Below are 57,671 nucleotides of genomic sequence, written 5' to 3' on the forward strand. Positions count from 1 at the left end.
CACCGCGCTGGGCAGCATCATCGTGCTGATGACAAGCGCAAACCACATGCCGCGGAGCGGGAACCGCAGTTTGGCGAAAGCATACCCCGCAAAGCTGGTCGTGATCACGTTAAACACCACGTAAGGGACGACGATCGAAACCGAATTCCACAGCTGCCGGGAAAAGTCGATCCGGTCGACGGCCCGGCTGAAATTGTCGATGCTGAATGCCGACGGAAAAAACACCGGCGGACGCGCCAATATTTCCGCATGGCTGACGAACGAACCGCGCAGCAGCCAGTACAACGGGAACGCCATCGCAAGCCCGAGAACAACCGAAAGGACAACCAGCAGGCGGTGAATCGTCTGTTTCCGCGCTTTGGTTCGGCGGATGCCCGCTCCATGAATCGCTGTCGCTGCCATTACGCTCTCCCCCTTCGGTTTCGCACCGTCGATTTATCTCTCTTTAGCGCGCCCTGAAAATAAAACAGGATACCGGTAATAACCATTGTAATGAGGAAGACGAGCCAGGCTTCGGCCGACGCGAGCCCGCGCATGCCCGTTTGCACGAAGGAGTGGTCATAGATCATCACGTTGATGAAATAAGTCATCCGGTCCGGCGCGCCGTTCCGCGACAGCACCACGCTTTGGGTGTAAATCTGGATCGACGTCATCATGCACATGATGAGCTGGAAAAACAGCACCGGTTTGATCGTCGGATACGTGACCTTGGCAAATTTATGCCAGGCATTGCCCCCGTCCATTTCGACCGCTTCGAGCAGCTCGCCCGGCACGTCCTGCAGCGTCGCCAGAAACACGACGATCGTCCCGCCGCAGGTCCATAAGCTCATCAGAAACAACGTGCCGAAGATGTTGGTCGCGTCGTTCAAAAAATCGACCGGCGTCGCCCCGAGCTTCAGCAGCAGCCAGTTGACCAGCCCGCCCTTGGCCTGATTCTGCAGCAGCATCTGCCAGACGATGGTCGTCGCCAGCATCGGAATGACCGAGGGCAGGAAAAACACGGCGCGCAGCAAATTTCGGCCAACGAATTTCCGGTTCAGCAGCAGGGCGACCGCCAGGCAGAACACGATCACCAGAAACACGTTGATGAACGAATAGATGAGCGTCACCGATATGGACTTGCCGAATTCCGAGCCGGGACCGTAGAAAATCGTTTTGAAATTGTTCAGCCCGACCCATTTCATGACCTGATGACCACGGACGATCGTGATTTTGTGGAAGCTGTACACGAGGCTCGCCAGCATCGGGTACAAGGTGAGGATAAGAAATCCCAGAATCGCGGGAGCGGCAAACAAATAACCGGCGACGGCCTCTTTGGCGCTCCCTTTGAGACGGGAATGCTTCGGAACGATGTTTTGGCTGGTGTTGCGTTTGATCTCCATATCCAATAGCCCTTTCCTGTACTGAATGTGAATAACTCCCGGCTACTCCGAAACCTTGCCGCTTTCCCACAGCTTTTTAATCGTCGGCATGACGGACGCGTACACTTCCTTGACCGTTTTTTGGCCGGATAACGCCTGGTCGATTGCCTTTTCGTATTCCGTATTCATCCGCAGATAAGCGGGCACGTAATAAGCAGGCCATTGCACGATAGCGTCTTTCGTGTTGGAATAGCTCAAAATCGTTTCCTTGGCGCTGACAGGCAAATCGGCCGTCCACTTATCGACCAGCGCGGCATCGGTGTACCAATCCGCCTGGTTCGGAAGCCATGCCCCGGATTTCAACAGATCCAGGCTGTTTTCCGGATTCACCATATAGGCGTAAAACTTTTTCGCTTCTTCGATATGCTTTGAAGATTTATAGACGACAAGCGGTGCGCCGCAGTTCATCGTGACGGCCTGCTTCATTTTCGGCAATACGCCTACCCCGATGTCTTCGTTTCCGTTGATGTTCGCCAGATCCCAGGATCCGCTGATGGCCATCGCGTAACCGCCGCTCAAAGCGTCCACCGCCGAACCGATGCCCGAATTCCATGTATAGGTGAAGCTTGAAGCCACCTTGTCCTTGTTGACCAAGTCCGCCAGCTTCTGAATGCCGTCGATGGATGCCTGCGAATCCCATAAAAACTGTTTGCCGTCGGCAGAAACGATGCCTCCGCCGTTGGCGTTCGCCGCCCAGAAATGGTGGAACTCGCGGCCCGCCGTGAACCCAAGCCCGTAATTTTCCGTTTTGGCCGCGTCAAATCCGGAATCGGCCGCCGTTTTGCCGCTCGTGTCCGTCGTCAAGGCTTTTGCGTATTTCACGAAGGTGTCCCAATCCCAAGCCTCTTCGACCTTGGTCGGAGGATAAGGAATCCCTGCCGCGTCGAATTTGGATTTGCTGTAGAACAGCAGCTCCATTTGGTTGGACAACCCGACGCCGATCACCTTTTGGTCCGGGGAATGGATCGTGATGGCATCAAGCTTTTTCGGAATGGTTCCGTTATCGATCAGATCGCCGATATCCGCCAGAATGCCCATTTCGTAATATTTCTGGATGTCCCCTTCGCCCATGTAGCTGATGTCCGGCAGTTCGCCGGATTCCAGCCGCGTCTGAATGAACGTATCGAACGTCCCGTCCGCCGGCAGCACCTGGGCATGGACCTTGACCCCCGTTTCCGCGGTATATTTCTCGATGGTCTTTTCCACCAGCTGTTTTTGCGCATCGTCTCCCCAATACAGCAGCTCCAGGGTCACGTCCCCGCCTTTGGATTCGGCGCTTCCGCTCTCCCCGCTTGACGCTTGCCCATCCGTGCCTGCAGCGCTGCCGCCGCAGCCGGCCAAGGCCAACATCATCGCCGCTAACGTTACAGCCAGCCATCGTTTGCGAAATTTCATGTCCTACTCCCCCGTTTTGTTTGGATTTTTGGATTTTGGATGTTCATTCTGCAAATCTTTCAACCGCTTGGTAAGCGCTTTATTTAATAACTATACTGGTTTTTGCCGGATATAAAATCTTCGATTCCAACCACAATTTTAGAAATTTCAACCTGTTGTCTAGCACCTCAAACGCCGGTGGTCATCCCAAAATCCAGAGGTTCAAAAGGGAGGCGGGCGTTTTCGGACGACAAAAAAACCTGTTGCTGCCAACAGGCTTTTAATGCCGTACTTCTATAGTTATCATGCCATCCTACAAAAAGTTCATCTCTTTTAGATAACTTTCGATCTCCCGCTTCGTTTTTTCAAAATAGATGTTTTCATGGCGTCCGTAATTAAAAAAGCCGTGCTCCATGCCTTCATAGGTAAGAAAGCGAATTTCATTCCCGACTTCGTTCATCCGCGCCGTGAATGCCTGGTCTTGTTCACAGTCTTCGTCCGCTGTCCCGCACATCCAAAGTGTCGGGGGCAGACACGGCTTTATATGATGAAGCGGCGACAAGCTTTCCGCAATATTCAGCAGTTCGGGGTAACGGCGGGTCATGATGTCCACCCCGTCCATCACGGCGGAAAACACGATCAACGCGTTGGCACGATGATCCGTATCGTTGTCTTCATCGTCGATTTCCGGAAACATGTGGGAGGAGACGGTGATATATCCACCCGCCGAAGCGCCGCAAACGGCGATTTTATGCGGATTAACGCCTAATTCCGCGTGATGGTCCCTCACCCAACGGACGGCGGATTTGACGTCGCAGATGGCCTGGATCGGGGTAAAATCCTCGTCATGCCCGTTGCGGTAATCCACGCAAATCGCAACCAGCCCTATTGACGAAAAATATTTCGCCTGATGCTGGAACTGCGCGGGCGTCAATGGACCTTTCCCAAAGCTTCCCCCATTAAAAAATAAAATGGCGGGCCTTTCCGCGCCCTGTTTCTCGGGATAGGAAATATAAAGCGACAGATCGCGATGCCCTGCGGATTTGTAAGTTTGGCGTGCCATCGGATAGTCGAATTCGATCGTTCTCATGCCCGGTTCCCTCCTGGGCTTCGTTCCCCCGCTAATTTCATATCCGCAATCATCTCGAAAAAATCCTCGTACCGCTCCAAATATAGATCCGCTCCCGGCGTTTGGTTTTGGAACAAGCAGGTTTTGATGCCGATCGCTTTTGCCGGCAAAATGTCGATCTCGCGGTCGCCGATCGCCAGATCGATTCCATATTCGTCATGCAAAAATCGATAGGATGCCGGATCGGGCTTTCTCGGAAATCCGTCGTCCCCGGCGACGATATGCCGAAAATACGGCTCCCATTGATAATATTCAAGGATTTCGAGCACTTCTTTCCGCGGTTTATGCGTCATGATGACGTTGAGATCCGCAAATTTCAAAACCTTTTCCACGCCCGAAAAAGGGAGCGTCTCGCCCGGATGAATGGTTTCCCTGTTTCTCCAATTGCGAATCTGCTGTTCCGTAAATCCAAAATGACGGACCGCGTGGGTCATCGAGATTTTGAGATGGGAGTAGATCTCCTCTTTCGAAATCTCCCCGCCCAATATGTCATAAAAAATATTCGTAAAAGCCGGGTATGTATCAAACAACGTCCCGTCGAAATCCCACAAAATGTTCATCGCGCACGCCCCCTCTGCTCCCGTGATATCTACACCTTCAAGAAATAATGATAAAAATCGTCGTCGCGTTGGTATCCGAGCGCCTCGTAACATTTTTGGGCCGCGGCATTGTCGGTTGCGGTGCTTAGCTCGAGGCCCTTGGCTTTAGTTAATGCGGCAAATTCCTTGGCTTGATTCAACAACGCTGTGGCAATCCCCTGTTTCCGATAGTCGGCGCATACGAACAAGTCGTTTAAAATCCAAGTCCGCTGCAAGGAAATCGACGAAAAGGACGGGTACAGCTGCGTAAACCCGACGATTTGATCCGACGGCTGATGCTTCGCCAAAAAGATAACCGATTCCCGGTGCTCGAATTTATCGAACAGAAATTGCTTCGCGGCTTCCAGATCCGATGCTTGTTTGTAAAACACGCGGTATTGGTCGAATACGGAAGCCAGTTGCTCCAAGTCTTTTACGGTTGCTTGCACGATAAAAATGGGGTCTTTCATCATTCTCCGTCTCCTTTTGGGCAAAAATAATGATTTGTTGCTTTTAATGCCCCTGCTTATATAAAAAATCATTGACGCTGGTTGAAAAGACAAATACGACGGATGTCGCGATTTGAAGCAAAAAAGCTGCCATCGCAAAAATCCAAAGATTCATCGGTAAAGGGGAGATGACTACTTCTCCCGCCCATGCCGCGATGAGCATAACGATATTCCATGCCGTAAAGATGACGAACGCCCATTTGGCTTTTTTCACGCCGCAATAGATTAAAATCATCGTCACAATCCAAACGGCGGTTCCAAGAAGATTGGAGAATATGCCCTGGGACAGCCTCAACATTTCCACGAGCAAAACAAGCAGCAGATTGGAACCGATCAGCGTCAACGCTATTCTCTTGCCTTTGTTCACCTGCTGCACGAGAAAATCTTCGGTCGGTTTAATGGCGATCCTTCCTTTCGTTCATTTCGCCTGTGCTTCAAGCAGAATACCCGCCCTTATTTTACCACCATGTAACAACCCTTCCCACTTCTTATTTTTGTGGACTGCAAAACAAAACCCCCAAAAAAGCTTCCGCTCCTTAGGGGGCATGATCACACGCGTATGTAGGGCTTTATGGATTAATCCACAAAAAAGTCGGGTTCCGGACGGATCTTCGTTTTCAGCTGTCTGAGGTTGTACTCCATTTTGAGCACGATCTCCTCGATTTGCTTCGGATCGATCGCGAACCGGTCGGGTTCGGGGCGGGAGCTCGACTTCATCTCGCGCAGCGCAACCTGCTGCTCCTGCCATTTATCCATCAGATCGGAAATGGTTGCGTAAAATCGTTCATAATCGCTAATAATTTCATCCAGGTAGGAATCGACCTCTTCCGGATCGTATCCTCTAAGTTTGGTGCTGAACACTTTTTCGTGGATCGAAAGAGCATCCAAATGTATACCCAGCTGCTTAAACAGCTTTCTCTGTTTATCCAGTCGGCGCTGCATATGCTCATCCATTGCCAATACCTCCAAATATGTTGCGACTCAAAAAACGGGGCAGTCGTTTCATTATATACATCCCCATTCACTTTTATATCACAACCGGGCCCAAGATGAAAATGGTTGGCCGTTTTTTTGGAGAATATTCCAATACGCAAGCGTTTTCCCTGCTTCTTGGAATGAATCCGCTGCGTGAACCGCGCATGTTGGTCGTCGACGCTTCCGGCAGGAACGACCCGCATCATCCGGCAAACGGCTCTAGCCGCAAAAACAACCCCGTTTCTCCGATTGGAGATTCGGGGTTTCGCGTCGAACGTCAATAATTGTCTTTTACGGCTTTGTTCAGCATGCCGAGGCAGCGATCCAGATCGGCTTTGACCTGTTTTTTGTACAGCTTGGCCTTTTCGCGGCCGTCTTCGGTAAAATGGTACAGCACGATCTCCTGGAAATCCACGCGGGGATCGTTGCCTTTCAGCTGCTTGGTCCGGTAAAAAACGCCCTCCTGCACCAGCTCATGCAGCGCGCGATAAATTTCGCTTTGGGGCGGCGAATACCCGAACGACTTGAATTCCTGCCTCATTTCTTCCAGCATTTGATAGCCGTATCCCCGGTGCTGTTCCACCATCGTAATCAAATACGTTTTAATAAAAGCACGCTGGGCAATCATAAAAGCCACCGCCGCTTCCCCCTTTGCTCCTTCGCTAATTCCATTATAAACCACTATTTTCAAAAAAGCATGACATGAAGCATTCACTTCGTTTCAACCATGCGGAAGAATGCAACCGGAAGGCAAACGGCAGGACGGGTGCGGAAGAACGTTTATGGTTTTTCTATTATGAATTTTTCATGTGTTGAAATTGTAAGATCAGGACTCGAAAAATCCCCCGCCTTTTACGAAATCGTCCGTTGGCTAACGATGGTTGTAAAAAGCGAGGGTCGTTTGCTGCCGATCGGTATCAGCTGCCGTCGAAATTCCGTACAGACGGTTGTCCTTGCGCCGGAACGGATCCCCGCGGTTTTCGCCGCAGCGAAGAAACCCCGGCCGTCCATTTGCCGAACGGCAAATAAGACAGGGCGACGGTTACCGCATAAGACAAAACCACGCAGACCAGGAAAGACATCAGCATCCGCAGCGTCACGTTCCATCCGGCAAACAGCCAGGCATCCACCCTGTAGCTTTGGCGCAGCATCAGCGCATGGGCCAAATAAGCGCCGTACGAATATCGGCCGAGAAAATTCATCGCCCTATGGACGGTCGGCCCTGAAGATTCCGACCATGATTTGGACCAGGCATAAAATACGAAAATCGAGCTGACGAGAAAAACCATGATCAGCGGCCGCAGCAGACTGAGCCCGATAAAAGAAATATGGACACCGTCCGGGGTCGCAAAACCCTGCACCGTTATATACATATAATATCCGAACAGCAAGGCGAAAACGGCCAAGTACGCCGCCTTTCCCCGGGCAAGCCAATAACTCCAGCGATCGGGAGCCATTCCGGCCGCAGCCCCGAGGATGAAATAAAAGGCAAAATACAAAAAATTGCGGTCCGCGTATGCCGTAAAAAACGGCGTCAAAAACGGAATCCCCGCCTCCGACATAAATCCTGATATCCGAAACAAATGATAGACAAGCAGGAGGCATAACATGCCTGCCCCCGTCAATGCGGCAGCCCGCCACCGGAACGGGATCCTTTGCGCGCATGCGCGCATGAGCCAGCGCAGTACCGGGAACAGCGCATAAAATTGAACGATCATGACGATGTACCATAAATGGTAGCTGTTTTTGCCGGTGACGAGATGGCTGGCAAACGTTTCGAGCCGGTGCAGAAGATCCCCGTTCCATCCCGGGTTTTCCGTAAAATATACCGCAGACCACAAGATATAGGGAACCACGATATCCCCGAACCGCTTGCGCAAAAACGAGCCGTACCGCAGCTGCCCGTCATAGTTATAAAACAATACCATGCCCGTGATAAAAATGAAGACAGGCACGGCAAACTTGGCGGCCAGCAGGAGGATGGCCATCAAGACCCCGTCCTCCATCCGGGCCTCGTTCAGGCCGGCGTAATGGGCGATCGCGTGCTGAAGCGCAACGGCCAAAAAAGCCAGACCTCGCAGCAATTCGATTTCACGTATTCTGGCTTTTTTCGGCATGTCCACCCTCCCTTTGAAATCAAAAGTATTTTTGGTTATCGTTAACCCCGTTATGCGGTATCTGAAGCAGAAAAGCCAAAAAGAGCGCCAGACAGACTATAGCATCCGCTGCGCTCTTTTGACAAATGTTTTTAGAATTTTTTCGGCAAAAGCCCGTAATGCACCCGTTCCGGAACTTCGATCAGCAGCATTCTTACGGCCTCGTCACCGGCATGAAGGAATACATCCTCCTCGCGGTCCGTTGTCAGCAGCATGAAATCCCGCTCATGAAAAGCTTCCTCATGAGCTTCCCCTTCCTTCCAGCTCCCCGCGCCTCGAACCGCCAGGGCGGTTAACGTCATGCCTTTGGACAGGGTATGGGCGTATTCATGGCCGGGCTTGAGCTCAACGTCCCACATCCGGGCATCGGCCGTCAGCAGGATCGGCGATTCTCCGCCCAATATCTGTTTCACGCGGCTGCCGTTTTGCTCTTTGGACGGGATGTCGTCCCGATCAAACTGTTCGTAAGCCGGCTTTTTTTTCGCCTCCAGCTTCAGGTCAGGTTCGAACCAGATTTGAAAAGCCTCCATATCCGGACCGATAAAACGTTCTTCATGGCTGACGCCGCTGCCGGCTTTGATCACCTGCACCCCGCCTTCGCCGATCGTGCTGCGGGTGCCGAGGGAATCGCCATGTTCGGCGGTCCCCCGAATCACGTACGTCATAATTTCGAAACCATAGTGGGGATGCAGCGGAACGTAGCCTTCCTTCGACGTGTGGGCCCATGCCCAGTAATATAACGGACCTACGCGGTTGATGACGGAGCCTTCGCCCGGAAAACCGATCGGTTTCTGCTCCGTGATGTTTCCTCCGTCAAATTTGCCTTTTCCCTGCATCGCAGGCGTGTACAAACGAATTCTCACGGCAATTACCTCCTTCAAATACGGGTTGTTCTGGCAGTGTCATTAAAACAGATGATAAGCTCCCGGACCGGTCAACGCAACGCCCACCACGACCGCAAGCAGGATCAGGTTGAATTCGATGCCGCCCGAAGTGCTCCAGAAACCGTTTTTTATATGAACCGTCAAGATGGCTCCCAACATCGTCACGGCCAACATCGCCGCACCTACCGGCGTAAAAAGGCCTGCCGCAAACAGCAGCCCGCCCACCAGTTCGAACAATCCGACCAGGACGGCCATCGGCAACGCCGGTTTGATGTTGATGGACCCGAACCAGCCGGCCGTGCCTTTTATGCCCGGACCGCCGAACCATCCAAACAATTTTTGGGCTCCGTGCCCGACAAACGTCAATCCGACGATCAAACGGATTATCAATAATCCCCAAGCTATCATCATTATTCATTCCTCCATTATTATTTATTCTTTATTTTAATTAGCTTTATTTTAAGATATAAGTTCAAAAAAATAAGCGCTAAGCTTTGAATAAACGAATCATATTTTCACTCCTATGCGTTTGTTGTTTATCTTGATTTAAAGATACATGATATTTAGATATTAGTCAACCCTTATTTTAAAAAAGAGCACTTCATTCCGGAGATCGAAGCAAACCTGCAGATCCGCTCATAAAACCGCTTTTTTCCGCTCATAATATGCCGAAAGAGAATGGAGTACGTCTATGGAAAAAATGTCCGGGCACTCGTCCCCTATTCCAAACACTGCGGCAGCCTGCTTCCAATGGCAAGGCCTTCTTCGGCATGAGACGCTGCGGCTTGTCAAATCCGGCACGTTCGTCCAATTGATCACCTCTCCGGAGCTTGCAGGGCTCGCAATGGAGTATGCGGAACTGAATCGGCGGCTGCTGGATGCTTTTGACGACAGGTTGGACCGCCGGTAAAATCCCGGCTGAATTTTTCGAAGAGCAAAAAGCGAGGTGTCTACCTTTGAATCCCGTGACGGAAAGCTTGCTGGGCATCAAAGCGTTTAATGATCAATTCATCGCGCAGGACATGCTGCAGGATAACCGGCTGCGCATGACATTGCTGGCGGAATGCATCGAAGCTGCCGCAGATGACGCGCTTATGGAAGAGCTTTTGGTTCATCTCATGCATTCCATCTATTTGGAGGAACGCTTGCTTAAGTTATGCCTCGATCAAGATTGGCTGACGGCCGACGCGTCGGAGCAATGGGAAAGGGATATCAGGTGGGCAAGCAAAGTTCGTAAAATGATGCCGCGCCGGCGATAAGTCCTTTTACCGGCTCGTAACCGCCGATAGAAAAAGGCCTCTGCGAATGCAGAAGCCTTGTTTGTATCGCTATTATTGGGGACGCGTGCGTCTCGTCGGGATCGCTTCCAGCGGGTCGTCCGGCCAGTAATGCTTCGGATACCGTCCTTTCAAATCCTTTTTCACTTCAAAATATCCGTGTTTCCAAAAGCTCGCCAAATCCGAAGTGATTTGAACCGGCCGCTGCGCCGGCGACAGCAGATGAATGGTCAAAGGGATTTGGCCGAAGCAGATTTTCGGCGTTTCATGAAGCCCGAACATTTCCTGCAGCTTTACCGCCAGCACCGGCTGCTTCGGATCGCTGTAGTCCACGGCGATTTTTGAGCCGCTCGGGACGGTGATATGCGTCGGCGCTTCTTGATCGAGCCGGGACTTTTTGTCCCATCCGACCATCTGCTCGAGGATCGGAACCAGCTGCAGCTTCTGAAGGCCGCTCCGGCTTTTGATGCCGTAAAGATAGGGCAGCAGCCATTCCTCCAGATGTTCCAGCAGAGCCTCGTCCCCCATGTCCGGCCAATCGGGGTCAGCCTCGTGCATAAGCTGCAGGCGCTGGCGAAGCTGCACCGCCTGCTTGGTCCAGGCAAGGATCCCCAGCCCTTCGGCGCGGATCCCGTCCAGCAAAGCCTGCGCCACCGCTTCCGCCGGCGGCTGGGCGGCAGGCGACTCGCGCAGGACGATCGCGCCGAGGCGCAGCTGATGGCGGGATTTTACGCCGCCCAGCGACGGGTCCCATTCTACGGTCGTCTCCTCCGTAATGTCGTCCCCGTGATGCCGCCGAAGGTCTTCAAGGCTGACGGGAGCGGCGAGCAGAATCTTCCCTTCCGCTCCCTTCCTGTCGTCCACCGCCGCCACCGTCACATAGGCCTCGCGGCTTAGCGGCTGCTCTCCGGGCAGTTCCACCCCGCGCCCGGATGTCAGCAGAAATTTTCCGCCGCCACGGCTTTGGCCGATCCGGTCCGGATAGGCGAAGGACAGGAGCAGGCCGCTTTTTTCGATCTGCCAAGTCCCGGCCGCTTTCGTTTCAAGCCGTTTGTGCATGTACCGGCTTTCCTGGGCGATTCGTTTTAAGGCCGCTTCGTCTATATGGGGGCCCGCAACGCCTTGCTGTTCCCACCGGTTTACGGCCTGCACACGGCTCCGGATATCCGAATCCGTACCTGCCCCCGGGCCGGCGCGGAAGATGTCCCGCTCCTGCAATACGGCGGCAAGGACGGCGGCCAGCCCGCTTTGCCCCATCTCCTCCGCTTGAAGCATCATCGCCGACAACCTCGGATGCAGGCCCAACTCCGCCATTTTTCTGCCCTTTTCCGTCACGGAACCGTCCGGACGGGCGGCGCCGAGGCGCTGCAGCAGCTCTTTTCCCCGCTCGTACGCGGTTTCCGGCGGAGGATCAAGCCAAAGCATGTCCCGCGGATCCTGCACGCCCCAGGCGGCAAGTTCCAGGGCGAGCGGGGCCAGGTCGGTTTGCAACATTTCGGGGGTATTCCGCGGACGCAGATGATTTTGCACCTCATGGCTCCACAACCGGTACGCGATGCCGGGAGCCGTACGGCCCGCACGGCCCCTGCGTTGGTCCGCGGAAGCGCGGGAGACCCGGTCCGTCGCCAGATACGGCATGCCTGTCCGGGCGGAAAACAGCTGCGTGCGCATATAACCGCAATCGACGACGATGCGTACGCCGTCGATCGTCAAACTCGTTTCCGCGATCGACGTCGCGAGGATCCATTTGCGCCTGCCTTGCGGATCGGGAAGCACGGCGGCCTCCTGCTCCTTTTGCGGCAGCTGGCCATACAGCGGCCGGACCACGCAGTCTGCCGGGATGCCGCCGCTTTCAATTTCGGCTTGGACCCGGCGGATTTCTCCCCGGCCCGGAAGGAAGGCAAGCACGTCGCCGGGGTGGCTGGCGGACGCCTCGCGAATGACGGCCGCCATATGTTTTTCCAGCGGCGTGCCGGCAGCGGGCGGCCTATAAACCGTTTCGACCGGAAACTGCCTGCCGGGGCAGTTCACGACAGGGGCATTTCCAAGCAGCGCGGCCACCGGCTCGGCTTCAAGCGTTGCGGACATCACCAGGATGCGGAGATCCTCCCGCAAAGCGGCCTTGGCTTCCAATGCCAGGGCAAGCCCCAAATCCCCTTGCAGGTTCCGCTCATGGAATTCGTCAAAAATGATCATGCCGACGTCTTCCAGACCGGGATCGCTTTGCAGCATTCGCGTCAATATGCCTTCGGTAACGACTTCGATTTTGGTCGCGCGGCTTGTCCGGCTATCCATTCTGACGCGGTAGCCGACCGTCCCTCCCGGCTGCTCGCCAAGCATCCGGGACATGTATTCGGCCGCCGAACGGGCGGCCAGGCGGCGCGGCTCCAGCATGACGATTTTACGTCCGGACAGCCACTCCTCATGTATGAATGCAAGCGGGACCTGCGTCGTTTTTCCCGCTCCCGGTTCGGCGACAAGGACCGCGGAACCGCCGCGGCGCAATCGGTCCAGAAGCTCGGGCAGAACCCGCTGAATCGGTAATTCGTTCATTGTTCTCCATCACCATGTCTTTCCAACCTATGTTTGAACTACTTCCATTATAGTGCGATCAGCGACTGGATATCCACGCCTGTTTGCTATAAAATGTACGAAGCGCATTTTTGAAGGAGACGATGACATTGAGCCAGAATCCACGTCGGGCGCGTGGCCGATTCGCGCCAACGCCTTCAGGCGAACTGCACATCGGCAACGCCTGGACGGCCCTGCTGTCTTGGCTGCAAATCCGAAGCGCGGACGGGACCTTTATTTTGCGGATGGAAGATATCGACACCCAGCGTTCCAAACCCCATCTCGCCAAACAAATCCTGGACGATTTACATTGGCTCGGGCTCGATTGGGACGAAGGTCCGGATATCGGCGGCCCGTTCGGCCCGTATACGCAAAGCGAACGCATGGAATATTACGACGAAGCGCTTAAGCGGCTTCAAGAGAATGGATATTTGTTCCGCTGCTTCTGCAGCCGTGCCGACCTGCTCGCGGCAGCGAGCGCTCCCCACGGCCTGTCCTCGGAGGGACCCGCTTATCCCGGTACCTGCCGGAACCTGACCGGCGAAGAAGCGGACCGCAAATCGTTGGTGAAAGAACCGTCCCTGCGGTTTAAGGTCCGGCATGAACAGCTTGTGTTCCATGACGGCGTTGCGGGGACGCAGACGTTCGATGCAGCCTCAGGCGGCGATTTTATCGTCCGGCGGGCGGATCGCATGATCTCCTACCAGCTGGCCGTCGTCGTTGACGACCACATGATGGGGATCACGGACGTCCTCCGGGGAGCGGACCTGCTCGATTCGGTCCCGAGGCAGCTGCTGCTGTACAAAGCCCTCGGGATGGAAGCACCGTCGTTCGCCCATGTCCCGTTATTTATGGGACCGGACGGCAAAAGGCTGGCCAAGCGGCATGGAGGAACCAGCCTTGCCGCCCTGCGCGAACGCAAAACGGCGCCTGAGCGTCTGGTCGGCTGGCTGATGTGGCTTGCGGGATTCACCCCGAATCCCGAGCCGTTAACCGCCCGTGAATGCATTCCGCTTTTCCGCATGGACAAGCTTCCTTCCGAACCGATCGTCATTACCGGCGAGATGCTTTCCCTTTTGCATGGCGCTTCATAACGGCAAAAAACCTCTATCCCTTCGCCATAGGTTCAAGGCAAGGATAGAGGTTTTTTCCGGTTTGGCCAACCGCACGCGCGCCCATACGGGCGTCTGTTTATGCATCCTCCAAGCGGCCGCGGATTTTGGGCTCGTATTCCAGAAACGCCGTGCTTCCGCTTAACCCTCGTTGCTCCATAAGCATCTGGAAGCGCAGCTTTTTTTCGGTCAGCGACCGTTTCAGCTTTTCTTTTTCGCCGGCGTTTTCGCAGGCGTATATCAAATCCCTCAGCTTCAGCAGTTCGCCTTGCAGCTGCATCTCCTCCGGAATGACTCCTGCGTTTTTCATGACTTTATACGACATCCGAAGGTCCTCGGGAATATGCGACAAGTCTTCCAGCTCCAGCGGTTTTCCTTTGCCTGCCAAATCCTTGAACTCGCCTTGTTCCATGGCCTTATGGATGCGTTCTTCAGCAAGCCAAGACATGAGTCCCATGGCGGAAACCTCCCAATTGAAAAGATGCGTTCCACCCTTATGAAAACATGAACCGCCGGCGCTGTCAAACGAAAGAAAACCGCTGGCAGCGGAAGCGGAAAAGGTTCGGTTGAAGCCGTCTTACCGGAGAAGCGACTCCGCTCCGTCGATGTATACCTGGGTGCCGGTGATGTGGATCGATTCGTCCGAAGCCAAAAAGGCTACGAGATCGGCTACGTTTTCCGGCGTGCCCGGCCCGTCCGACAGCGGCTGGCTGCCCTGCGGGTATTGTACCGGAATGACGATTTCCTTCAGTTCGTCGGTTTTTTCGGTGCTCTGGTCGATGTTGGTCGAGATGGCGCCCGGACAGATGACGTTAACGCGGATTTTGAATTTCGCCAACTCCAGCGCCGCCATTTTCGCGAACGCGACTTGTCCTGCCTTCGAAGTGCTGTAGGCCGCCATCCCGAAATTGGAAAACGTCCGGTTGCCGTTGATCGAGCTCGTAACGATGATGCTGCCCCCTTGTTTTTTCAAATGGGGAATGGCATATTTCACCGTCAAAAACGTGCCGTTCAAATTGACGCTTAACGTATGCTGCCAATCCTCGAGTTTCATGTCCTCGATGGGCGACAGCACGCCGTTGATGCCCGCGTTGGCAAACACGATGTCAACCGTCTTGAACAGCTCCGCGGTTTCCAACACCGCTTTTTCGACGCGCGCGGCATCCGAAGTATCGACGTCGAAGGCACGGGCGCTGCCGGGCCGGATGGCGTTGATTTCGGCTTCCGCCTGGGCAGTGCGGTCGTCCAGCAGGTCGAACAACGCGACGTTTGCCCCTTCCGTTGCCAATTTAACGGCTGCCGCCTTGCCGATCCCGGAACCCGCCCCGGTCACGATGGCCGTTTTGCCCGAAAAACGCAATTTGTTGATTTGCTGCTGGCTCATGTTAGATCTCTCCTTTTGGGTCCTGATTCTATTATGTTGCATTTGTCTCAAGATTACCCAAAAAAAGGTTCTGTCTAATCACGCCCCCCGAAAAAACAAATCCCCGGACGCTGGCCCGGGGACAAAAAAACCGGGCCGTTCGGCCCGTGCCGAATGATCCGGCTTTATCTTGAACGCCTTGCTACCATTTAAGCTCCAAAAATGCCGCATCGTCCTGCAGCCCGCCGGTATGCCGCGCTTCCAGCAGAACCTGGATTTGTTCGTCGGGAAGCGGCTCGCGGATCGGGTCCAGATCGTCCAGCCCGTCCGTGTATAACTGGAGCCTCATCGGCATCCCGTATTCCAGCCGGGTCTGATACACATGCGGCTGGCCTCCGACAGGCCCCGTAAGCGTCGACCAGCGTTCATTCGTCTGCATCGTTCCCCGGAAATGCTCGCTGATCTCCGTCTCGTGCCTCCAGAACCGCAGCCGCGAATCCCCCTGCCAAGCCATCCATATCCTTCCTTGCTTTCTCTTGGACGTCGGCAGCTCGATGCGGCCGCATATGTACATCGTTTGGCTGCCAAGCCGCTGCTTGTCCTCAAGAACCTCGCGGAGCAAGGAAGGCGTCTCGCTGGGAGGAATCAGCTGCTTTAACTGCGCGGAAGCGGCCACGGTAATTTCCCGCATAAAAGCGGCAAACCCCGCCGATGACCATTCCCGGGTCTTCCCCAGCCACTCGAGCAGCGTATGTCCCAGAAACCGCGCCGCAAAATCTCCCCTGTAACTCATGCTGACTCCGTCGCATAACACGAAATTGCACACGTCCCCATCGATGTGGACGCCGACAAAATCCTGTCCCTTTTCCCCCTGCACCAAACTTTCCATTGCCCGTCCGTAGGCGTATCTGCAAACAAACCGCCCGCGGTACGTGGAGAGCCGCTGCTCTGAAGACTGGGAACTGACATACATAAAGACGTCCTTCGCTGCAGCCGAATTCATTTTCATAGCTTACCCCTTCCTACGCTCTGACCGGCGTCGCCGCCGACATTTGGAATCCGATGGATACAAGCTCCGCACAGCTGCCCGGAAGCATCATCAGCGCGCCCGGGGCGAGCTGGTAATCCGCTTCGGCGAGCATCTCCCGGTAGCTTTCCGGCAGCGGCGAAGACATATTTCTCAGCTTCACCGCATGTTCGTCCTGCAGCACGGTTTCCGGATGAATGCCTTTCCAGCGCCGCGGCTGAAGGATGGGTTGGTCGAGCATATGATCGGAAATAAAAATGTTTTCCACCAGCACGTTCCCGTCCGGGACGCTCATGTTCATGATGCGTCTGGCGATCGGCTCCGGATCTTCTCCCGTTGCGACGCCATCGGTCATGTGGCACACCAGCGGAGCCGGACAATCCTGCATGGAGGGGAGCTCCGACTGCAAAATCAGCTCTGCCTGGCGGAACGCCTTGGCGGAATCCGAAAATCGTTTCGGCGTCAAATCCGGCAACGTTCCGGCCGCCGCAATTTCGTCGATCCCCTTGATGCCGTTCAGCAGGTCGTAAACGTCGTCGCTGTACGCCAAGATGGCGATCCGGTATCGCGGCGTCAGGCGGTTCCCTTTCGTCGACCGGAACACCATTTGCCGGATGGCCAAAGAAAGCGCTTCGTATACGACGTCGATGCGGCGTTTGTTATCCATCAGCATGTTCATGGAAGCACTGATGTCGATCAGGTAGATAATAAGCGCGGGCGTGCGCTGGGAAGCCTGAATGGTATAGTTCATCTGCGATTTCAACTCCCCTTTTTGAAAATTAAACTGAATTATATATTAGGCAGTATGTAACCCGTATTGGCCAAAAACTTATAGATCGCATTGGCGCGCGAGCTGACTTTGCCTACCGTTTTGAAATAAGCGGCGTCTTTTTCGTACAGGCTGATAAAATTCAGGGCATATTGCCTTGCTTTCGACGTATTCCCGGTTTTTTGGGCGTTGTATGCCTGATTGTACGAGGCGATCAGCTGCACCACCTGGTTGGATCGTCTCTTTTGCAGCTCTCTGGCCTGCTGCTGCTTGCGCGCAGCTGCTTCTTTCGCCTGCTGAATTCTTTGCTGCTCAAGTTTCTCCTGCAAAATTTTCTGCTGCTTCAGGTAAGCCTCGTATTGGGCCTGCTTTTCGTACAGCTCCTTCAAACGCTGCTTTTCCGCCGCTTTTTTCTTTTCTTCGGCAAGCTTTTTCTTGGCAAGATACGCTTCGTATTTGGCCTGCTGCTCGTATTTCTGCTGCAGCTTCTTCTTTTCCTCTTTTTGCTTGGCCAGCTTGATGGCTTCCTCCTGCTTGCGCTTCTTTTCCGCCTCTTCCTTTTTGCGTTTCTCCTCTGCCTGCTTGCGCTGCGCCTCCGCTTCGGCCTGCTTCCGCTTCTCTTCCTCCAGCTTTTGCATCTCCGCTTTCCGGGCCTCTTCCTGCTGCTTCGCTAACGCCTCGGCTTCCTTTTGCTCGGCCCGATCGGCCAAAATCTGATTGACCGCAAAAGCCGAACCGACGATCAGAATCAAAGCCGCGATTCCGGCTGCCAGCCATTTGCGCGAACGGTAAAAAGGAATCTTCCCGGACGGCTGCTCTTCGGGTTTCGGATTCAGCGTATCTTCCAGTCCCGCAATCGCCGCCTCCAGCTCTACCTGCATCGGCGAACCGGCCGGAACGAAATGATGCGCAGACCGGTACACTTCAAGGGCTCCTTTCAGATCCCCCTTTTGCTCCATCTCCCGTGCCTGATTAAACAAACGGTCGACGACTCCATGTTCGTTGCCCGACTCAGCGGCGCCAGCTGCTGTTCGCCGCGGCGCTTGCTCCTCCATGTCAGGCAAAGCCGCTGCCGCTGCCGCGGTTTCCAGCGCCCCTTTCGAGCGGGGACCCGCCGCTTCTGCTTTCCCCGGGTCCGCCGCCGGTGCAGCCTCCGTTTGGGGTTGCGGCAGCTCGTTCCCGTTCATGGAGGAAAGAACGACCAGCCACTCGCCGAACGTCGGACAGCTGCTGATGTCCTGGCTTTCCCAGGCCCGGGCGAACAGTTCCGAGACTTTCGTCCCCCAATTGCGCTCCAGCGATTTTTTCAGGACGAAATACCGTTCGCAAGGATTCTGCATCTCATGCTGATCGAAGTAGCTTTCTCCCCATGCTTTTTCCACCACGTGCGGATCGCACCAGCCCAGCATTTCGGCAATGATGATCGCCCCTGCAAAACGGTCCGCATAAGCGCTCCACAGCCCGCTTTGCACCGTGCGATGCGCCGCGTAGCCGGGAGAACCCGACAAAAGCACATCCGGCCGGTCCATTTTGGGACTGTACATCTGTTCCACGTCCACCAGCTCGACAACGGATTTTTTGCCCGGCATATCGACTTCTGAAAAAAACGGAAGCATGACGTTCGGGGCAGACAGGTCGCAATGCGCCAGCCCGCGTTGTTCCATCCCCGAACCGATCGCCGCAAGCGCTTTGGCAAGCGCAAGGCTTTCCGTCCGCTTGAGCTGTTTTTGCTCGGCGATGATGTCGAACCAGGTCACCCCATGGACCCAGGGCATCAGGACGGCATACAGCAAGTCGGGATGTTCGGTGATGAGTTCTCCGTTTCTTTCGGGAGTGAGCACGTCTCGTTTGCAGACCTGCAAGCCGGGGCTTTCGCTGTAAATCTCCATCGTCTCCGACTGGTAGACCATCGCGGGAATCCGAAATTTCGGAAAAAACACTTTCAGCGCCTTCGCCTCTTCCGGCCCGCCGTTTTGCGGGATGAGCTGGTAAACGATCCCCTGCCTGCCGGCCTGGGCGTACGCCAAACCCGGGGCGGCCGGATGCTGGCCTACCGTATAGGTTTTACCGTTAATAGAAATAGTGTCACCCGCATTGGGTTGAAAAGACATAGATATCCCCTCTCTTTATCCGACAACAGATATAGACCGCAAAATAACCCCACTCAGGTGGAGCTATCGCTTTGTACGATTATTCTCATGCAATAAGTGGGGGGACCTCCAGACCAAAACACTTTTACTTGGCAGAAAACCGGGAGTTCAAGAACACCCGGTCTCGTCATACTTTATTAAAAATAGTTCAACCCGATCCCCTTAGTCCTATTAAACCATAACTTAGCGGGATTCGTCGACCGTGCGGAATTTCTGTGCGATGGCAGTCAATTCCTGACTGATATTGTTCAAAATTTGAACGAAAGATTGCATTTGCTTGTTCGCTTCCTGGAATTCCTGGAAGAAACGCTGCTTGGTCATCCCTTCCCATTGACCTTCCATGCCGTGGATCGCCTGGGTCAGGCTGCTCACGATTTGCTGGCTTTGCTGGCCGCCTTGCTTGAATTGGTTTGCAACCGCGTCCACCTGTTCCGGGGTAATTAAAATACGTCCTGCCATATTGCTCCTCCTTCAAATTCAATGATTATCGTAGTCGAATATACTATAAACGACCGGCTTCATCAAAAGTCCCTGGTCCTGAGTCTTTTTACCCGCTTCCTTATCCGATTGAAACATCTTCCAGGATTTTTTGGAATCTTTTTTCCTCATCGTTGGAAAATCCGGTAAACTCGATTTTGTCGATATCCTCATGATTGAACAAAAAAGTATAGTTAGGGTCGATGTATCCCTCCGGATAAACCACGCCGAGATAGTCGTATAATGTGTTGCTTTCCATTTGAATCTGCTTGCGTCCGTAAATCATCAGCTTCTTTTGGGCCCCTTTGAGCAGAACGATCGACCCGAGCGGAAGCAATGATTTCGCGATTTCCCGTTCCTCCATCGTTTGTTCAACCTTCCTCTCTCTATGACAGCTTGTATGCTAGCGTCTTTTTCTTAGCAAATAAAATTTATGAAGATTGCCGGCAAGCATGATATAAACAAGAGCAAACAAAAAAAGCAGCGCGATGATCAGCGTTATTTTCATGCTGTATCCACCGAAGGTTTTGATCAGCACGCACGAGACGAGCACGCCGGCGCCGGAGGAGGCCAAAATGATGCCTTGCGTTTTCCTCAGACCGCGTGTGTCTCCATCCGGTTTCTCCTGTTCCTCCCGGCTGTAATACCCGCTGTACAATAATCTCATATGTATTCCGTAAAGCAGCGCAAATACGACTATGTAGCCAACCGCGGACCCGATCAGAAACCAGGGCGACGAAATGTCCAGCGTGGCATAAGCCAGCTTGTTCGCAGCCGCCGCAAAACCGGCGGAACCCAAAATGCCGATCGCCCCCAGAACAAAAAGATGGAACTGCTGCATTTTTCCCGGAGAGATCACGACGGCCAGTCCCAGGATGTCCATTACGGCTAGCGGAACCAACAGCAGCCAAGCCCAAACCGGAACGAAAGGATCCGCAAAAGCCGCGATCAGAAGCAGCAGGTTGGGAAGCAGCAGCAGGCTGATCGTCTGGGATCTGATGATGCGCAGCGGATAAACTCCCGCATAATCGTTAACGAATGATTGCTTTTGCCGTGGAGCATTGCCGTTCACCGTTCCCACTCCTTTGCATGGCCGGATGCCGCTAAACGGGTTTCAAACGCGCCGAGGCATCCTTAGCCAAATAAATTCCCGAGCTTGCCGAGTTTCTTTTTCACTTGATCCGCCAACTCGCTGGCGCCGTGGGATACCGCTTTGACGGAATCCGACACGGCGTTGAAGGTTTCTTCGGCCGCATGGCCGATTCCTTTTGCCGCCGACTTCACTCCTTCGACCGTTCCGTCGATGGCCGCGTCTACCGCATCCACCGCATAGGTTTTAAGCGATTTCCCGTTGATTTCAATGTCGGTGACTGCCGAGATGACGACGCCCGACGCCAGTCCCACCACCGCGCCGACTGCCGTTCCCGCTACGGGCACCGCTGAACCGACCGCAGCCCCGATCGCGGCGCTGCTTGCCATGGTGCCGAGCCCCAAACTGCCGTTGACCAGAACGCTGGCCGCGGCCCGGCTCGCCCCGCCGGTTTTGTAATCCTGAAAGCCGGACACGCCCGTATCGAACAGCAGCCCGGCATAACCCAGCTTCCCGCCGAGGCCTTTGATCGAAAGGGCTTCTTTCGCCGCGATTTTAGGATCGACGAATTTCCATACCTGCGGATTTTTGGCCGCGTTGTTCAGCGTGTACCGGGTTCCCCGGATGCCTTCGCTGAGGGCAAAAGGAGAACGCGCCCCTTTGATCGTGGCGACCGAGCCGTTGTTTCTCATATTGACGTTAAACCCGCTTTTGACCATCGTGCCTACCATCAGCGCGCCGTATCCCAGCGTCGCCCACCCCGCAGGCGTAGGCCCCTGGTATCCCCATCCGACATTGAGGCCGTCCTCGTCGCCGTTATGCGCTTGTACGGCCATAACCGCCGACGACGGGTTCGAGATCGGGATGCCGCGCCCGCCGTACCCCGGCAGGATGGAACCGTCCCCCTGAACGCCCACGGCGCGGAACATCGCGACCGGGGAATGGTATAGCGCGGAGTTTCCCAAAAAAGAATGATGCTGTTCGTCCGCCGACTGGAACATCCCCGCTTTTTTGTGCACGTTTCTGCCCATTTCTCTTAACATGGACGAAATCTGTTCACCCTGCTGATTCGCGGCCTGCCACTCGTTCAAGAGAGATTCCCGGATAGAAGTTTCCCATATGAGCGATCCCAAAGCCTGATTCAATAACGCGGTTAATTGGCGGATTTGCTCGCCGCTTTGCTCCAGTTGACGACTTAATGCCCGGAGTGCTTCCGGTTCGACAGAAATACGCACGGACCATCACCTTCCATCTGATTCTGCAGACTGCTTCAACCATAGAAGCAGCATCTCTTGAAATTGTAGTTTGCTGGCAGGACTGGCGGTCAGCCAGTCTTGATCTCCCCTCAGGCTCATGCGGACAAGCCAGTTCATCGTATCGTTTACCACAAAAGCGGCGCTTTGCGTCTCCCATCGACTTCCCGTCCAAGTGGAAAAATGCAGCTCACCTTCCCCCGTCCGGAACTTCAGGCACCGGGCAAGGGCTATGGAGCCCTCCGCGTCATTGGTCGCGGCCGCAAGCTCGTCTCCGAGCTCATCCAAAGTAAGGGCCGGAACGCGGCTGTATATTTCGCCGAATTTCTTTTTGGATAGGAGGAGCGCCGGCGTTTCCGCTGGAGCGTAATCTTTCAAATCCATTTTGTCTACCAGCTGGCTGCAGGCCGCTTCCACGTTGCCTAGCTCATCCAGCTCGTATACCAAATCCTTCTCCGACTTGCATACCTGCACGACGCGTTCATTCGTTGCATGCAAATACCCCTCGAAGGCTTCCTCTTGGCGTTTATACCGCAGCCAGCACGAACGTTCCGCCAAACTGGCGATCGCGACGCGCGAAAAAACCTTGGGCGGCATGGCCAGCAGGCTGCCGTCGTCTTCCTCGACGAGGTAGCCTTTTTCCAGAAGGGATCTTTTGACATCGTCCCATTCATCGGCAATTTCCTGCGCCAGATAACCTTGGAACGGGTCCTCCACGCCCAGCAGGCGGTCGGAACCCAATATTCCGGCAAGGAAAAAGAACTCTCTATTATCAAGCGTAATCGTATCCTGTTTGGAAGCATGAATCGTCAACATTATGAGCCACCTCCCCTCAAACAACAACATGCCATCGGTCGCGAATTATTTCCGCCCATCGTCTGCCGTCCCACTCGTCATCAAACGGAACCGCGGCTTTTACCCTGGTAAATTTCCGCTTTATGTAGTACCCCTGTCCCGGCGGCAGGATCTTCAAGCCTCCTGGAGCCTGACTCGATTCCGAAAAAGGAATCCGGAAGAACGACAAATCGTTAGGGTCCAAAGTCCCGAATAAAAATCCGCTTTGGCAAGCTTTGACGTCATTGAACCAATCCGCTCCGAACGTAGGGAAATCGGCCGGAACGCCGGAAAGCAAAACATGCACGTTCCGATCCCGTCCAAGGCGCACAATCGCTCCCAGTTGATCTTTTATCGTAAAGTCGTTTAATTGTTTAGCCAAAATATCCGCATCATCGATCGCCAAAAGGATGGCAGGCCCTTCCTCCCCGCCGCTGCGGCGCTGCACCAGCTCAAAAACTTGTCCGATCAGCGCGGCAAGCTCTTCTTCCCTCGTGGCCGACGCCTGCACATGCGGGAGTCTGCCGATTTGGGAGAGCCCCCGGCTGCCGTACCTGGCATCGACCGTGTACATTTGCAGCTGCTCCGGGGAATAATGATAGGCCAGCGAAAGCATCCAGCTCAGCATGAAGGCCGTTTTTCCGCCCTCCATCGGGCTGGCAACGATAAAGTGCGGTCCTTCCTGCAGGTCCGCCTCGAAAGGCTCCAAATCATCCGTATACAAGCCTACGGGTACTTTAAACGAAGCGACGGGACCATGTTCCGGCTTAAAGCTGGCCGCATGCGGCATCAGCTCATGCAGCCGGATCCGCTCCGGCAGCTTCTCGATTTTCCGGACGTTCCCGGCCGGATACCGGGACTCGATGCTTTGGATCTGCTTGCGAAGCTCGACCGACCGTCCGGCTTCGTCGTCGCCGCTGGCCGGCAGCGCGGCCTGAAATTCAAGCGGCGGGGTATGACCCTTCGCAAGGCCCCTGCCCGGCGGCATGGAGCCCGGATTCCTTGCCGGCCGGCCGACGGCATAATAATAATCCGCCGGATCCGCAAGCTCGAAGGTTACCGCGTTGGCGATATTGCTGCGTACTTTTTCGAATATGTCCGAAATGCGGTTCGAGGTCAGCACAAAGGTGATGCCCAGATTTCCGCCTTCGCGCAAAATGAACTCCAGCAGTTCGTTTTCCTCGGGATAGGAGTTCCGGAAATTCAAATATCCGTCGATGACGACGATAAACTGCGGCAAAACCGCGTTTCGCGCCCGCCGGTAAGCGGCGGCCGTCTTCACGCCGGCGTCGGCGAACAGCTCTTTGCGCTCCGATATCGTTTTGACCAGAAAGAGGAACAGCCGCTTGATCCGGTCGTCCTCTTCGGCCATCATCACCCCGCCGATTTGCGGCAGCTTGGCGAAATCCCTCATCATTCGTCCCATGTCCACGATGTATCCGTGCCACGCGTCCGGAGAATAGGCTTGGGCGAGCGACATCAGCAGCGTCTGCACGAAGGTCGTCTTGCCCAGTCCCGGCATGCCGTAGACCGCCCAATGCCCTTGCTGCATCGGAATACGCAGCGGACGCTGGCTTTGGTTCGGCAGATCGTCGACGATGCCGACGACCCCTTCCAATTCGCCGCATTCGGGCTCGGATGCCCGCTCCGCCAGCTCCTCGAGTTCCAGCCTTTCCGGCAGCGGCGGAAGCCATGGCCCTTGCAGGCGCTCGATGCCTTCCTCCCTGGCCGCTTCGGCAAGTCTGTCGATGAATACTTGAAGCTGTTTCGGAGGCTGCTCCATCTGCAAATTGGCTGCGGACATGCTGGTCGAAAGCAGATTTTCCCGTTTCCCGTTCAAAGCGATTTCGGTCGGAACGACCCGCCCCGGAGAATCCGTCTGCTCCACGTAGGGCGCGCCGCTCCAGGCAAACTGCATTTCCTCGAATATTTCGTCGCTGCCCACCTGGAAATAACCCCGTCCGGGTTTGTTGATCCAGGCCGCGTTCGGTATTTTAAGCATGTCGCGGCTGTCGCCTTCGTCCTGCACGCGCAGGCAGATGCGGAAACGCGCGTTGCTCCATATTTTATCGTCAACGACGCCCGCCGGTTTCTGGGTCGCCAGGATCAAATGCACGCCCAGCGTACGGCCGATGGCCGCGATGCTGATCAGTTCGTCCATGAATTCCGGCTGATCCTTTTTGAGCTGCGCGAACTCGTCGATAATGATCACCAAATGCGGGAGCGGCCGGCCGCCCTCGCGCTTCAAAAGCTTGTAATATTCGTCGATGTGCTGCAGGTTTCCGGCATCGTTCAATATTTTTTGCCGTCTGACCAGCTCCGCTTTGAGCGAAACCTTCGCCCGTTCCATGAGCCCGCTGCTCAAGTTGGTGATCGTTCCGACGACATGGGGCAAGTCGACGAACGTGTTGGACATGCCCCCGCCTTTGTAGTCGATCAGCATGAAAGCAAGGTCATGCGGATGGAACTCGGCGGCCAGCGAAGCGACGATCGACTGGATGACCTCGCTTTTGCCCGAACCGGTCGTGCCGGCGATCAGGCCGTGCGGGCCGTGCCCCTGCCGTTCTATTTTATCATGAATGTTCAAATTGATCTTTTTGCCGCCCGCGCGTACGCCAAACGGGACGGGCAGGCTTTCCGGATAACGGTTGTTTCTCCAGCGCTGCTTTACGTCCAGGTCGGCCGCTTTTTTGATATTCAGCATTTCGAATAACGTCAGCACGTCCGGGATGTCCGACGCAAGCGACCGCTTGAGCCGGATCGGGGCCATGTAACGGGTCAGCGCTTCCGCTCTTTCCAGCGTGAGCATGTCCGGGACGAAGCTTACCTGGTCGAACGCCCCGTCCTCGCGTTTCAACGAATATTGCCCTTCGCTCCGGCCGACGTCCACGATCAGATGGCACTGCATCGGGAGCGTCTCCTTCCGGTCGGAACAAATGATGGTGCATGCGTCGATTTCAGCGGCATCCTCCAGCAGGAGCGGCAGCAGCGGCTCTTCTTCGATCAGCTGCCCGCTGGACAGCAGGACGACCTGGATCGGCAGTTGAGCCGTCTTTTTTTTCTGCTCGTGGCGGGAGGACTTGCGGCGTCCCAACCGCTGGAACAGCTCATCCGCAAGCTGGTGGGCGGTGCTTCGCCGATCCGACATATAGCGGTAGCTGCGGCTTTCGTCCCAGGTATGGGGCAGCCATCGCATCCAATCCCATTCTTCGGCATCTTTTTCCTCATAAAAAGCGGCCAGCTTGACCTCATCCGGCGAATGGCGGACCGTCATTTGCGCGACGATGACCCGCAGGGCGTTCATGACCGAATCCCGGTCCCCCACGATCCCGACCACCTTCGCCTGAAACAGCGGCAGCGCGATCGGCGCGTCCGGCACCGTTTCGAATTCGCTGGCAAGCTCCTGCGCCGCTTCGATCAGAGGATCTTTGACATACCCGTCGGGACGGGGCGCGTTGACCTTCATGTAAAACGGGACCTGGCCCGTTCCGATTCGCGTATGCAAAAAATCGTCGTCCCCGAAGGAACGTTCCCATAACACGCTGCTTCGGTTTTTGACAATATGAAAGCAGACATCCGGATCCCCGTGAACCTCAAACAGCACGTCCACCTGCTCCTTATGCCCTGCGGCCAGTTCTTCCCTATGCTTGCCGAGCTCGGCATGATACAGGCGTACCCGCTCTTTGAGCTGCTCGTTGTATTTCTTTTTGTTGCCCAAGTAGACGAAAAACGGAACCGTATACGACGTCAACATCATCGTCACGGACACCATTTGGAACATCATATAATTGGGGTTACCCATTTTTCCGGTCATGCTCATGTATATATAAAATCCGATGCTGAAGACGGTCATGACGGCGGGCAGCAGAATCGAGATGAGCGAAAACGAAGGTTTGCTCGGTTCGTTCTGCGGCTTCGGAATTTCGACCGTCTCCTCCTTCAGCGCCGGTTTGATTCGCGGCGAGCGCTGGTACAACACATTCACGATGCGTCAGCTCCTCCTCTGCTTTCCCAAACATGGTTATGTAATTTGATTTGCATAGATTTCAACCCTTAATCCTCCATTACCCCGATCGAATCATGTTGAAACAGGCTTCTTTTCCCGAATACCGGCGCCTCCTCGTCGGTCGTCGAAAAAGCGCGCTGCAGGCGGATCAGGCACCCTTCCCTTAACCCGGCCCCGGCCACGTCCTGCGGATCGCGGATCGTAAACCACAGCCCGTCCGGAAATTTCCCTTCCAATATATATTGCTGCCCGGCACGGGGCGCTTCGCCGTACACCCTCATGCCCAGCATTTCCTTCAACTGAAGTACGGGATAGTCGTCCGGAACGTCGATATCGAACCAATCCCGTCCCAGTCGGCTTTTGACCACGGTAAGAATCATTATTTTACACCTCTTGTTCCCTGCAAATCTATGATTCGCAAGATGCAATAACTTCTATGATAATGTATCATCCGCTCCGAATCATGTCAATTTGTGACAAATTAACTATTTTAAATGATGGAACCATGAAATGATATAGGTTTTTACGGCTATTTTCATCGTACGTCGGTTTCGTTTTAGTGAAAGAATTCCCTCCGACAAGCGGATTCAACTCTATTATCTCATATAATTCGCATTCTTTAAATCTTTGAAAAAAGTTTGAAAATTTTATGCAATTTAAGTATTTATAAGCTTTCTTTAAGGTTTTTTTAATAATCGGGGTTTACAATGCAATTGTGGAATAACACGAATGAGGTGATTTTCTATGAGAATGCTAATCAGTTTTCAAAACAAACTTATCCCTGTATATTTTACCACTGAAAACAAACAATCCGTTCAAAAAATACTTAAGCTGCTCAGCGGCACCTTGGAAAATAAGATTCAATACGGCAAAAGAGCGCTCAAAAAATGCCTGGATTCCTTGATCAGCATCGAAATCGAAGGCTCCGAAGCCATTCTTCACAGCAAAAGCGAAAACGACACGCTCGCATTGTCCCTCTATTAAGAGGGATTTTTTGCGCGCAAAATAAAGGAGCCCGGTCATCCGGAGCTCCTTTTTGGGATGGGTCTGCGTCATACGCTTCGCCCTTCGTCCAAGCAAACGGCGAACGGGCTTTACGGCCCGCCTGGGCCGCAGTCGTTACTAGCGGCGAAGCACATGCTCCGCCTCCTGCATCAGCAGCATCATCAGCACGTGAATGCAGACGGAAGCGATCATCAGCGCAAGCGCCAGGACAATGGCCAGCCCCGGAACGAGCGGCGCAATCAGCATGACGACGAACGTAGCGGCGATGACGGCAAGAAACCACCGCCAGCGCTGCACGGCCTTGTTCTGGAACGCCCGGTGCCCCTTTCGCCCGGCCATGTCGCCGATCCCGTAGCAGATATGAAACACCATGTACAGATTCAAAATGAAAACCACGGCATGATACAGGAACATAAACAGCCATGACGTTGGCGGCGACAGCTCCAGGATCAGCGTGACGACCGAAAGAATGATCAAGGCGACCGATACGGTTTTGGCGCTCCGAAAATGGCTGGACCTGCGCTCCAGCTTGACGAAACCGAGAAAGAAGAGCACGTACCCGATCACGTCCGGCAAAATGTCGAATTGGTTGATGCGGATATCGATCAGAAACAAAAATCCCCAAAACAAGTGCACAAACCCCACACTCTCCACCTCCCGCAGCTTCCTTCATTATCTATATATGGATCGGGCAAGCCTGATTATACCCCGCTTCGAAAGCCCTTTCACGGAAATCAAGCCGCTCTGCTGCCCGGCAGGGGAAGAATCCTATTCATCGTGCAGACGCTGGTTCCAATAGGAAGATTTGCGCCGCACGGGGTCCTTTCCCGACCGATCCGTCCGGTTCATTTTGCGCTGGCCGCGCGCTTCCTTTTTCATCTGAAATTCGAGCTCGCGCTGGGTTTTCCGGTAATTTTGCAGCCGTTTGGCATCGAGCTCGCCGGATTCCACCGCCGCGCGCACCGCGCAGCCCGCTTCCCGCTCATGCCGGCAGTCGGCAAAACGGCAGGATCTGCCGATCGCCTCGATGTCGGCAAACGCCTGCTCCCAGCCTCCGCCGTCGTCGTCGTATAACTGCAGCTCCCGCATGCCGGGCGTATCCACCATTAAACCGCCTTGCGGCAGAAGAAACAGCTGACGGTGCGTCGTCGTATGGCGTCCCCGGCTGTCATCCTCGCGGATGCCCTGCGTCCGCTGGGCGCTTGTTTCCGCCAGCCAATTGACGATCGTCGATTTTCCGCAGCCGGACGAACCCGTAAGCGCCACCGTCACCCCTTCTTTCAAATAACCGATAACCGCTTCTTTTCCGCTGTCCTCCAGGGCGCTCACCACATGAACCGGCACGCCCGGCGCGATCAACTCCATTTCCGCGGCTTTGATGTCGGCGTCATCGCACAGGTCGGCCTTGCTTAAAAGAATGACCGGGTTAACGCCGCTGTTCCAGGCCATAATGAGGTACCGCTCCATTCTCCGCGGATTGTAATCGTCGTTCAGGGAGGTAACCAGGAACAGCACATCGACGTTGGCGGCAATCAGCTGCTCCTGCGCCGATTTCGCCCCGGCCTTTTGCCTGGAAATGTTCGTTTTCCGGTCAAGGATGCCGTGGATCACGCCCCGGTCTTCCCCTTCAAGCATTTGAAACTCCACCCAGTCGCCGACGGCTGGATAAGGGGCTCCACTCTGAAGCCCATGTTTCATCTTGCCGGACATCTCGCCCCATGCTTCGCCTTCTTCCGTGCATACCTTGAATTTCTGTCCAAAATCGGCGGTGATGCGTCCGGGCCGATGGAGTCCGCGGTCTTCCTTGCTCCATTCCTTGTCCCAATGGTCATTCCAACCGTATTGCGTTAAATTTGTCAAATAAAATCCCCCTAAAGTTGGTTATCGTCGGGCCGGTTCCCTTGCGGGGCCGGCGCCAATATATTCCGGGATGCCGCATCATCCGTTCCCATTCCTTCGGCCGCCCGTTAAGTCCGGCGGCGGGGTTCAGGGAAATTTCGCGGCAGCCCGCAGAAAAACGCCTGTCGGCGTGTTTTCGTCTCCAGCAACATCCGTTTGAAGCAGGACATCTCCGACACAAAAAGCCCCGGAACGAAACGCTCCGGGGCTTTTGCGCGCAAAACGGCAAAAAAAAGCGCGGAGACGTCAGGTCTCCGCGGCATATGAAAATCATTCCCTCATGTCGTATCAGAACACGGGAATCTTCTTAAGCCGATGAAAGGAGACCGATATGCTTGTCGAACGAATGGCGTTTGCGGCAATGGATGTGTTGTTTTTCATGATTTATCGTCTCCTTTCCTGTCATATGCTGCCATCATAACCAGCAGATGAAGCCGTTGTCAAGCCCTTTTTATTTGACGTCCTCCCAACGGGTCCAAAGCTCGCGCGGATTCAGCTCGTAAATTCCGTCTTCGCGGTACATGAACTGGTGCATGATGAATTCCCGGCGGATGGTAGCATAATCCTCGTGGAACTGTTTGATGAACTCGTTGATTTCCTTTTCCGTGTATTTTCGGCCCGGTTCCAGCCGCTCCACCACATGCTCCAGCGCAATCAGCTTTTTCTTGTACTGGGCCGGTATCGAACGCAAGCGTCCGTCTTTGGCGAAAAAGTTGCGGATCACCGCGCTTTTCATTTGCTCATTTGCGGTCGTGGTCATTTCTTTCCCTCCTTCCCTCAAGATCAATTCAAGCGATGCCTGCGCGTGCTGCTGGATAAAATAACGGTTTTGGGCAAAATAAACCGTATTCTTCTCGCGGCGTTCCGTAATGAGCGCCGCCTCCCTGAGCTTCGCGGCGTGATGAGTCACCGTCGGCTGGGAAATGTTCAGTTTTTCGGCCAGCGCCTGGCCGTTCATCTCGCCTTCGGAGAGCAGCAGCAGGATTCGAAGCCGGGTCGGGTCGGCCAAAGCCTTATGGTAATTGACGATTTTCTCGAGCTGCATATTGTCATCCTTTCTTTAGAGTCATGGACGCGAACGATGGATATACGAATCATTTAAAACTCAACTAATTTTATGATTATCTAATTTCATCTTAAACTAATTATATTTATGTCTAAATAGATTTGTCAACCTGTTTTCGCCCATTTAATCCCGGGAATGCTGCTGGTTTTTGTCAGTCAATTGCGTTACGATGGTATGTGAATTGTTTTAGTCAGAGGAGGAACCAAACGTCATGCAAGATGTCATTATTATCGGAGCCGGCCCCTGCGGATTATCCGCAGCCATCGAGTGTCAACGCAGGGGGCTTTCCACGCGGATCATCGAAAAGCACTGCATCGTGCATTCCATATTTTTATACCCGACCCATATGCAATTTTTCAGCACGGCCGAGCTGCTGGAGATCGGCGATGTTCCGTTTCCTTCGTCCAACGAGAAGCCGTACCGGTATGAAGCGCTTGCTTATTACCGCAAGGTCGCCTCGCATTACGGGCTTGAAATTTCGCAATACGAAGAAGCCCTTTCGGTCGAGAAAAAAGCGGACCAAACCTTTGTCGTCCATACGGCGGACCGCACCGGAAAGCATCACCGCTACGAAGCGCGAAACGTCGTCATCTCGACCGGTTACTTCGACCATCCCAACTACATCGGCATTCCGGGGGAAGAGCTGGACAAGGTCACGCATTATTTCCGCGAAGCCCATCCCTACAGCGGCATGAAGGTAGCCATCATCGGAGGCAGCAATTCGGCCGTCGATGCGGCCATGGAACTGATCCGCGTCGGCGCCCGGATCGATATGATCTACCGCGGCGAGACGGTGTCCGAGAACATCAAACCTTGGGTGCGGCCGGTATTCGAAGCGATGGTGGAAAAAGGGAAAATCACCGTGCACGTACAGTCGCACGTCACGGAAATTACCGAGGACTCGGTCGAAATTACGGGCAAAAACGGCGATAAGGTCCGGATCGAAAATGATTTCGTCCTGGCTTTGACCGGATTCCGCCCGGACCGGAAGCTTCTCACCTCCTGCGGCGTGGAGCTTGACGACGACATGGAAAAACCGCGGTACGACCCGGAAACGATGGAAAGCAACGTACCCGGCCTTTACGTGGCCGGCGTAATCGCCTCGGGGCGGAACGCGAACGAGGTGTTCATTGAAACGGGACGCAAACATGGCGCCCTGATCGCGCAGCATATCATGAAAACCAGAGGATAACGATAAAACATCCGTTTTTGGCGCCCGGCCATGGCCGTTCGGCCGAAAACGGATATTTTTCGCCTGCGGTAAGAATACTGCTGTATAGAAGGCGCCGGTACGCCTTAGGCGTCAGCCGGGCTTCGGGCGTTTTATGTGAAATCATCGAATTCGTTTACAGCGAAGGGGGATCCGGATGGACTTCACGTCATTGATTTTGCTGCTTATGGCGGCTCTGGGCATCATCAGCAGCAATACGCCGATCACCATAGCGATGATCGTGCTGCTGCTGATCCGGGTGCTCCATTTGCATCAGCTGTTTCCTTGGCTTGAGAAATATGGGCTGACGGTCGGCATCATCATCTTGACCATTGGCGTCATGACGCCTCTCGCGAGCGGAAAAATGAGCCTGCAAACGATTGGGGAATCGTTTTTGAACTGGAAATCGCTGCTTGCGATCGCCGTCGGCATGTTGGTTGCCTATCTCGGAGGCCGGGGAGCGACCCTGATGTCGATGAATCCGACGGTCGTCGCCGGGCTTCTGATCGGGACCGTGCTTGGCGTGGCGCTGCTGCGCGGCGTGCCGGTCGGCCCGCTCATCGCGGCCGGGATATTATCGCTTCTGATCGGAAAAACATGATCATCCATTCCGCAAAAAAAGAGCCTTGGCTTTCTTCAGCCAAGGCTCTTTTGCGTTCATACCTCGAGATGCTGCACGTTAAACAGTCTGGCGTAGCTGCCGCCGATCGCCATCAGCTCGGCATGCGTTCCCTGTTCGGTAATCATGCCGTGTTCCATGACCACGATCTGGTCCGCGTGCGTGATCGTCGACAGGCGGTGGGCAACGATCAGCGTCGTCCGGTTCGCGGACAAGGACTGCAGCGCCTGCTGGATCAAATGCTCCGACTCCAGATCCAGCGCCGACGTCGCTTCGTCCAGCACGAGAATGTCCGGGTCTTTCAAAAACACGCGGGCGATGGCGATCCGCTGCTTTTGCCCGCCCGACAGCTTGACGCCCCGTTCCCCGACTTCCGTATCGTAGCCGTCCGGCAAATCCATGATGAAATCATGGGCGTTGGCGCGGATGGCCGCTTCTTTGACTTCTTCGTCCGTAGCGTCCGGATTGCCGACAAGAATGTTGTCCTTCACCGATCCGCTGAACAAAAAGTTGTCCTGAAGCACCATGCCGACCGAACCGCGGACGCTTTCCATCGTCAGTTTTCGTACGTCCTGCCCGTTGATGGACACGCTGCCCTTCTGAATGTCGTAAAATCGCGGGATCAGCGAAATAAGGCTCGATTTTCCCCCGCCGCTCATGCCGACGAAGGCGACGGTTTGGCCGTGGCGAATCTCCAGGTTGACGTCTTTGAGCACCCAATCGCCCTGGTCGTTATATTTGAACCATACCCCGTCAAACGTAATCGAACGCGCCGGGGCGTCCAGTTTTTTCGCATCCTCGGCATCGACGATGTCATACGGCTCGTCCATCAGCTCCATCACCCGCTCCAGCGAAGCGGAAGCTTGGGTAAGCACGGTGGATGAGTTGATCAGCCGTTTGAGGGGCGCGTACAGCTTGTCCAGATAACCGAAAAAGGCGACGAAGGTGCCGATGGTCAAGCTATGGTGGATGACACGGTAGCCTCCGTGGCCGATGACGAGCAGCGGCGCGATGTCGGTCAACGTATTGATCACGGCAAACGTCAGCGCATTCCAGCGCGTTTGGGCCATCGCTTTATTCAAAAAGTTCCGGTTGATTTCGGTAAACTGCCGATGGTCATGGCGTTCGAGCGTAAAGCTGCGGATTACGGAGATTCCCTGAATCCGTTCATGCAAATAGGCCTGTATGCCGGCCAGCGCCTGCGAGCGGTCTTTGGTCAGCTTTTTGAGCCGCTTGTATAAAATGTTGACCGCGATGCCGTACAGCGGCAAGATCGCAATCGCCACCAGCGTAAGCACCGGATTCAGATAGAACATCGCCCCAAGCACGAACAGCAGCGTGAACATGTCCAGCCAAATATTCATCATGCCGACTTCCACGATGTTTTTCGTTTGTTCGACGTCGTTAATGAACCTGGAAATCGCTTCGCCGACCTTCGTGTTTTGGTAATAGCGCAAGGAAAGCCGCTGAAGATGGGCATACAGCTTGTTCCGCATGTCGAACAATACCCTGCTTGTGATGAACTGGGCAAAATACTGCCGCAAATATTCGACGGGTCCGCGCACGATGATAAACAATACCAGAGCGCCGCCCAAAATCAGAAACAGCTGCGTGACCTGCTCCTCCAGCGTCTTTTGGGGATTGAGCAGCAAATCGTCCACGACGTATTTCAAAATCATCGGCAGCGTAAGCGGGATCCCGAATTTGACCATCCCGATGATCAACGTTAAAATAATCCATTTCGTATAAGGTTTGACGAATCGATAATAAGATCTCCAATGATTCAAATGAATGTACACTCCCCTTTCCAGGCTTGTATGATAGGTTTTTGCGCGGATTCCCTGGGCTGACCGGAAGAGGCGGGCCGTTCACCGGTTGACATTTCCCCTTTACAATGATTATATATCCTTAAGTTGCAAGAAACGTTTTCTTGCGCCCAAATCTATCGAAACCATAGCCCTTGCCGCTGCGGCAGGACCTTCAGGAGGACCCAAATGTCAAGACAATTCGTTACGGAAGCTGTCATGCTGGCGATTTACGGAGAACTGCTGCTGACTCCCGTGCCGGTTGAATATATGGTACCGTATACCAGTTTGCTCGAGCTGTACGAATTCATTTCCAGCGACGAGCCGCTCATGAGCAACAGCGACGACGACAAACACGTGAAAGAAAAAATCAGGGAACTCGTCGATTATCTCGAAGAGCCGTTAAACAAGAAAAAGATCCAAAAAGGGCTCAACGTGCCTTGGGCAAAAAGCTCTTCCATCCTGATCGGCGAAACGGCGCGGATCACCGTGGTCAACGCCATGGATACCGCTCCGTACGGGGAATTTTTTGATCCGGTCGAAACGGAGCTGCTGCTCGTTTCCCAGCGGGAGCAGGTGCCGCTGCTGACGGATCAGCCCGAGCTGATTCACCGCATCATCGACGCCGCGGTACCGGTCACGGTATACGACATCGACGATTTCCAGTTCGCGGTGGAATCCGATCCGTTTTCGCACCATATTTGATCCCCGGCGCCCTTTCGGGCGCGGTCAGCAAGAAACTCCTTTCCGGCCGGAAAGGAGTTTTTTCATGCGCGGCATTCGTTATCCGCGGCAGTGCTCGAGGAGAGTTAAGGTAAGCGCATCGAGGGCGGGCAGCGGCTCTCCGAAAAAACGGAGCGCCTTGTTCACCTCGGCTCTGAAATCAAGCTCGCTCTGAAGCCCGTCGGCTTCGTACAGCGCAATGACCAAAAATTCCTCATCCCCGTTTTTGGCGACCTTTTTGAATTCCGGGCCGGAAAACATTTGCACCAGCCTGACCTCTTTGGCCGTCAGGGACGTCTCCTCCCACAGCTCCCGGCGGGCCGCATCCTCCAGCGATTCTCCAGGTGTCATGGACCCGAGGGGAAGCCCCCATTCCTCAGCCCCCGCCCGCTGCTGCAGCAGCATTTCCCCGGCATTGTTTCTGACGAGGATCGCTACCTGCACGGTAATTTTGGACGCTTTTTTAATGTATTGGCGGAAATCACGGTCCAAATGAGACAAGCTTCTCCCTCCTTCCGCAAATCCCAATTTGCTTATTACCCGGCGCTTGAAGGCGTACGATCTTGATTCGCTTCGTAAACATAATCGATGTCATCCAGGGATTCCAAGTACCGGACGACCAGATCATAACCTTCCAAATACCAACCGTCCTGCTCTTCTATAAAAAAGGTGATCCCTTCGACCTCTTGCTTGAGCAGCGGACGCTCGGGCCCTTCGACCGAGATGCCCAGCGAAAAGCCGGGATGAAGGCCCCCTCCAGAGCTATAGCGGGGAAAGAAGCGAAGCGCGCTGCCGGGCTGCAGCTCCAGTTCCTTGATGTACCATTTTGCCGCGTCGTTGCTGATTCGAAGTTCCATCTGCTTCATTCCCTTCGTTGTTGTGGCTAGGCAACGTCATTGCCTATCTCCAATATATCATAACTTGAATATGACGACTTAGGAAAATATAAATTGACAGACGTTCGAGGAGGGTGATAAAATTCTCAGCATACGAGGTCTGAAATTCAATTTATTACCAGAAGGTATGACGGGTATCCGGGCTTCCCGCCCCATGCGCCGTCAAATCCTGACCGAAGAAAGGGTGGGCGAACGTGTTCAATTTCATCGATCATCAACGGAATCAACCGACAATTGAATACCGTCGCAGCCCAGCTGGTGGAACTGATTGTTGAAATTTGGAAACAGGTTTCAAGGAGCCAACGAATATTAGCCACTCCTCATGCTCGGCTTGCGTCTACCGTCAACCGTACGCATGATAGATGTTTGGATCGCAAAGGCATATCGTCCGTTTACGGGCAGTATGCCTTTTTTTTAATGTCCTTGTTCTCCGGCAGTTGACTTACCGGCACAAAGAGAAACGTACGAAGGGAAGTGAAAGATTTTGTTCTCTGTATTAAAGAAACTGGGCTGGTTTTTCCGCCAAGAAAAAAAACGCTATTTAATCGGCCTGTTCATGCTGATCATTTGCGGCATCGGCGAGCTGTTTCCGCCCCGGCTGCTGGGAAGCGCCATCGATGAAATCGTGCGCGGCTCCATCACCTGGGCATCGCTCACGAAATACATCGCGCTGATCATCGTGACCCTGATCCTGATCTACATCTTCACGTACATATGGATGCACAAGCTGTTTGGGGGCGCCAATCTGGTGGAGCGCATCCTGCGCTCCCGTTACATGAACCAGCTGCTGCGCATGACGCCGCCGTTTTTCGAACGGAACCGTACCGGCGACCTGATGGCCCGGGCGACCAACGACCTGCGCGCCGTCGCCAATACGGCCGGGTTCGGCATGCTCGTCATGACCGACTCGACGGCGTATCTGGCCGTGATCCTGTTTGCCATGGGCTTCCTGATCAGCTGGAAGCTGACGCTCGCAGCCATCCTGCCGCTGCCGTTCATTGCGATTGCGATGAAAATATACGGCAAAGTCATTCATGAACGTTACACGGAAGCCCAAGACGCCTTCGGCGACATGAACGACCAGGTGCTGGAGTCGGTGGCCGGCGTGCGCGTCATCCGTGCTTACGTCCAGGAAAGATCGGACGAACGCCGTTTCCAGGCGATCGCCGATGACGTCTACCGCAAAAATATGCGCGTCGCCAAGCTGGACGCCTTGTTCGAGCCTACCATCCGGCTGTGCGTCGGGCTCAGCTACGTGATCGGGCTTGCTTTCGGCATTTATCTCGTATTCAAAAACCAGATCACCCTAGGCGACCTCGTATCGTTTAATATGTACCTCGGGATGATGATTTGGCCGATGTTCGCCATCGGCGAATTGATTAACATCATGCAGCGGGGAAGCGCGTCGCTGGACCGCGTCGACGAAACGCTGTCGGTCGTTCCCGACGTGCAGGACGTCCCTCAACCGGTTCGCGTCGATTCGCCGGACACCATTGCGTTCAAGGACGTGACGTTCCGTTATCCCACCTCGACGGTGGATAATCTGAAGCATATCAACCTTTCGATCCGGCGCGGGCAAACGCTCGGCGTCGTCGGGCGGACGGGAAGCGGCAAATCGACGCTGCTGAAGCAGCTCTTGCACGAGTATCCGACCGGAACCGGCGAAATCCTGATCTCGGATACGCCGATCGAGCAAATCGCCAAAGACCAGCTTCACGGCTGGATCGGCTATGTGCCGCAGGAGCAGATCCTGTTCTCCAAATCGGTCCGCGAAAACATCCAATTCGGCAAACATCAGGCGGATGACGGCACCATCATGAACGCCATCGCCACGGCCGCATTCGATAAGGACCTGCACACGCTCTCCGACGGTCTCGACACCCTAGTCGGCGAAAAAGGCGTCTCGCTTTCGGGAGGACAAAAACAGCGCGTTTCTTTGGCCCGGGCTTTTATCTCCGACCCGGAAATCCTGATTCTGGACGACGCCCTCTCCGCCGTCGACGCCCGCACGGAAGCGCGCATCGTGGATAACATCCGCGAACATCGCGCCGGAAAAACCACGCTGATTTCGACCCACCGCCTTTCCGCAATCGAACATGCGGATTGGATCATCGTGCTGGACGAAGGACTCATCATCGAAGAAGGAACCCATGCCGAGCTGCTGGAACGCGGCGGGTGGTACCGCGAGCAGTTCGAACGGCAGCAGGTCGAAAACAATCTGACGAACGAGGAGGAAGCATCATATGACTCCTAATCCCGGGACCGGAAGGCGTTTGTTCCAATACGCGCTGACCGCCAAAGGCATTTTCATCGCCGCTTTTATCGCCCTTGCCATCGGCGTCGGGGCAGAACTGGCCGGACCCTTCATCGCCAAAAGCATGATCGACGATCATATGCTGGGCATCGAACGGCCTTATTACGAAACGGCGTCGGCCGAGCAAGCGGCCGAATATAAAGGGCATTATTACAAGCGGGGCGATCGCTTCGAGCCGGGCGAAACGAAGGGCGCCGAGGTGCGCCTGCTGCAGTCCGGCCGCAGCTTTTATTTCATCAACCAGCCCGTGGCTTCCCCGGAAGGCGAACGAACCTTTGCGGACGGCCTGATGACCATCCAATACGGCGACAAGGTAGCGCAATATCCGGCGGAAAAGCTGTCGGCCGCCGAGCTGTATTCCTTTTACAAGCCTGAAATCCCCGGAATATTGAAGCTGGTGGGCTTGTACTGCGTCTTTTTGGTCATCAGCATCTTTACGGAATTCGGCAAAACGTACTGGCTGCAAGCATCCGCCAACAAGGTCATTCAAAAGCTCAGGAACGACGTTTATGCCCATATGCAGCGTTTGCCGGTCTATTTTTTCGATACGCTGCCTGCCGGCAAAGTCGTCTCCCGGATCACGAACGATACCGAAGCGGTAAAGGATCTGTTCGTGGCCGTGCTCGCCAATTTCAGCTCCGGCGTCATTTATATTACGGGCGTTTACATCGCGCTTTTCCTGCTGGACGTGCGGCTTGGTCTCGTCTGCCTATTCATCATCCCGCTCCTGATCGCCTGGATCGTGCTGTACCGGAAGCTTGCGACCAAATACAATACGATCATCCGGTCTCGCCTGAGCGAAATCAACGCCATCATTAACGAATCGATCCAAGGGATGTCCATTATCCGCGTCTTCCGCAGACACAAGCAAACCCGCGAGGAATTCGAAGCGTTAAACGACGATTACATGAAACACCAGAACAAAATGCTGAACCTGAACGCTTTTACGTCGCATAACCTGGTTAACGTGCTCCGCAGCTTTTCGTTTGCGGTCATCCTCGCCTACTTCGGATTCGGTGCGCTGTCGGGCGGAACGGCCGTATCGCTTGGCGTGCTCTACGCCTTCGTCGACGTGCTCGGCCGCTTGTTCCAGCCGATTACCGGCATGGTGAACCAGCTCGCGGCGTTGGATTCCTCCATGGTATCCGCCGGCCGGGTCTTCACGCTGATGGATGAGCCGGGCGAGGACGTAACCGACGGCACAATGCCGCGTTACAAAGGCGACGTGGAGTTCAAAAACGTATCGTTTGCCTATAAAAAAGAAAACTACGTGCTGAAAAACATCAGCTTCGAAGCGAAGCAAGGCCAGACGGTTGCGCTCGTGGGCCATACCGGCTCCGGCAAAAGCTCGATCATCAACCTCCTGTTCCGTTTTTACGACCCGCAAAAAGGGACGATTACGATCGACGGCCAGGACGTCAAGGAGTTGCCGAAGCAGTGGATCCGGCATCATATGGGGATCGTGCTCCAAGATCCGTATCTGTTCACGGGTACCATCGCTTCGAACGTCAGCCTCGGCGACGAGAAAATATCGCGCGAGCAAATCGAAAAAGCGCTGCGCGACGTCGGCGCCGAACGGATCCTTGCCCATTTGCCGCAAGGCTTCGACGAGCCGGTGATCGAAAAAGGCAGCACGTTGTCCGCGGGGCAGCGGCAGTTGATCTCTTTTGCGCGCGCGCTTGCCTACGACCCGGCGATCCTTATTCTGGACGAAGCGACGGCCAACATCGATACCGAAACCGAAAGCCTGATCCAATCCGCGCTGGAGGTGCTGAAAAAAGGCCGGACGACGTTCATCATCGCGCACCGCCTGTCAACCATCCGCAGCGCCGATCAGATCCTCGTGCTGCACCGCGGGGAAATCGTCGAACGCGGCACGCATGACGAGCTGATGCTGCTTGGCGGCCGGTATTATCAAATGTATCAGCTGCAGCAGGGCGCTTCGGGAGGCGCCGTCGAGGCACAGCCCGCAACCATTTCTCCGGCTTAACGGATGGAAGCCCGTTAGTTCTTCCCCGACCATCGTTCTGCTTAAAATGTGACTCTATCATACGGCAGCCCGTTCTTTTTGAACGGGCTGCCGTTTTATTGATGGATTGCCATTCGGCTGTTAATAGGTCACTTCCACGATGCCGCAAATGGATTGGGGATGATGTACCTGCTCGATCATGCACGATGCCAAATCTCCACGCGTAAGTCCTTGGAGTCCCTTTGGCTTTTTCATGGGTTCGTTTATGGCCACTCTGTAATGTCCCTTCGGGGGACCATCTACTAATCTTGGCGGTCGAATAATGGTCCAATCCAGCCCTGAGTTTTTGATCTCGTGCTCCATACGAGCCATGTCCTCATACAGATTTTTAAACAAACGCATCACGATTTGTTCCGTAATGATGCGGGATAACAACGGCGTTTCCGGAGGAAGGGCGAGCGTAGACGCCGACAAACAAACGATCCGCTTTGTTCCAGCATGGCGCATCGCGTTCATCATATTACGGGTTCCTTCGGAATACACGTTGGTCGGTTTGCGGTGATTTACCCCCAGCGCGGATAGAACAACGTCCGCTCCTTCCATCGGTTTCAGCAAAGACGACGGATTCAAAACATCTCCTTGAACGATATGCAGCTTTTTGCCGTTCTCCGTAAACCGGGATGGCTCCCGCACAACCGCCGTCACTTGATAATCCAGATCCAGCAGCCGCTTGACGACGTGCAATCCCGTACCGCCTGTTGCGCCAAAGACGATCGCTTTCATCATCGTTTCCCTCCATATTTTCTTATCATGATTCCCAGCCGTGGCAAACGAGCTTTCGGTCTTCTTGATGAACGACGGCCGGTCATCATCCATGAATGGATGGTTCGCTTGCCCCGCTTCATGACAACACCCCGTACAACCGCCGATACGCCGTCGGGGTCATGCCCTCATGCTCCATAAACCGTTTGTTGAAGTAACTGACGCTCGGATACCCGGCATCTTTGGCGATTTGCCCGATCGTCGTCTCCTTCCTCTCCAGCAGCCACTGTTTGGCCATCTGCAGCCGGCATCTCGTCACGAATTCCATCGGAGTCATTTCCGTGACGCTGCGGAACAGCTTGCAGAAATAATAGCTGCTGACGCCAAGCCTTCCCGCCCATTCCTCCAGGATAAACGGCTGCGCGGCCTCCTGCTGCATGACGGGCAGCAATTCCAGGATCCGGTTGCCCGACGTTTTCGAATTGCCCCGGGTTAATGCGGCCGCATGCGCGATAAATTCGGCCAGCAGCGCATACGTCAGCGTGGATAGATGGGAAGAATGCAGCATCCGGTAGGTTTCGGCTTCATGAAGCAGCGCCTCGTGGGCCTGCTCGAACGCTTGCCGGTTGCGGACGGTCCACAGCGGACTCTCATGAAAACCTCTGCCGATCAAATATTCCTGGAGTCCCGTCCCGTAAAAATGGATCCAGCGCACGTCCCACGGCTCCTCCTTGCTGCTGTAATACCGCTGGCGCTGCATCGGGAAATAGAGCACGGCCTCCCCCGGCCCCAGCTCGTGGGTCTCCCCGTCGATCTCAACGTACCCTTTGCCTGCGGCGACGTAATGGATATTAAAATTGTTTAACGCCCCCGCCTCCCGAAAAACGCTGTGTTCCGGTTCTTGCCGGTAATGGCCCACCGATTCCGGAAAGCAAAAAAACGGCATGTCGGGCAGCGTCAGCAGGTGAATTTGCCTTTGCACGGCCTCATCTCCATAAATGACAATATATTTATAATCGATTGCAAAATCGTATTATATTAATTTTAAATTCGCTATTTTATAATGGCAATATCATATTATAAAGCCTTCAAACGCAAATCATGTAAACCGCTTTCATCGTCGTTTGCGGGGCTTTCCGAACCATAAAGGAGTTGATGATCCCGATGAGTCCGAAAACATTAAAATGGGGGATTCTCGGCTGTGCCGGCATTGCCAAACGTTCCGTCATCCCGGGCGTACAAGAGTCCGAACTGAACGAGGTGCATGCCATCGCAAGCCGCGATCTCGATAAAGCCAAACAAACGGCGGAACAACTGAATATCCCGGTGGCCTACGGCAGTTATGAGGAGCTGCTCGAAGACCCCTCCATCGATGTCGTTTACATACCGCTGCCTAATCATCTTCATAAAGAATGGACGATCCGCGCAGCCGAAGCCGGCAAACACATTTTATGCGAAAAACCGCTGGCCCTGACCGAAGCCGAAGCCGTGGAAATGGCGGAAGCCGCGGCAGCCGCCGGCGTATACTTGTCGGAAGCGTTTATGTACCGTTACCATCCCCGCTACGATATGATCCGGGATTTGATCTCTTCCGGGGCGATCGGCGACATCCGCGGAATCCGCGGCGCGTTTACGTTCAATAACGCGGGCGACAAGGGCAACGTCCGTTACAAAAAGGAATGGGGCGGCGGGTCGATTTACGACGTCGGCTGCTATCCGATCCATGCCGCCCGGATGCTCCTCGGCAAAGAACCGGTCGCGGCAACGGTAAACGCTTTTTTCTCCGCGGAGCATGATGACGTCGACATGATGGCTTCGGGGCTTCTGGAGTTCGAAGGATCGGTAGCCCTGACGTTTGATTGCGGCATGTGGGCCGCTTTCCGGAATCCGCTCGAGATTTTGGGAACCGAAGGCATCATCGAGCTCCCTTCCGCTTTCGTCGGAAGCGACAACTTTTTCTTGACGGCGCTCGGGGAGCGCAAAGAAATCGAAGTGCCGAAGGTGAACGCCTATGCGCTGCAGGCCGACCACTTGGCAACTGCCATCATTCACCGGCGCCCCCTTCGCTTCGAACCGGAAGATGCCATCCGGAATATGCGGGTTATCGATGCCTGCCTGCGGTCGGCAAGGGAGCATGTCCGGGTCGAACTGTGATTGCCGGCCACGTTTATTAGGTAGATCAACTGCTGCGACGAGAATTCGTTGTCTTGGATATTTCCGTCTAGGGATATAAGGGTGAATTCATCATACAATCCTTCAGGGAGGTAACTTGCCATGGAATACATTTCGGTTCAAGGCTTGGATAAAAAGGTTTCGCGGCTAATGAAAGGTTCGGACTACTTTTATCACGAAAATTATGAAAAGGCGGCGGCCAACATGGACGCCTTCTTCGCCGCCGGAGGCAATTCCGTCGATTCGGCGCATATTTATTGCGGCGGACAAAGCGAAGAAGTGATCGGGCGGTATTTGAAGGAAAGAAACAACCGGGACGAGTGGGTCATTTTGACGAAAGGCGCGCATCACGACCAGCACGGACCCCGCGTCAGCCGGGAGGCGATCAAACATGACATCACCGCCAGCTTGTCGCGCCTGCAAACCGACTATATCGACATGTATGCCCTGCACCGGGACGATCCGAACGTGCCTGCGGGCGAAGTCATCGAAATCTTGAACGAATACGTCAAAAACGGGACCGTACGCGCCATCGGCGTGTCCAACTGGACATGGGAGCGGATCCGCGACGCCAACGCTTATGCGGCGGAAAAGGGTTTGACCGGCTTCTCCTTCAGCAGCCCGAACCTAAGCCTCGCGAAAGCGAACGAACCGTTTTGGCCCGGCTGCGTATCGGCGGACGAAGAAACCTGCCAATGGCATGAAGCGGAACAGTTTCCTTTGTTCTCCTGGTCTTCCCAGGCCAGAGGTTTCTTTACGGGAAGGTTTACGCCCGAAAACCGCGATAACGCCGACCTGGTCCGGGTCTTTTACAGCGATGCCAACTGGGAGCGGCTGGAGCGCGCCAAACGGCTTGCCGCGGAGAAAAACGCCACTCCGATCCAGATCGCGCTTGCGTACGTGCTGAACCAGCCTTTCCCGACCTGCGCGCTGATCGGCGCCCAATCCGAAGAAGAGCTGCGGTCCTGCGACGAAGGTTCCCGCATCAAGCTGACGCGCGAGGAACTCGCCTGGCTCGATCTTTCTTCGGACGAGAGGGGATAATCCCGCGCTCCGGAGCTTGGCAGCAAGCAAGCTGGGTCGTTCGTGATCAAGCGGCCGCGGTAGCCGCGATCCCGCTTTCACGCCGCCCGGATTAACCTGCCCTTGCGCCACGCCAAAAAGCCCCCGCCTGCCGAAATATTTTCGGCTAACGCGAGGGCTTCCTTTATCCCGTCCATTTCGAATCCAGCGTTTCCTTCCCCTGGTAGGCCGTGCGCTCCAGCGGAATGCGAATATGGACGGTCGTGCCGATGCCCGGGGTGCTGTACAGCTGTACGCCGTAATCTTTGCCGAAATACAGCTTGATCCGTTCGTTTACGTTGCGGATTCCGTATCCTCTTCCCCTGCCGTGGCTTCCCGGCGTACCGGGTGCGTTCATCCCGGAGACGACCTGCTTCAGCATCTCCCTGGGCATGCCGCTGCCGTCATCCACGATTTCGAATACAATCGAATTCGTCTCTTCCTCCATCCGCCCGCTCACGCGGATATAAATATGGTCTCCGCGCCAGGCGTGCTGCAGCGCGTTTTCCAAAAACGGCTGCAGGATCAGCTTGACCGTCATATAATTGACGATTCTAGGCTCGATGTCAAACTCCACTTCCATGCGTTCCCCGTATTTTACCTGTTGAATGTCCAAATACGCCTGCGTTTGTTCCAGCTCTTTATGGATGGCTATGATCGTCTGCCCGTCGTTTAACGACAGCCGGTAAAATTTCGCCAGGTTCATCACCATCTGATGCTGCTTGTCCACCTGGCCGAATTTGGCCAGTCGGCTGATCGAAGACAGCGTATTGTACAAAAAATGCGGATTGATTTGAGCCTGCAGCGTCTCAAGCTCCGCCTGCTTTTTTTTCAGGTTGGTCAGGTAGACCTCCTGAATCAGCCGTTCCGTCTGCTCTCCCAGCTTGTTCAGCGAGGAGGCGATCATCGTAAATTCGTCGTTGCCCTTATAATGAAATCGCTTATGAAAATCTCCCTGCTGGAACAGGTTCAAAATCGACACGACTTTAGACACCCGTTTGGAGAAAAAGCGGGAGACGCCCAGAGCGAAAAGGAGCACTACGACGAAACTTGCCAAACAGATGACGATCGTCAGCAAATTGATTTTCCGGGTTTCCTGCTGAATGATCGTATCGGGGACTAGCGCCGTCATTTTCCAGTTCAGCTTGGGCAGGCTTTCGCTGAGCACCGTAAACCTGGATACGTCCATCAACTCGTAATCGGAATGCATGTCCGGGACGTTTTCGCCCGAACCGTAAATGATGCGGTTGTTTTCGTCGAGAATAAGCAGCATGCTGCCGCTTCCGAATTTGTTGATGTCCACGCTCTGGAAAATTTCCGACAAATACACGCTGATCCGCATGAAACCGATCGTCTCCAGATCCAGCGGATTGCGCGTATCCACGAGCCGCCGCAGCAGGCTGATCCGGCCGAACCTGCCGTCGTCTTCGACCTGCTGCCATACGACCGTTTTGCCGTAATCCTCCTTCGGAAACCCCGTATACCAAGGTTTGTCCATGATCCGGCGCAGATGAAACAGTTCCCAATGTTTCCCTTTGGCGAGCGGATCGGCGGCGGGCGGGTCGTTGTTGTAGATTTCCGGCAGCGTTTCGTTTTTCAAATAGACGCTCAGCCAGATTTTGCGGTTGGTCGAATCCACGGTCTGGCGGAACTTCGGAATCAGCAGTTTGGTCGTCGTTTGGTAGCTGACCCATCCTTCCTCGTACCTCATAATCTCCAGCGGCATGCTTTCGTCGAAATACAGCGTATCGGACAACCGCTGGGTATCCTCCAGCTTGTAATTGATGTTGTCGCGGATCTGCGCCATCGTGCCGGTTAAGTTGGTGTTCATCTGTTTGCCGTAAAGGTCGACCAGGATGGTATTGGCAATATACCCGAAAATAAAGATCGGGACGATGATCAGAATCATATAAGAGAAAAACAGCTTCATGCCGAAGGGCATAAACATGCGTCGCTTGGAATCCAACCGGTTCTCGTTTTTCATACGTTACATCTTTCTCCTGAACTCGCCCGGCGTCATGCCGAACACTTCTTTAAACTGGCGGCTGAAATACGGCATATACCGGTACCCGACCTTGTCGGCGACCTCATAAATTTTAATCCGCGGATCCTTGAGCAGCTCTCCCGCCTTCTCCATTCGCATCGTAATCACGTATTCGCTGAAATTCGTCCCCGTAACCTCTTTGAACAGCGAACCCAGATAATTCGGCGAAAAAGACAAATAGTCGGCCACTTCTTTGAGCGTGACGTTATCATGCAGCTGCTCCCGGACGTAACGGATCATCTCTTCGACCAGCTTGGCGCTTTTTTTCTGCCTTTTGTTCTGGATGATTTCGGCGGCGCTGAACAGCCGGTACCTTAACCAGGATCGGATATCGTGAAGCGTTTCGTATTTCAGCATCATATCGGGACTGGGCAGCCCGTCGTGCTGTAGGGTCTGAAACATGTTGTCGCTGAGCGATTTGAGCTGGCTTTCCAGTCTCAGCCAAATGTTCATCACGAAATACTGGATTTGGACTTTGGAGCGCATCCCGGCCGCCGCAGCAAACAAACCGTCCACTTCATCGCTGATCTTCACCAGGTCGTAATGCAGCACGGCGTTTAAAAGCGGTTCGAGCGGCAGGTCCGCAGCCTGGATCTCCCCGCCCCTTTCGCCTTCCAGTTTTTCATGCGGAATCACTTTTCCTTTGCCGACGATCAGCTTGTAATCCAGCGCGGTGAGCGCCTCTCCGTAAGAAGCCCTAAGCCCTGGAAGACCATCCGCCCGGTTCCCTAATCCGATGGTCACGGAATAAGGTTGAAGCGCATGAAGCTGCCGAATGACCTGCTCCAGATCCGGTTCTTGCGCTCCGCATTCGGCCAGCAGAAAAATCCGCTGCTTGGAGGTACGCCCGATATGGCGGATGCCTGCGGCTTCAAAAATCGGCAGCGCCGATTCGTAAAATCGGTTGAACCATTCCTGCTTCACATGCTCCGGCAGCGCTTCCAGCTTCCAGCCCAAATCGTCGATTTCAAGCGCGGCGGCCCGGGCGGGCCAGCTTGCGTGTTTGAGGCCGTAATGCTCAAGCAGGATCGTTTCCGCCTCTTCCGTGAAGCTCCCCTCGAGAAGCTGCAGGAGATATTCGTTTTTGGCGGTTTGCCGGTAAGCCTGCTCCGTTTTTTCCCGCTGTCTTTCCGCGTCAAGCTCCAGCACGATTTTTTTTAAGGCTTCGGTCAACTCCATGTCGTCCATCGGTTTCAGGACATAGTTATAGGCATGGAGCGAAATCGCCTGCTTGACGTAGTTAAAATCCTGGTATCCGCTTACAAAAATGACTTTGATGCGGCCGTATAGCTCGTTTGCTTTTCTGACAAGGTCCAGGCCCGACATGCCCGGCATATGTACGTCCGTGACAAGGACATCGATGCTTTCGCTTACCATGACGCTCAAGGCTTCAAAGCCGTTATGCACGGCATCCACGACTTCCAGGCCAAGCTCAGTCCAAGGTATGAAGGTCCTCATCCCTTCCAAATCGAGGATTTCATCATCGACGATTAAAGCTTTATACATGAAATCATCTCCTGACCGAATAGTTCACAGCCGAACGCTGTACATGGAATTCGCCGCATAAACGCATGAGCCGCCCCGAGGGACGGCCTAGCGCGCACGATAGCTAATCGATAGTTCAGTATCGTTATATATGACAATTATACCATTTTTTTGCGGTTAACCGCCGATTTTTTTCAGGTTCTCCTGCCATTTTTGCGTTTTGAAGGCGAGCAGCTTGTCGTAACCGACGGCCATCGCATCTTTTTCGGCTTTGTCCAAAATGGCCAAAACCTCTTCGTCGCTTTGGGCGTACAGCGCCTTCGCTCTCGATTCGGAGAAGATTTCGTCCACGCTTTGTTGGATGATGCCTTCTTCCGTGTCCGGCATCGGGTTCAAATTGACGAATGCGGTGGCGTTATATTGCGTTTTCCACGTGATGGACGACTGGTAGCGGCTCTCCCAGTTTTGCTTTTCAGGCGGCAGCGTTTTTTCGAACTTCATCTTGGATTTGTCGATATACACCGTGTTGCCGTTCCACTGCAGGTTGACGGTAGCGTCCATGATCTTGCTGCGTCTTTCCACGTCGTTGATGTACGTGTCGGTAAAGATCGGATATCCTTCTTCATCGGTTCCTTTCCACAGGATGCCTTCCGGTCCCCACATGATGACGCGGCTTCCTTCTTCCCCTGTCAGCCAATCGAGGAACGCGAAGATTTTTTCCGGATCTTTGGCGGATTTCGTGATCAAAGCCACGTTCCAGCCGAGCTGGTTATAACTTCCCGTCCAAATTTTGTTTTTGTCGAGCCCTTCCTTATGCACCGGCCAAATCATCTCGTATCCGGCGGTCGGATCTTTTTTCTTCAGCTCCACGTCGCCTTTGCTGCCGTATTCCGTCGGGCTTGCGCCTGCGGCGATCGCAAAACGCCCCGTGTACGCTTTTTCGAGCACCTGGTCTTTCGTTTGCGTCAGCGCGTCCTGGGCCATCAGCTTCTCGCGGAACAACTTCGAGGCGAACTGCATCGACTCGCGGTACGTCGGATCCTGGAAGATGGAGGTCAGCTTGTCGCCGTTTGGAACGGCTCTTTCCCGCAGGAACACCGGAGGATGGTCTTCGGCGAACGCGCTGTACAGAATGTCCAGGCCTTGTCCGTCTTTTGCGAGATCCGGCTCGAACGGAACGACGTTCGGATATTTGGCTTTGACCGCCTTCAAATAGTTGTACAGGTCGTCGGTCGTTTCGAGTTTTGGCGAACCGAGGTCTTTGTAAATTTTGCTGTTCATCAAATATCCCGCGTTGCCTGCCGGCTGGGAAGTATACCAGTTCGGGAACTGGTACAGCTTGCCGTCGCTCGAGCGAAGCATGTTGAGCGTGGAATCGCCGGCCCATTTTTTCAGGTTCGGGTACTTGTCGAGATATTCGTCGTAGGATACGAGCATTCCTGCCGCCCGCAGACGTTCCACGTCGGTGCCGCGGTCCGTCCAAATGACGTCCGGAAGCTCCTTGGAGGCGATCATCGTGTTCAGCTTCTGGGCCGCGTTGCCGCCGGAGTTGATGGCCGTGACCGTTACTTTTTTGTTGTCCTGAATCCATTTGCTGGCTTCGTCCGCGCCCCATGACGGCATCGTGTACCAGTCGTAGTGGCCGTAGAAGCTGAATTCGAGAGGTTCGCTGCCGAGCTCGAATTTGCCCGTGCCCGCGCTTTCTTTGTTGTCCGTTTTCTCTTCGGCTTTCGTATTGTTGTTGCCGGTTCCTTCCGCCGTCTTGCCGTCGTTGCCGCTGCCGCATCCCGCAAGGGCCGTGGCCGCGGTGCATAAAAAGACAAGCGTCACGATCAGCGATCTTCTAAAGCTTTTCATACGATATAACCCCTTTTCCAAAGATCGATTTATGTCAGGATTTAGGCTGAAACCCTGATGGTTAAAGCGCAAGCTCTGAACCCTATTCTTTTAGCGATCCTACCAGCACGCCTTTGACGAAATACTTCTGGACGAACGGGTAGACCGCGATAATCGGCAGCGTCGCCACCATCATCGTCGCCATCGACAGCGATTTGGTCGTCACGCTTTTCATGGCCGACATGCGGCTTTGCGCCGCGGAATCCAGTTTGGACATCTGCTCGGTCATGATGTTGGTGCTCAGAATCTGCTGCAGCATGGACTGGATCGGCAGCAGCTTTTCTTTCGTGATATAAATGCTCGGCAGGAACCACTCGTTCCAATGCGCCACCGCCGTAAAAAGCCCCAGCGTCGCGATGACCGGACCGGAAAGCGGCAGCACGATGCGGAAGAACGTGGACCAGTTGCCGCAGCCGTCGATTTTCGCCGATTCCTGCAGCCCGTCCGGAAGCCCCATAAAAAAGGTGCGAAAGATGATCATGTTCCACACGCTGATCAGGCCCGGGATGATGAACACCCAGAATGAATCCATCAAGCCGAGGCCGCGGACCACGAGGAACGTCGGGATCAGCCCGCCGCCGAAATACATCGTGACGATGCACATCAGCATGTAAAATTTGCGGCCGATCAGCTCCTTTTTGGTCATGCCGTAAGCAAATATCGCGGTGCACAGGACGGAAAGGATGGTGCCTACCACCGTTCTCATCACGCTGATCATAAAAGCGTTCAAGATCCGGTCATCCCGGAACACGACGTAATAATTTTCGAGGGACCATTTGCGCGGCCAAAACGTCACGCCGCCAAGGGCGGTATCCATGCCGTCGTTCAGCGAAATCACAAGCCCGTTCCAGAACGGATAAAAGGTGCTGAAGCCGAGCAGCGTGAGGAATCCGTAGACGAACATGCTGAAGATCCTGTCCCCGATGCTTTTTTTGTACATTCGATTGCAGCCTCCCTGTCTTCTCCCAAGTCTTTCAAGCGATGCCTCTTACCACAGGCTGTTGCCGGATCGGCGCGCGAAGCTGTTGGCGAACGCCAGCAGGCCGACGCTGATGACGGCTTTGAACAGGCCGACCGCGGTCGCGTAGGAGAAGCGTTGGTTCGTAATGCCCACCCTGTAGACGTAAGTGTCGATGACGTTGGCCACGTCCCGCAGCACCGGATTCGATCCGAGCAGGAGAATGTCTTCAAAACCTGCGCTGAGCAGATTGCCGATCGCCAAAATCATGAAGATGGAAATGACGGGCATGATCGAAGGGAGGGTAATCATGAACAATTGTTTGATCCGTCCCGCTCCGTCCATGGCAGCCGCCTCGTACAAACTCGGATTGATGCCCGCGATGGCCGCCAAATATACGATGGATCCGAATCCGATTTCCTTCCACACGTTGGTCGTGACAAGGATGCTCCAGAAGTATTCGGCTTTGCCGAGGAATCCGATGGGCTCCTTGATCAAATGCAGCTTTTGCAGCAAAATGTTCAAGCTGCCGTTATCCGTCGACAGGATCGACATGGCGAACCCGGCCACGATGACCCAGGACAAAAAATGCGGCAGATAGCTGACGGTTTGCACGACCCGTTTAAAGGCCATGTGCCGGACTTCGTTCAGCAAAAGCGCCAGAAATATCGGCGCCGGAAACCCGATGCAAAATTTCAGCAGGCTGATGATGATCGTGTTGCGGATGATCGGCCAAAACTCGGGGGAGTGAAAAAACATGTTAAAATGCTTGAACCCTACCCATGGACTTGCCCAAAAGCCGTCGAAAATGCTGTAATCCTGAAATGCCATCAATACCCCGTACATCGGTATGTAAGAAAAAATGAAAATCAATACGAGCGCCGGCACGACCATCAGCTGGATATCCCACTGCTTGGCCAACCGGTAAGCGACTCCCCGCCTTTTCTTGACGTGTTTCACTTTGTTTACGCTTGCGAGCTGCGCCATACGTTTCCCCCCTCGCTGTTATTGTAATCGTTTGCATGCGGGAGAATCTATTTGCCTCGTCAACGAAATCTTATACATTTTACGGTTGCAGGGACTCCTTTTCATAGAAAGGATGAAAAATCGTTCCGGCCGAAACAAAAAAAGACCCGTTCCCCGGATCCCGGAGAAGGGTCTAACCCGATCATTTATTTTATCGTTTTGCCGGGGCCGGGAACGGAAATCGATCCCTGGTCATGCCCGGGTGTTGTTTTCACGCTGATTTCAAGGCTGCTGTCCAAATAAAACGACGCCGTGGCGGTCGAAATGACCTGCGGATACATTTTTCCAGGTTCGGGCGACGTCAAATGATAATACGCCACAGCCTTTTTCCCCGGAAGAAACTCGATACGGTCGACGACAAGCCCGTACCCCGGATTCGGCATGTCCGCTTTGGACAATACGATTTTGTTGACCTTGTCGTTCACTTTTTCGATGCGGATCGAAACGTCGGCTTCGGACGCTCCGGGATCCTGATTCTGATGGCTTTGGATGAATTTCAGCGCATTGTATATCATTTCGGCGGCCTCCATGCGCGTAATATACTGCTTCGGATGGAATCGGTCTTGGGCGTCGAGTTCGGCGATCCGGGTGAGCAGCAAAAACTGCAAAGCGCTTTTGTATTCGGAAGACATTTCCCCGTCGTCTTTAACAAACACGTACATCTCGATCGTCGAATATTCCCCCGTAGCCTTTACCGCTTGATGAAGCATGCCGGCAAACTGCTCTTTTGTCAGCTTCATGTTCCAGTCGCGGATTTGTCCGACCGATATCCCGTTGTCCGCCGCAATGCGCGCGGCTTGGGCATACCAGGCTTTGACCGGAACGTTCGCGGGCGGGGGCGGGCCGTCTACCTTCCCCTGGAGTTTCATCGCTTTGACGAGGAGCTGGATGCCTTGAGCCGCCGTTAGCGGCTCGGCCGGCGCGAACCGGTCCGCGGACACGCCGCTGATGATGCCTTGCGACTGCAGGGACGCAGCGATCTTCTCCTGTTCGGCGTCCTTAATATCCGAAAAAGCGTATGCGGACGATGCGGCTGCAAGGCAGCAGAAGGCCATCAGTGCCGCCGCTATTCTTTTAAACTTGTTCATTCAAGATCACCTCCATCCTCTCAGACGGAAAGCATCCGGCAAAGGTTTCATATATTTGGCAAAAAACGAGCGAAGCCAATCCGGATGATCTCAAGCGTTCGCCCCGTTTTTTTCCGGTTCCTGATCCAGTCCCAGCTTGGCGTACAATTCGCTCGTATATTTTTGAAGTTTGCGTTCGAGCTCCTGGGCTTGTGCTTTAAAAGCGGTCAGTTCGCGGATCATTTTCGACCGCCCTCCCGGGCTGAAGGTTTCCTGGATGCGTTCCTTGAAATAATCGTGGACGATGTAATTCCGCTGCTTCCATACGTCTTTCAACAGCGTCGTTTCATCCGGCGAGAAAGGGAAGTGATGCTGGATTTCATTGACGAGCTGGCCAAGCGAGTTGCTCAGCTTCTGATGGTACAAATCGGCGAGATCCTCTTCCGTCGGAACCTTGCCTTGCGAGACCTTCATCAGCATAAGCAGGTTGACCAGCTGTTGCTCGAGCGCCTGCGAATAATAGACCGCCAAGCCGAAATAAGCAAATAGTTCCTTGGAATGCTCGCTGTCCAATAGCCGTGTCTGCTTCATCATGCCCTCCTCCCTATCCTGTCATGTATCATGCCCTGATGGTTTCGTCATACCTTCATGGTAAAGGATATGCCTTCATTCATCAACCGCCGGATCCGCAGTTTTTAGGTACGGGCGTCCCTCCGCACCGAAACAAGCACGTAAACCAGCCCCAGCAGGAGCGCATAAACCAAACCGTAGCCTAAAATTCCCCACAGTTTATGGAGCGGCGCCACGCCGCTGTCCAACAGCCTGTCGAGCATCAGCGAAACGGGAGGGAAAAACCAGCGCAGCCACCCCAGCTGCTCCGGCAGCAAGCCGACGATGGACTTCGCCCCGAGCGACGCGACGACCAGGACCAGCAGCAGCGCCGTCGCTCTCGTGCCGTTCGGCATCCATGCCGACTGGAAAAACATCGCTAGCGCGGTGCCCAGCATCCCCATGATCAAATGGGCCGCCGCCGCAAGGAATAGCTCTCCCATCCTGACGGACCTGTCGAACATTTGCGCGGCAAGCGGGTAGAGCACAAACAGAACCGTGCACAACGCCACCGGAACGAGCAAAGCCAACATTTGGCTGAGCAGGTATCTTTTCATGCTGCCGGCGTGGATGATATGCAGCTGCTCCTGCTGCGGGGTTCCATGGTTCAGGAACGTCAACGCGATCCAAGCAGAGCCGACGAACAAAAACGCGGAAGTGACGGCATAGCTGTCCATCACCGGATTCGGTTTGTAGGTATAAAGCAAAAACATCGCGATCAAGGTTGCCGCCAGCGGCGCAAAATAAGCATGTTTCCTTGTATAGCTTTTCAGCATAAAACGGGATAATGCCAGCAACTTCTTCTCTCCTCCCTAGTTCGCGGCCGATTTCAGCCGATTCTCCAGGCGATCATCCATCCCCCCGGCCGGCGTAACCGATATGACCGAACCCCCGCAGTCCAAAATCAGGCGCAGTACGGGGTCAACCGCTCCGGGTTCCGTCTCGAGCAGGCATGCCTCCGAATCGGGCGAGATGCCGACCACGCCGCCAAGGGCGGCGATCCGCGCCAACGCGCCGGGATCCGGCACAAGCGCCACGATGCGCGCGATCTCTTGAAATGCCGGGCGTTTTTCCCGGGTTTCCTCCGCGACTTGCCCGTCCCGAATCAACAGCACCCGGTCCGCCGCTCGTTCGATCAATTTCGATTCATGGACCGACATGACGATGGCAGAGCCTTCGCGTTTTCGCGTCAGCAGAAGTTGTAGGAGATTCTCCTGCGCTTTGACGTCCAGCCCCGAAAGGGGCTCGTCCAGCAGCAGCAGGTCGGGATGGCCGAGCATCCCCTGGATCAAATTGATTTTTTGCAGCATGCCTTTGGAGAACCGGTTCATCTTGACGTGCAGGGCATGCTCCATGTCCAGCTGCTGCAGCAAATCGTAGATTTCATCCTCCGCCGCGTGTTTATCCATGCCCCGGACGGCCGCGACGTTTGTCAGATAATCCCAGGGCGTAAAAGGGAGCGGAGGAAACCGCTCCGGCACGTAACCGACGGACCCGTTCCGCCCTTGACGGACCTCGCGCGTTCCCGACGTCGGTTGGGTAAGCCCCGCCAACAGCCGCAGCAGCGTGCTTTTTCCGGAACCGTTTCTGCCGATCAGCGCGATGCCTTCCCCCTGCATTACTTCGAGCGATATGTCTTGCAATACCTTGCGCCTGCCGAACGTTTTAGAGGCGTTGCGAATTTCGATCAGGCTGCCGGAATAACCTTCCGAAGCACTTGTTAATGCCAAAGCCAAGATCCCCTCCCACGGTATTTCTTGAATTTACATCCGTTCAGGCGTCTGGATGCCCAACAGCCCCATCGTCCGGGCGATCGTCCGGCCTGCCAGCCGCGTCAGCCGCAATCTTGCCTTTCGAACCCGGGCGTCATCGATGACAATTCTTTCCTTATTATAAAATTGATTGAAGGACTGCGCCACATCCAGCGCATAACGCGCGAGAACCGACGGCTCCTGGTTGCGCACGCCCCGCTCCAATGCTTCCGGAAACCGGGTCAGCAGCTTGAGCAGCTCCCAGCCGGCGTCCCCGAGATGATGGGCTCCTTCGTTGGGATCGGTCTCTTCCATGGCGTCCTCGGCCGCGCCATACGCAGCCGTCCCCTTGGCAAGCACGCTCTGGGTTCTAGCGTAGGTATACTGCACGTAAGGCCCCGTTTCCCCGTCGAAATTCAGCGCGTCCTCCAGCGAAAAATCCACTTCGTTCAGGCGGTTGTTTTTCAGGTCGCCGAAAATGATCGCGCCGATCCCGACCGCCTCCGCAACCCGCTGCTTGGACTCCAGCTCCGGATTTTTTTCGTTGATGATGGCTAAGGCCCGTTCGACGGCTTCATCCAGCACGTTTTCCAGCTTGACGATTTTGCCGCGGCGCGTGGACATTTTTTTGCCTTCGAATTTCATGAGGCCAAACGGCACGTGCGTGCAGCTGTCCGCCCAATCCATCCCCATGCGGCGCAGCACCGCAAAAACCTGCTGGAAATGCAGCCTTTGTTCGTTCCCGACCACGTACAGCAGCCGGTCCGCTTTCATCTCGTCATGCCGGTAGATGGCGGTGGCCAAATCCCTCGTCGGGTATATGGTCGTGCCGTCCTTTTTCAAAATGAGGCATGGCGGCATGCCCTCCTCGTCCAGCCGGACGACCAGCGCCCCGTCGCTTTCGACCAGCAGCCCTTTTTCCTTCAAGGAATCGACCACCGCAGGCATTTTATCGTTGTAAAAGCTTTCTCCCAGCGTGTAGTCGAAACGGACGTTCAGCCGATCGTACATTCTGCTGAATTCCTTCATGCTTACGTCCACGAAATAGGCCCATAATGAGCGGGCTTCTCCGTCTCCCTCCTCCAGCTTGCGGAACCACTCCCTTGCTTCCGGTTCCAACGTATCGTCGTGCTCCGCTTCTTCATGGAAACGAACGTACAAGTTCAGCGATTCGCCGATCGGGTCTGCGGATAACCGTTCGTCGTCTCCCCATCTCTTATATGCGGCGATCTGCTTGCCGAACTGCGTTCCCCAATCGCCCAGATGATTGACGCTCACGACGTCGTAGCCCGCAAGCTTATGCATATGGTATAAGGCCGCCCCGATCATCGTGGAACGGAGATGGCCGATGCCAAACGGTTTGGCGATGTTGGGGGAAGACATATCGATGACGACGCGGATGCCTTTTCCGGTTTCCGGCACTTTCTCCTGCTCCAGCCCTTCCATCAGCAAGCTTCCGTAATGCCCCCGGTCGAACGTCAAATTGACGTAGGGACCGGCGGCAGACGCCGTTATATGCGCGTGGTCCCAGGCGTCGGCGATCGATTGGGCGATCTCCTGGGGCGCTTTTCTGAATTGCTTGGCGAGCGTAAAGCAAGGGAACGCGATATCCCCCATGTCCGGGGAAGGCGGCGTTTCAAGCCGTTTCGAAATGTCGTCCGCCTCCAGCGGCACGTGTTTTTTCAGCGCGTTTGCAGCCCATTGGGTTATCATCATGGATCAACCTTTCTTTCTTTTTCTCAAAATAAAAAGCTCCCGTCTCCATAATAGAGACGAGAGCTGAATATCCCGCGGTACCACTCTAAGTAAACGAATCTTCCGGCCCCTGCCGCAAGGGTTCGTTCCCCTTCGCAACCTGTAACGGAGTTACCCGGACGAATCTACTTGCCCCAAAGTCCGCTGCCAAATGGCTTCGATGCCGATTCAAGCACTTTGCGCGGCTCCCGGAACTTTATATGCCTATCGATCAGGATCACCGATTCCGGAACGAGGTTTTGGATTCGCCGTCTCACGGGTGCGCTTCACAAAGGGGCATGTTCCGGCTTCCACCCATCCCGGTTCGCTGTCCATGCGTAAACCTTCGTTACTCTCCCGATCCCTGACGTTCAATATTTCAGACTATTATACCTAGCGCCAAACGAGGAATCAAGCCCAAGTTCTTTTTGAGTCCCTGGCCCGGGTTCCCCCGCCATGTCGCTTCAGTTCCGGCTCTCTTGGCCTTCCAGCGCCCGCATCCCGTTTTCGATGGCGGTTTTGGAGAAATGTTCGCCGATGAAAACGACCACGTCCGGTACGTCGCCCTGAGGCGTGATCCGCAAAAAATCAGGCTCCCGGAAGGCGTATTGAAACAGGAAACGGCTCGCCGTATCGCTGAACGT

General features: G+C 54.6%; 55 protein-coding genes (2 of these 55 running past the window's edge). 11 read left to right on the forward strand and 44 right to left on the reverse strand.

The features are described from left to right. The 12 genes from MKY58_RS16385 to MKY58_RS16440 form a co-directional block, all read right to left on the reverse strand. Positions 1-402, reverse strand: the start of a protein-coding gene (locus tag MKY58_RS16385) for a carbohydrate ABC transporter permease (RefSeq protein ID WP_339321227.1). The gene continues 474 nt to the left of window position 1, outside the view; 402 of the gene's 876 nt are visible here — the first part of the coding sequence; it begins with the start codon at positions 400-402; its stop codon lies beyond the left edge, outside the window. Beyond that, positions 402-1,382, reverse strand: coding sequence for a sugar ABC transporter permease (locus MKY58_RS16390; RefSeq protein WP_339321228.1), 981 nt, complete (start codon positions 1,380-1,382; stop codon positions 402-404). The genes MKY58_RS16385 and MKY58_RS16390 overlap by 1 nt, the downstream gene beginning before the upstream one ends. A 42-nt stretch (positions 1,383-1,424) precedes the next feature. After that, the gene (locus MKY58_RS16395) at positions 1,425-2,816 is read right to left on the reverse strand and encodes an extracellular solute-binding protein (protein ID WP_339321229.1); all 1,392 of its coding nucleotides are present in this window, start codon (positions 2,814-2,816) and stop codon (positions 1,425-1,427) included. 292 nt (positions 2,817-3,108) lie between these two features. Beyond that, positions 3,109-3,885: an alpha/beta hydrolase gene (locus MKY58_RS16400; protein ID WP_339321230.1), complete on the reverse strand. Its 777-nt coding sequence runs from the start codon at positions 3,883-3,885 to the stop codon at positions 3,109-3,111. Beyond that, complete coding sequence (locus MKY58_RS16405; RefSeq protein WP_339321231.1) at positions 3,882-4,484, reverse strand: HAD-IA family hydrolase; 603 nt, start codon at positions 4,482-4,484, stop codon at positions 3,882-3,884. The genes MKY58_RS16400 and MKY58_RS16405 overlap by 4 nt, the downstream gene beginning before the upstream one ends. A 29-nt stretch (positions 4,485-4,513) precedes the next feature. Next, positions 4,514-4,975: a GNAT family N-acetyltransferase gene (locus MKY58_RS16410; protein WP_339321232.1), complete on the reverse strand. Its 462-nt coding sequence runs from the start codon at positions 4,973-4,975 to the stop codon at positions 4,514-4,516. A 40-nt stretch (positions 4,976-5,015) separates the two neighbouring features. Next, the gene (locus MKY58_RS16415) at positions 5,016-5,387 is read right to left on the reverse strand and encodes a hypothetical protein (protein WP_339321233.1); all 372 of its coding nucleotides are present in this window, start codon (positions 5,385-5,387) and stop codon (positions 5,016-5,018) included. Between the two features lie 200 nt (positions 5,388-5,587). Next, positions 5,588-5,965 (reverse strand): DivIVA domain-containing protein, encoded by a 378-nt coding sequence (locus tag MKY58_RS16420; RefSeq protein WP_036707146.1) that lies wholly within the window; start codon positions 5,963-5,965, stop codon positions 5,588-5,590. Between the two features lie 298 nt (positions 5,966-6,263). Beyond that, positions 6,264-6,623, reverse strand: coding sequence for a helix-turn-helix transcriptional regulator (locus MKY58_RS16425; protein WP_339321234.1), 360 nt, complete (start codon positions 6,621-6,623; stop codon positions 6,264-6,266). 280 nt (positions 6,624-6,903) lie between these two features. Next, positions 6,904-8,103 (reverse strand): acyltransferase, encoded by a 1,200-nt coding sequence (locus MKY58_RS16430; RefSeq protein ID WP_339321235.1) that lies wholly within the window; start codon positions 8,101-8,103, stop codon positions 6,904-6,906. Between the two features lie 131 nt (positions 8,104-8,234). Beyond that, complete coding sequence (locus MKY58_RS16435; protein WP_339321236.1) at positions 8,235-9,005, reverse strand: pirin family protein; 771 nt, start codon at positions 9,003-9,005, stop codon at positions 8,235-8,237. Between the two features lie 42 nt (positions 9,006-9,047). Next, complete coding sequence (locus tag MKY58_RS16440) at positions 9,048-9,434, reverse strand: DoxX family protein (RefSeq protein WP_339325181.1); 387 nt, start codon at positions 9,432-9,434, stop codon at positions 9,048-9,050. A 283-nt stretch (positions 9,435-9,717) separates the two neighbouring features. Between MKY58_RS16440 and MKY58_RS16445 the strand changes: the two genes are divergently transcribed. Continuing rightward, the gene (locus MKY58_RS16445) at positions 9,718-9,936 is read left to right on the forward strand and encodes a hypothetical protein (protein WP_339321237.1); all 219 of its coding nucleotides are present in this window, start codon (positions 9,718-9,720) and stop codon (positions 9,934-9,936) included. A gap of 46 nt (positions 9,937-9,982) precedes the next feature. Further along, a complete protein-coding gene (locus MKY58_RS16450; RefSeq protein WP_339321238.1) occupies positions 9,983-10,285 on the forward strand; it encodes a hypothetical protein in 303 nt (100 codons plus the stop codon). Between the two features lie 72 nt (positions 10,286-10,357). On the opposite strand, the gene hrpB is transcribed toward MKY58_RS16450, so the two are convergent. Continuing rightward, entirely contained in the window at positions 10,358-12,856 is a 2,499-nt protein-coding gene (hrpB, locus tag MKY58_RS16455) for an ATP-dependent helicase HrpB (protein ID WP_339321239.1), read from the reverse strand. Between the two features lie 128 nt (positions 12,857-12,984). Between hrpB and gluQRS the strand changes: the two genes are divergently transcribed. Then, positions 12,985-13,968 carry a tRNA glutamyl-Q(34) synthetase GluQRS gene (gene gluQRS / locus MKY58_RS16460; RefSeq protein WP_339321240.1) on the forward strand — a complete coding sequence of 328 codons (984 nt, stop codon included), beginning with the start codon at positions 12,985-12,987 and terminating at the stop codon, positions 13,966-13,968. A gap of 97 nt (positions 13,969-14,065) precedes the next feature. Here gluQRS and MKY58_RS16465 read toward each other — a convergent pair whose 3' ends face one another. From MKY58_RS16465 to MKY58_RS16520, 12 genes are all read right to left on the reverse strand, one after another. Then, positions 14,066-14,443 (reverse strand): DnaJ family domain-containing protein, encoded by a 378-nt coding sequence (locus MKY58_RS16465; RefSeq protein WP_339321241.1) that lies wholly within the window; start codon positions 14,441-14,443, stop codon positions 14,066-14,068. 120 nt (positions 14,444-14,563) lie between these two features. Beyond that, entirely contained in the window at positions 14,564-15,370 is an 807-nt protein-coding gene (locus tag MKY58_RS16470; protein WP_339321242.1) for an SDR family NAD(P)-dependent oxidoreductase, read from the reverse strand. A gap of 181 nt (positions 15,371-15,551) precedes the next feature. Then, on the reverse strand, positions 15,552-16,358 hold the full coding sequence (locus MKY58_RS16475; protein ID WP_339321243.1) for a hypothetical protein: 807 nt from the start codon (positions 16,356-16,358) through the stop codon (positions 15,552-15,554). 13 nt (positions 16,359-16,371) lie between these two features. Next, on the reverse strand, positions 16,372-17,127 hold the full coding sequence (locus tag MKY58_RS16480; RefSeq protein ID WP_036707113.1) for a vWA domain-containing protein: 756 nt from the start codon (positions 17,125-17,127) through the stop codon (positions 16,372-16,374). 38 nt (positions 17,128-17,165) lie between these two features. Further along, the gene (locus MKY58_RS16485) at positions 17,166-19,256 is read right to left on the reverse strand and encodes a hypothetical protein (RefSeq protein WP_339321244.1); all 2,091 of its coding nucleotides are present in this window, start codon (positions 19,254-19,256) and stop codon (positions 17,166-17,168) included. A gap of 222 nt (positions 19,257-19,478) precedes the next feature. Continuing rightward, positions 19,479-19,754, reverse strand: coding sequence for a WXG100 family type VII secretion target (locus tag MKY58_RS16490; protein ID WP_036707112.1), 276 nt, complete (start codon positions 19,752-19,754; stop codon positions 19,479-19,481). Between the two features lie 100 nt (positions 19,755-19,854). Beyond that, positions 19,855-20,136, reverse strand: coding sequence for a DUF4176 domain-containing protein (locus MKY58_RS16495; RefSeq protein ID WP_339321245.1), 282 nt, complete (start codon positions 20,134-20,136; stop codon positions 19,855-19,857). 39 nt (positions 20,137-20,175) lie between these two features. After that, positions 20,176-20,844, reverse strand: a complete 669-nt coding sequence (locus tag MKY58_RS16500) for a hypothetical protein (RefSeq protein WP_339321246.1) — start codon at positions 20,842-20,844, stop codon at positions 20,176-20,178. Positions 20,845-20,906: 62 nt separating this feature from the next. Further along, positions 20,907-22,097: a WXG100 family type VII secretion target gene (locus MKY58_RS16505; protein WP_339321247.1), complete on the reverse strand. Its 1,191-nt coding sequence runs from the start codon at positions 22,095-22,097 to the stop codon at positions 20,907-20,909. 6 nt (positions 22,098-22,103) lie between these two features. After that, the gene (locus MKY58_RS16510; protein ID WP_339321248.1) at positions 22,104-22,931 is read right to left on the reverse strand and encodes a hypothetical protein; all 828 of its coding nucleotides are present in this window, start codon (positions 22,929-22,931) and stop codon (positions 22,104-22,106) included. Between the two features lie 16 nt (positions 22,932-22,947). Further along, a complete protein-coding gene (gene essC, locus MKY58_RS16515) occupies positions 22,948-26,934 on the reverse strand; it encodes a type VII secretion protein EssC (RefSeq protein WP_339321249.1) in 3,987 nt (1,328 codons plus the stop codon). Positions 26,935-27,002: 68 nt separating this feature from the next. Next, positions 27,003-27,335, reverse strand: coding sequence for a hypothetical protein (locus MKY58_RS16520; protein WP_339321250.1), 333 nt, complete (start codon positions 27,333-27,335; stop codon positions 27,003-27,005). A gap of 364 nt (positions 27,336-27,699) precedes the next feature. Here MKY58_RS16520 and MKY58_RS16525 point away from each other — a divergent pair, with 364 nt between their 5' ends. Continuing rightward, positions 27,700-27,939, forward strand: a complete 240-nt coding sequence (locus MKY58_RS16525) for a hypothetical protein (protein WP_212949028.1) — start codon at positions 27,700-27,702, stop codon at positions 27,937-27,939. A gap of 138 nt (positions 27,940-28,077) precedes the next feature. Here the strand turns inward: MKY58_RS16525 and MKY58_RS16530 are convergent, their stop codons facing one another. The 3 genes from MKY58_RS16530 to MKY58_RS16540 all read right to left on the reverse strand — a co-directional run bounded on the left by MKY58_RS16530 (position 28,078) and on the right by MKY58_RS16540 (position 30,904). Next, positions 28,078-28,605, reverse strand: coding sequence for a hypothetical protein (locus MKY58_RS16530; protein WP_339321251.1), 528 nt, complete (start codon positions 28,603-28,605; stop codon positions 28,078-28,080). Positions 28,606-28,728: 123 nt separating this feature from the next. Then, positions 28,729-29,820, reverse strand: coding sequence for a ribosome small subunit-dependent GTPase A (rsgA, locus tag MKY58_RS16535; RefSeq protein ID WP_339321252.1), 1,092 nt, complete (start codon positions 29,818-29,820; stop codon positions 28,729-28,731). Positions 29,821-30,310: 490 nt separating this feature from the next. Beyond that, on the reverse strand, positions 30,311-30,904 hold the full coding sequence (locus MKY58_RS16540; protein WP_339321253.1) for a metalloregulator ArsR/SmtB family transcription factor: 594 nt from the start codon (positions 30,902-30,904) through the stop codon (positions 30,311-30,313). Between the two features lie 232 nt (positions 30,905-31,136). On the opposite strand from MKY58_RS16540, the gene MKY58_RS16545 reads away from it, so the two are divergent. Next, positions 31,137-32,117: a YpdA family putative bacillithiol disulfide reductase gene (locus MKY58_RS16545; RefSeq protein ID WP_036707093.1), complete on the forward strand. Its 981-nt coding sequence runs from the start codon at positions 31,137-31,139 to the stop codon at positions 32,115-32,117. A 175-nt stretch (positions 32,118-32,292) separates the two neighbouring features. After that, positions 32,293-32,736, forward strand: coding sequence for a DUF441 domain-containing protein (locus MKY58_RS16550; RefSeq protein ID WP_036707089.1), 444 nt, complete (start codon positions 32,293-32,295; stop codon positions 32,734-32,736). A gap of 56 nt (positions 32,737-32,792) precedes the next feature. Here the strand turns inward: MKY58_RS16550 and MKY58_RS16555 are convergent, their stop codons facing one another. Further along, the gene (locus MKY58_RS16555; RefSeq protein ID WP_339321254.1) at positions 32,793-34,541 is read right to left on the reverse strand and encodes an ABC transporter ATP-binding protein; all 1,749 of its coding nucleotides are present in this window, start codon (positions 34,539-34,541) and stop codon (positions 32,793-32,795) included. 207 nt (positions 34,542-34,748) lie between these two features. On the opposite strand from MKY58_RS16555, the gene MKY58_RS16560 reads away from it, so the two are divergent. Next, positions 34,749-35,264 carry an ADP-heptose synthase gene (locus MKY58_RS16560; protein WP_339321255.1) on the forward strand — a complete coding sequence of 172 codons (516 nt, stop codon included), beginning with the start codon at positions 34,749-34,751 and terminating at the stop codon, positions 35,262-35,264. Between the two features lie 78 nt (positions 35,265-35,342). Here MKY58_RS16560 and MKY58_RS16565 read toward each other — a convergent pair whose 3' ends face one another. Both MKY58_RS16565 and MKY58_RS16570 read right to left on the reverse strand, forming a co-directional pair. Next, positions 35,343-35,783, reverse strand: coding sequence for an NUDIX domain-containing protein (locus MKY58_RS16565; RefSeq protein ID WP_339321256.1), 441 nt, complete (start codon positions 35,781-35,783; stop codon positions 35,343-35,345). Positions 35,784-35,818: 35 nt separating this feature from the next. Further along, the gene (locus MKY58_RS16570; RefSeq protein ID WP_036707077.1) at positions 35,819-36,139 is read right to left on the reverse strand and encodes a HesB/YadR/YfhF family protein; all 321 of its coding nucleotides are present in this window, start codon (positions 36,137-36,139) and stop codon (positions 35,819-35,821) included. A gap of 523 nt (positions 36,140-36,662) precedes the next feature. Here MKY58_RS16570 and MKY58_RS16575 point away from each other — a divergent pair. After that, entirely contained in the window at positions 36,663-38,432 is a 1,770-nt protein-coding gene (locus tag MKY58_RS16575; RefSeq protein WP_339321257.1) for an ABC transporter transmembrane domain-containing protein, read from the forward strand. Further along, on the forward strand, positions 38,422-40,482 hold the full coding sequence (locus tag MKY58_RS16580) for an ABC transporter ATP-binding protein (protein WP_339321258.1): 2,061 nt from the start codon (positions 38,422-38,424) through the stop codon (positions 40,480-40,482). Before MKY58_RS16575 ends, MKY58_RS16580 begins: the two co-directional genes overlap by 11 nt. A gap of 120 nt (positions 40,483-40,602) precedes the next feature. Here the strand turns inward: MKY58_RS16580 and MKY58_RS16585 are convergent, their stop codons facing one another. Beyond that, the gene (locus tag MKY58_RS16585) at positions 40,603-41,247 is read right to left on the reverse strand and encodes an SDR family oxidoreductase (RefSeq protein ID WP_339321259.1); all 645 of its coding nucleotides are present in this window, start codon (positions 41,245-41,247) and stop codon (positions 40,603-40,605) included. 115 nt (positions 41,248-41,362) lie between these two features. Further along, entirely contained in the window at positions 41,363-42,205 is an 843-nt protein-coding gene (locus MKY58_RS16590) for an AraC family transcriptional regulator (RefSeq protein ID WP_339321260.1), read from the reverse strand. A 182-nt stretch (positions 42,206-42,387) separates the two neighbouring features. On the opposite strand from MKY58_RS16590, the gene MKY58_RS16595 reads away from it, so the two are divergent. Both MKY58_RS16595 and MKY58_RS16600 read left to right on the forward strand, forming a co-directional pair. Next, the gene (locus MKY58_RS16595; protein ID WP_036707071.1) at positions 42,388-43,377 is read left to right on the forward strand and encodes a Gfo/Idh/MocA family oxidoreductase; all 990 of its coding nucleotides are present in this window, start codon (positions 42,388-42,390) and stop codon (positions 43,375-43,377) included. Positions 43,378-43,497: 120 nt separating this feature from the next. Beyond that, positions 43,498-44,439, forward strand: a complete 942-nt coding sequence (locus tag MKY58_RS16600; protein WP_339321261.1) for an aldo/keto reductase — start codon at positions 43,498-43,500, stop codon at positions 44,437-44,439. A 163-nt stretch (positions 44,440-44,602) separates the two neighbouring features. Here MKY58_RS16600 and MKY58_RS16605 read toward each other — a convergent pair whose 3' ends face one another. From MKY58_RS16605 to MKY58_RS16655, 11 genes are all read right to left on the reverse strand, one after another. Next, positions 44,603-46,441 carry a sensor histidine kinase gene (locus tag MKY58_RS16605; protein WP_339321262.1) on the reverse strand — a complete coding sequence of 613 codons (1,839 nt, stop codon included), beginning with the start codon at positions 46,439-46,441 and terminating at the stop codon, positions 44,603-44,605. A gap of 3 nt (positions 46,442-46,444) precedes the next feature. Then, a complete protein-coding gene (locus MKY58_RS16610; protein ID WP_339321263.1) occupies positions 46,445-48,007 on the reverse strand; it encodes a response regulator in 1,563 nt (520 codons plus the stop codon). 156 nt (positions 48,008-48,163) lie between these two features. Further along, positions 48,164-49,843 carry an extracellular solute-binding protein gene (locus MKY58_RS16615; protein ID WP_339321264.1) on the reverse strand — a complete coding sequence of 560 codons (1,680 nt, stop codon included), beginning with the start codon at positions 49,841-49,843 and terminating at the stop codon, positions 48,164-48,166. Positions 49,844-49,925: 82 nt separating this feature from the next. After that, positions 49,926-50,822 carry a carbohydrate ABC transporter permease gene (locus tag MKY58_RS16620; RefSeq protein ID WP_339321265.1) on the reverse strand — a complete coding sequence of 299 codons (897 nt, stop codon included), beginning with the start codon at positions 50,820-50,822 and terminating at the stop codon, positions 49,926-49,928. A gap of 48 nt (positions 50,823-50,870) precedes the next feature. After that, the gene (locus MKY58_RS16625; protein ID WP_339321266.1) at positions 50,871-51,827 is read right to left on the reverse strand and encodes an ABC transporter permease subunit; all 957 of its coding nucleotides are present in this window, start codon (positions 51,825-51,827) and stop codon (positions 50,871-50,873) included. A gap of 185 nt (positions 51,828-52,012) precedes the next feature. After that, complete coding sequence (locus tag MKY58_RS16630) at positions 52,013-52,954, reverse strand: protease complex subunit PrcB family protein (RefSeq protein WP_339321267.1); 942 nt, start codon at positions 52,952-52,954, stop codon at positions 52,013-52,015. Between the two features lie 90 nt (positions 52,955-53,044). Further along, complete coding sequence (locus MKY58_RS16635; protein WP_339321268.1) at positions 53,045-53,527, reverse strand: hypothetical protein; 483 nt, start codon at positions 53,525-53,527, stop codon at positions 53,045-53,047. A gap of 101 nt (positions 53,528-53,628) precedes the next feature. Further along, positions 53,629-54,339 carry a hypothetical protein gene (locus MKY58_RS16640; RefSeq protein ID WP_339321269.1) on the reverse strand — a complete coding sequence of 237 codons (711 nt, stop codon included), beginning with the start codon at positions 54,337-54,339 and terminating at the stop codon, positions 53,629-53,631. 15 nt (positions 54,340-54,354) lie between these two features. Then, entirely contained in the window at positions 54,355-55,278 is a 924-nt protein-coding gene (locus tag MKY58_RS16645) for an ABC transporter ATP-binding protein (protein ID WP_339321270.1), read from the reverse strand. A gap of 27 nt (positions 55,279-55,305) precedes the next feature. Beyond that, positions 55,306-57,006 (reverse strand): arginine--tRNA ligase, encoded by a 1,701-nt coding sequence (argS, locus tag MKY58_RS16650; protein ID WP_339325182.1) that lies wholly within the window; start codon positions 57,004-57,006, stop codon positions 55,306-55,308. A gap of 485 nt (positions 57,007-57,491) precedes the next feature. Further along, positions 57,492-57,671, reverse strand: partial view of a GTP-binding protein gene (locus MKY58_RS16655; RefSeq protein ID WP_339321271.1) — the end only. 843 nt of this gene lie beyond the right edge of the window; 180 of the gene's 1,023 nt are visible here — the last part of the coding sequence; its start codon lies off the right edge, out of view — the gene reads right to left on this strand; its stop codon occupies positions 57,492-57,494.

This window comes from Paenibacillus sp. FSL W8-0194 (genome assembly GCF_037969745.1).
Classification (GTDB): Bacteria; Bacillota; Bacilli; order Paenibacillales; family Paenibacillaceae; genus Paenibacillus_AQ; species Paenibacillus_AQ cookii.

Bases quoted from the DNA above. Each gene is read 5' to 3' on its own strand.
- MKY58_RS16390 (WP_339321228.1), bottom strand. From the start codon at position 1,382: ATGGAGATCAAACGCAACACCAGCCAAAACATCGTTCCGAAGCATTCC.
- MKY58_RS16395 (WP_339321229.1), bottom strand. From the start codon at position 2,816: ATGAAATTTCGCAAACGATGGCTGGCTGTAACGTTAGCGGCGATGATG.
- MKY58_RS16400 (WP_339321230.1), bottom strand. From the start codon at position 3,885: ATGAGAACGATCGAATTCGACTATCCGATGGCACGCCAAACTTACAAA.
- MKY58_RS16405 (WP_339321231.1), bottom strand. From the start codon at position 4,484: ATGAACATTTTGTGGGATTTCGACGGGACGTTGTTTGATACATACCCG.
- MKY58_RS16410 (WP_339321232.1), bottom strand. From the start codon at position 4,975: ATGATGAAAGACCCCATTTTTATCGTGCAAGCAACCGTAAAAGACTTG.
- MKY58_RS16420 (WP_036707146.1), bottom strand. From the start codon at position 5,965: ATGGATGAGCATATGCAGCGCCGACTGGATAAACAGAGAAAGCTGTTT.
- MKY58_RS16430 (WP_339321235.1), bottom strand. From the start codon at position 8,103: ATGCCGAAAAAAGCCAGAATACGTGAAATCGAATTGCTGCGAGGTCTG.
- MKY58_RS16440 (WP_339325181.1), bottom strand. From the start codon at position 9,434: ATGATAGCTTGGGGATTATTGATAATCCGTTTGATCGTCGGATTGACG.
- MKY58_RS16445 (WP_339321237.1), top strand. From the start codon at position 9,718: ATGGAAAAAATGTCCGGGCACTCGTCCCCTATTCCAAACACTGCGGCA.
- hrpB (WP_339321239.1), bottom strand. From the start codon at position 12,856: ATGAACGAATTACCGATTCAGCGGGTTCTGCCCGAGCTTCTGGACCGA.
- MKY58_RS16465 (WP_339321241.1), bottom strand. From the start codon at position 14,443: ATGGGACTCATGTCTTGGCTTGCTGAAGAACGCATCCATAAGGCCATG.
- MKY58_RS16470 (WP_339321242.1), bottom strand. From the start codon at position 15,370: ATGAGCCAGCAGCAAATCAACAAATTGCGTTTTTCGGGCAAAACGGCC.
- MKY58_RS16475 (WP_339321243.1), bottom strand. From the start codon at position 16,358: ATGAAAATGAATTCGGCTGCAGCGAAGGACGTCTTTATGTATGTCAGT.
- MKY58_RS16480 (WP_036707113.1), bottom strand. From the start codon at position 17,127: ATGAACTATACCATTCAGGCTTCCCAGCGCACGCCCGCGCTTATTATC.
- MKY58_RS16485 (WP_339321244.1), bottom strand. From the start codon at position 19,256: ATGTCTTTTCAACCCAATGCGGGTGACACTATTTCTATTAACGGTAAA.
- MKY58_RS16490 (WP_036707112.1), bottom strand. From the start codon at position 19,754: ATGGCAGGACGTATTTTAATTACCCCGGAACAGGTGGACGCGGTTGCA.
- MKY58_RS16495 (WP_339321245.1), bottom strand. From the start codon at position 20,136: ATGGAGGAACGGGAAATCGCGAAATCATTGCTTCCGCTCGGGTCGATC.
- MKY58_RS16510 (WP_339321248.1), bottom strand. From the start codon at position 22,931: ATGTTGACGATTCATGCTTCCAAACAGGATACGATTACGCTTGATAAT.
- MKY58_RS16520 (WP_339321250.1), bottom strand. From the start codon at position 27,335: ATGATTCTTACCGTGGTCAAAAGCCGACTGGGACGGGATTGGTTCGAT.
- MKY58_RS16525 (WP_212949028.1), top strand. From the start codon at position 27,700: ATGAGAATGCTAATCAGTTTTCAAAACAAACTTATCCCTGTATATTTT.
- MKY58_RS16540 (WP_339321253.1), bottom strand. From the start codon at position 30,904: ATGCAGCTCGAGAAAATCGTCAATTACCATAAGGCTTTGGCCGACCCG.
- MKY58_RS16545 (WP_036707093.1), top strand. From the start codon at position 31,137: ATGCAAGATGTCATTATTATCGGAGCCGGCCCCTGCGGATTATCCGCA.
- MKY58_RS16550 (WP_036707089.1), top strand. From the start codon at position 32,293: ATGGACTTCACGTCATTGATTTTGCTGCTTATGGCGGCTCTGGGCATC.
- MKY58_RS16560 (WP_339321255.1), top strand. From the start codon at position 34,749: ATGTCAAGACAATTCGTTACGGAAGCTGTCATGCTGGCGATTTACGGA.
- MKY58_RS16570 (WP_036707077.1), bottom strand. From the start codon at position 36,139: ATGGAACTTCGAATCAGCAACGACGCGGCAAAATGGTACATCAAGGAA.
- MKY58_RS16580 (WP_339321258.1), top strand. From the start codon at position 38,422: ATGACTCCTAATCCCGGGACCGGAAGGCGTTTGTTCCAATACGCGCTG.
- MKY58_RS16585 (WP_339321259.1), bottom strand. From the start codon at position 41,247: ATGATGAAAGCGATCGTCTTTGGCGCAACAGGCGGTACGGGATTGCAC.
- MKY58_RS16595 (WP_036707071.1), top strand. From the start codon at position 42,388: ATGAGTCCGAAAACATTAAAATGGGGGATTCTCGGCTGTGCCGGCATT.
- MKY58_RS16600 (WP_339321261.1), top strand. From the start codon at position 43,498: ATGGAATACATTTCGGTTCAAGGCTTGGATAAAAAGGTTTCGCGGCTA.
- MKY58_RS16605 (WP_339321262.1), bottom strand. From the start codon at position 46,441: ATGAAAAACGAGAACCGGTTGGATTCCAAGCGACGCATGTTTATGCCC.
- MKY58_RS16610 (WP_339321263.1), bottom strand. From the start codon at position 48,007: ATGTATAAAGCTTTAATCGTCGATGATGAAATCCTCGATTTGGAAGGG.
- MKY58_RS16615 (WP_339321264.1), bottom strand. From the start codon at position 49,843: ATGAAAAGCTTTAGAAGATCGCTGATCGTGACGCTTGTCTTTTTATGC.
- MKY58_RS16620 (WP_339321265.1), bottom strand. From the start codon at position 50,822: ATGTACAAAAAAAGCATCGGGGACAGGATCTTCAGCATGTTCGTCTAC.
- MKY58_RS16625 (WP_339321266.1), bottom strand. From the start codon at position 51,827: ATGGCGCAGCTCGCAAGCGTAAACAAAGTGAAACACGTCAAGAAAAGG.
- MKY58_RS16630 (WP_339321267.1), bottom strand. From the start codon at position 52,954: ATGAACAAGTTTAAAAGAATAGCGGCGGCACTGATGGCCTTCTGCTGC.
- MKY58_RS16635 (WP_339321268.1), bottom strand. From the start codon at position 53,527: ATGATGAAGCAGACACGGCTATTGGACAGCGAGCATTCCAAGGAACTA.
- argS (WP_339325182.1), bottom strand. From the start codon at position 57,006: ATGATAACCCAATGGGCTGCAAACGCGCTGAAAAAACACGTGCCGCTG.